This is a genomic window from Mariprofundus erugo (assembly GCF_005818865.1).
GTDB classification, from domain to species: Bacteria; Pseudomonadota; Zetaproteobacteria; order Mariprofundales; family Mariprofundaceae; genus Mariprofundus; species Mariprofundus erugo.
On the sequence record NZ_VBRY01000007.1, the window covers coordinates 57,446 to 113,895 of the forward strand.

The window sequence follows — 56,450 nt, forward strand, 5'->3', positions numbered from 1 at the left end:
ATCCTGTATGGCCGGGCCTGTGCGGGCATCATCAAAATCGACGATAAACAGGCTGCCCTGATGGCAGAGAATATTACCCGGATGGCCATCGCCATGCAGTCGTATCAGTTTTGCCGCGGTTGTTTCAAACCGGGCCTCGATTTCATCCAGTAGTATCTCTGCAATATCCATGTAGGCCGATTCAAGCTCAAGCGGGATCACCTCTTCGCTCAGCAGCAGGGTACAGGCATCGTCGCCGAATGTGGTCGGATTGAGGGCCGGGCGGTGTTTGAACTTCTGCGTTGAGCCGAGGGCGTGGATGCGGGCGATATAGCGGCCCAGCTGTTGCAGCTGTTGCCTGTTTTCCAGATCGGGGGCCCGCCCCGGACGACATGGATAGAGAGCAAAGCGGAACGGGCCATCATGATGAAGGGTTTCGCCCGCAATGCGCAGCGGCGCGATGACCGGAATATCGATGGCCTGCAGCTCAAGGGTGAATGCATGTTCCTCAAGGATGGCTGCATCGGTCCAGCGTTCGGGACGGTAAAACTTGGCCACCACGGCAGGCCCGTTATCCAGTCCGATCTGATAGACGCGGTTTTCATACGAATTAAGTGCCAGCTGAAAGCCATTGCAGTGCAGGCCGGTGCGTTCAATGCATCGTATCACCTGCTCCGGCCCGAGTTTGAAGAATGAATCTGTTCCTGTGCCCATCGCGCCAGACTAACATAATTCAGGTTGTCGTCGCTGGTTTGCCTCTGTGCTGCCGGTCACATACGCGATTTCAACACAGCGTTACGATTGCATCATGAAAACATTCAATCTTACTTCGATTTTTTTACTGGCCTCCCTGCTCCTTTCGGGTTGTTCGGTTGACCACTTCAGTCTGTTTCAGAGCGATGCACCTGCCCCGGTACAGGTCGACCATCAAAAGCCGGCATCAACGCATGGTGATGTCAGTGCCCGCAAGGCGGCATTTTTTGCCAGCATGAAGCCGGTGGTGATGCGGGAAAACAATCGTATCAGGGAGCTCAGAGAGGAGCTCTATGCCATTCGGGCCCTGCGCCACCCGGGCAAGGCAAAATTGAAACTGGTTGCCCGGGTTGCCCGCGATTATCAGCTGGAGCTCAACGGAGAGCCGGATGCTGCATTCTGGCAGGAGTTGCTGGTTCGGGTGGACGAGGTGCCACTCGAGATGGCGCTGGTACAGGCTGCCAATGAATCGGCCTGGGGGAGCTCCCGTTTTGCCCGCGAAGGTAATAATTACTTCGGCCAGTGGTGCTTCAAAAAAGGGTGCGGGCTGGTGCCGAATCAGCGGGCTGCAGATGCAACCCACGAGGTGCGTCGTTTCGCCGGCGTCGATGAGTCTGTCCGTGCCTATATGTACAATATCAATACATCCGGGGCCTATGCAGAATTTCGCAGTATCAGGCACAGCCTGCGGGTGCAAAGCCGGCCGCTTGATGCCGAAAGCCTTGTTTACGGGCTGCGTTCCTATTCGGAGCTGGGTATGACCTATGTGGAGATGATTCGCTCAATGATCCGCAGTAACCGTGAGTTGATTGCCAACAGCTGAAGCACTTTTTTTGGGGGCGCCCCCATGGGGGTGAAAGCTGCTGTGACCTCAGATCTGAATCTGCATACCCTGTTCATCTTCGATATAGAGCGTGTGGCCCAGATGGCGCAGCCAGCAGGCGACCCTGGCCAGCTTTTCATGGTTGCCACGAACGTGGCGGACAATGCCTGCGTCGATGAAGAGTCTGTATCTGTAGCTTACGTTGACCATGGCTTTAACCTCCTCGTTCCATTCTATCTATCGGTTGCAGCGGGGACAAAATAAGGTCGGGCTTGGGTGGTTACGATCTTTTTGTGTCCATTTGCGGTTCGATTTCCATGGGCTCTGTTTTAGTCGTGAGCATAAAAAGTGCCAGTGCATGGGCGGAGTTTCTGGCTGATGACGGGCAACTCAGAGGGGCTGACGTCGCTCAAGCACAGTGAATGTATACGGGTAGATATTGCTGGCATCCGCCGGGTGTGACTCATGATGAACCACTTGCCATGCGGTGCGATCAAATTCGGGAAACCAGGCATCGCCTTCGCAGGCTGCATCGACCTCGGTGATATAAAGGCGGTCGGCATGTGGCAGCAGCAAGCTGTAAATTTCAGCGCCGCCCATCACCATCAACTCCTCTGAACCGGCAACACTTGCCAGTGCTGCGGCAAGATTGTCTGCTACGCTGCACCCTGCAATATGAAGTCCCTGCTGGCGGCTGAGAATCAGGTTGGTTCGTCCTGGCAGCGCTCTGCCGATCGACTCATAGGTTTTTCGTCCCATCAGTACGGGTTTGCCCATGGTCTGCCGTCTGAACCAGGCCATATCAGCCGGGAGGTGCCATGGCAGGCTGTTTTGCCTGCCGATCAGACGGTTGCGATCCATGGCCCATATCAGGGAGATGAGAGGAGGAGTTGCCATCGGCAGAGCCTCTCTGAAGCAGACGACAGAGGCAAGTCACCCCTCTTCTATGTCGTCGATCTTGAGCCGGGTCTGCTGCCCGGTCATGATCTGCCCATGAAAATTGTTAGCTGGAATGTGAATTCACTGAGTGTACGCCTGCCTCATGTGCTCGATTACCTGGCAGATACAGCACCGGATGTGCTGGCCCTGCAGGAGACAAAGGTGCCCGATGACAAATTTCCTGCCGCTGAGATTGAGGCGGCCGGATATCAGGTGATCTATGCCGGTCAGAAGAGTTATAACGGTGTGGCACTGCTGGCACGCCAGCCGTTTGCACATGTGGTATCAGATCTGCCCGGACTGGATGATCCGCAGCGCAGGCTTATCGCGGCTACAGTTGATGGTGTGCGTATCGTAAATGTTTATATCCCCAACGGCCAGGAGGTCGGCTCGGACAAGTACATCTACAAATTACGCTGGCTGCAGTCGCTTTACGATTTTCTGCAGGGGGAGATGGCAATATATCCCCGGCTCGTATTGCTGGGGGACTTTAATATTGCTCCGACGGACCTGGATGTGCATGACCCGGTGCGCTGGCGTGACAAAATTACCTGTTCTGCCGGAGAGCGGGCGTGGTTTGATGTGCTGCTTGGCCTGGGGTTGATCGACAGTGTCAGATGTTTGTACCCGGATCAGCCCATATACAGCTGGTGGGACTATCGTATGAGCGCGTTTCGACGCGGCTGGGGGATCCGGATTGATCACATACTGGTGAGCCGGGAGGTGCGTTCTGTATCCGCAGGGGTTTCGCTACAGCCACGTATGCTGGAAAGGCCCAGTGATCATGCGCCTGTCTGGTTGCAGTTCGAGTGAAGGCAGAGTTGCTGGTTGATGGTTGAAAAATAACATCTTTTCCGGTGCGACTTTACCTGTCCTGATTGTGCAACTAGTGTTACCCGTTAGCTCTTCAGAGGCAGGTAATGCATGCTGCAACGTTTGTTCGGGTTCTTTTCCCGTGATATTTCGATCGATCTTGGTACGGCCAACACACTGATTTATGTGCGCGGGCAAGGTATCGTGCTCAATGAGCCATCGGTGGTGGCTGTGCACGTAGGGGGCGGGCGGCAACACCGCCGGGTGCTCGCTGTGGGTACCGATGCCAAGCGTATGCTCGGGCGAACCCCTGATTCGATCCAGGCCATTCGACCGCTCAAGGACGGCGTGATTGCCGACTTTGTGGTGACTGAAGAGATGCTGAAACAGTTTATTCGCAAGGTGCATGAGCGTACCTGGGGCATTCATCCCCGTATTGTCATCTGTGTGCCTTATGGCTCGACCCCTGTCGAGCGCCGTGCCATTCGTGAATCGGCCCTGTCGGCCGGTGCCCGCGAAGTTTACCTGATCGAAGAGCCGATGGCGGCGGCGATCGGTGCCAATCTTCCCGTGACTGAAGCATCCGGTTCGATGGTGGTGGATATCGGTGGCGGAACCAGTGAAATTGCCGTGATATCCTATGGTGGTATTGTCTATTCCCGCTCGGTGCGAGTCGGTGGAGACAAGATGGATGAGTCCATCATCAACCATCTGCGTCGCAAATACAGCCTGCTGGTCGGAGCGCCGACCGCAGAAAAGATCAAGATTCAGCTGGGCAGTGCCTTCCCGCAGGAGACCCGGCGTCAGATGGAGGTCAAGGGCCGCGATCTGATTAATGGTGTGCCGAAAAATCTGCTTCTCGATGACTCTGAAATTCTTGAGGCATTGACCGAGTCGGTGAACGCCATTATCGAAGGGGTGAAGGTTTGTCTTGAGCGTACCCCGCCCGAGCTGGCTGCCGATATTGTCGATAAAGGGATTATGTTGACAGGTGGCGGAGCTATGCTGGTCGGGCTTGACCAGTTGCTGCGTGAGGAAACCGGTTTGCCGGTGACTGTGGCTGAAAACCCGCTGGACTGCGTGGTGCTGGGCAGTGGTCGTGTACTGGAAGAGCTGGATCGCATGCGGGGCGTTCTTTTCGAGGAGTAAGCCATGCCTTTGGTCAGACCCCGGGCCCATTTGTGGCTGGTTGGGGTGGCTCTTCTGACAGGCCTCTACATATTTTCACAGTTGGCCACGGGCTCCACGCCCATGCTGTTGATGTCACCGCTTCTCGAGGCGTTGCATGCGCCTGCCCGCTGGTGGCAGGGGGCAACCTTATGGTTTGCCGATCGCGATCGATTGCAGTCGGACTACTCCGATTTCCGCCGAAAGGTTGAGCAGCAGGCCGCCCTGATTCAGGAGGCGAACAGTCTGCGTGAAGAAAACAGGCAGTTGCGCTCTATCCTTGATATCGCCGGTATGCCGGGGTATCGCTGGCATGCCGCCAAGGTGCGGGGGCGCAGCCCTGAAAGTATGAGCCAGCGGCTGGTGCTTGAGGTGGATAGCGTCTCCAGGGATGATGTGATTGTTTCCAGCGAGGGGTTGGTCGGGGTCATTGACAGCACCTCGGAAGATCATGCAACGGTACGTACGATTTTTGATGCCTCGCTGGCGGTGCCGGTCACGCTGCCCGATACGCCGCTGGCTGCTCTGGCCCGGGGGCAGGGCAGCAGCATTGCCATTGATTTTATTCCTTTGCAGCTGGCACCACATCCCGGTCAGGTGCTTTACACCAGCGGAGCGGGCGGTCTGTTTCCGCCCGGCATTGCTGTTGCGCGGATTACCGAGGTCAAGCCGATAGAGGGAAGGCTTTTTGTTGAGGCCTCGGCAGAGCCTGTGGCTCACTGGCAGCGAGATAACTGGCTGGCTGTCGCATCCCAGCTGCATGCAACACCATGATCGCTGCGCCTGTGATGTTGTTTGCCCTGCTGGGGCTGAACATGAACATGGCTTTTTCCAGCTCTCTGATGCAGCCGGACTGGGCTCTTGCCCTGTTGCTGGCAAGCCTGGTGGCACAGCGTCATAACTGGCTTTGGGTATTGCCGCTGGTTATGTTGCATGATGCGGTGCTCTACTGGTCGCTGGAGACGAGTTTTGTTGTCTTTGCCATCATTCCATTTGCCATGATCTATTTCGACCAGCATTTGGGGCCGGGGCTGCCTCAGCGGTTGCTGCTGGTCTTGCTGGTGCTGCTGGCCATGTTTTATGATGGCTGGTCGGCGGATTCCTGTCTGCTGACTCTCTGCCTGTGTGTACCTGTGTGGCATCTTCTGGCGAGGCGTTATGCGCAATACGCTGCTTGAGATTCGCGGCCGTTTCGATGTGCGCATGCTGGTGCTGTATGCTGCAGTGCCGGTTTTTCTTGGAGCACTGGCCATGCAGATGCTCAAGTTGCAGTGGTATGAACATGCTCACTATGCCTTACAGGCGGAGCAGAACCGGCTGAATATTGTGCCGGTGCTGCCGGTGCGCGGCGAAATTATGGATGTGGAAGGGCGCGGGCTGGCGATCAACCGCATTGCCTACTATGTGCAGCTGATACCGGAGCGTGTCGCCAACCTTGAAGAGACACTGGCAGCATTGGCGGAAATGCTGCACTGGAGTGACAGCAAGCTGGAGCAGTTGCGCAAGCGCATTCAGGTGACCCGGCCCGATCGCCCGGTATTGCTGGATGACAAGCTGCAGTGGGAGCAGGTATCGCCGCTGGCAGCCCGTTTGCATCATCTGCCCGGGGTGGATGTTGAGTCAGGCAGTTATCGGGAATACCCCTATGCCGGATTGACCTCCCATCTGATTGGCTATCTGTCGCTGGTGGACAAGGAGGATCTGGACGGTCGTTATTTTCCCAGTGAATTTATCGGCCGTGCCGGGGTGGAGCGCTCGTTCGAGCAGGAGCTTCATGGTTCTCCGGGCTCACAGCAGGAGGAGGTGGATGCGCTCGGGCGCAGGGTGGCCGTATTGAAGCGTTCGCCCTCTGTCATGGGGCACAAAATCAGGCTGGCGCTGGATATTGATGTGCAGAAGGCTGCAGCCGATGCCCTTGGTGACAGTACAGGCGCAGTGGTGGTCATGGATGTCCATACCGGTGCCGTGATAGCCCTGCTTAGTCAGCCGGGCTATGACACCAATCGCTTTATTACCGGGCTTGAATCCGAGCAGTGGAAGACGTGGCTGAATGATCCTGAAAAGCCGCTGTTGAATCGTGCCAGCCAGGCTGCCTACCCGCCTGCATCCACGTTTAAGCTGGTGACGGGGCTGACCGGTCTTCAGCATGGTTCACGTCTTGCCAATGGATCGACCAATTGCCCGGGCTATGTTGAGTTTGCCGATCGCAAGCTGCGCTGCTGGAAACGGAGTGGGCATGGGATGGTGTCGATGCATACCGCGATTGTTCAGTCATGCGACGTCTACTTTTATCAGCTGGGTGATCAACTTGGTATGGGGGCAATCAGCGATGCGGCGATGGAGTGGGGGCTCGGTGTGAAGACCGAAATTCAGCTCAGTCCGGAATCGCGTGGCTCTGTTCCGACCCAGAGTCCCTATATGATGTCAGCGATCAAAAACAGTGCCAGCAAACGGATGAAGTGGTTCAGAGGTGAGACCATGATCACCGCCATCGGCCAGGGGGCGCTGACGGCAACGCCTTTGCAGATTGCCAGGCTGGCTGCTGCCATCGCCAATGGTGGCAAGGTGCTCAAGCCACAGCTGCTGGCGGATGTGCCGCCTGAGGTGTTGAATCAGGTTGATGTCTCGGAGGAACACCTGAATATCATTCGCAAGGCCATGCGCAGTGTGGTTGAAGATCCATCCGGTACCGCCTATCGGGTACTGGGAGATGCGCCATGGGATGTGGCCGGCAAGACAGGCACCGCCCAGGTGATCAAAATGGCCCAGGATAAAAAGAAGGCACTCAGTCAGGATCTGCTGCAGCGTCAGTTTCGCGATCATGCATGGTTTATGGGGTATGCCCCCTATAAAAATCCCAAGGTTGCCATTGCGGTGTTTATAGAACACGGAGGCCATGGCGGAGCTGCTGCGGGTCCCGTTGCGGCTGAAATCATTCGTGTCCTTGCGGCCAAGGAGCAGCGGGCCGGGGCGGATGGAGTGCAGCCATGATGCGGATGCTAAAGTCGATTGACTGGATCTTGCTGGCGACGCTTTTTTGTCTGGCCATGCTTGGTATGGTCACGCTGTATGCTGCGGTGCATCAGGGGGCACCGGGGCTGTGGCAGAAGCAGGGCATGTACTGGGGAGCGGGTATGGCCATCTTTACCATGCTCTGTTTTATGCCGCTGCGCTTGCTGGGGCTGGCTTGCTGGCCGATGTACGGCGTGGCGCTGTTTCTGCTGTTGCTGGTGCCGATCATCGGTGACATTCACATGGGGGCGCGGCGCTGGCTGAACCTCGGGGTGATGAATCTGCAGCCTTCGGAAATTATGAAGTGGGCGCTGATGTTTATGCTGGCCAGCTGGTTCGCCTCTCGTGAAGCTCGCGGATGGGTTGAAATTGTTGTGCCGCTGTTGTTGACGGTGATGCCTGCTGCACTGATTGTGATGCAGCCCGATCTGGGCACGACGCTGGTGTTGTTGTTTGCCGCCACGGCCCTGATTATTGCTGCGGGGTTGCCCTGGCGGCTATTTGGCCTTGCCGTGGTAGCCGGAATTGCATCGCTGCCGGTGCTGTGGCATTTCATGCATGATTATCAGAAGCAGCGGGTACTGACCCTGCTTGATCCTCAGTCGGATCCGCTGGGAGCGGGATACCATGTGATTCAGTCAACGATCGCCATTGGTTCAGGTGGTCTGTTTGGCAAGGGGTTTATGCACGGGACACAGGCCCGGCTCCATTTTTTGCCTGAGCAGCATACCGACTTCATCTTTTCGGTGCTGGCCGAGGAGGGGGGCTTTATTGCGGTGGCACTGCTGCTGTTTCTCTATGGGCTGTTGATTATCCGCATTCTGTGGATCGGACATCGTGCCCATAGTCGTTTCGGATCACTGCTGTGTGTGGGGATCGCATCGATTTTTGTGCTCTATATTACGGTTAATATCGGCATGGTTTCCGGTCTGTTTCCGGTTGTGGGGTTGCCGTTGCCCTTTATCAGCTATGGTGGATCAGCGCTGGTGAGTATGTTGGCTGCCACCGGTCTGGTGATGCGGGTGGCGATTGAGTCGAAAGGACAGATTCCGTGGCAGCGGCCGGGTAGTCCGCTGGCGTAAAGGTTGTCGCCATGATCCGCCCGGGGAGTTATCTTTTTTAATATGGCTGTGTATGAATAAAAAAATCCCCCGCCTTTTGAGCGGGGGATCCGGTTAAATTGTGTTGATGTGTTGAAGCTTACTGCGGGATAACGTTGCGAGCCTGAGGACCCTTCTGGCCGTCTTCGATTTCAAATTCAACCTTCTGGCCTTCCTGCAGAGACTTGAAGCCGTCTACGTGGATTGCTGAGAAGTGTACGAATACGTCGTCTCCGCCGTTGTCCTGAGCGATGAAGCCGAAGCCCTTAGTATCGTTGAACCACTTTACTGTACCTGTTGCCATTTTGAACTATACCTCAATCTTTATTCGATAAATTAAAGCATGCATGTTTATCAAACAGACTGTTCGTTGGGAAAATCGAGAAGAAACTTCCGAGCCGGCCAAACAACATCTTCAACAACCATGTTCTGCGCCGCACACTATAAAGCTGGGATTCTGAGAAGACCAGCACTATTCACGGAGTGTGGCAACCGGGCTCACTGCCGGTTGCCACGCACGTGTGATCACTGAATATTCTGATCCGGCACAATCATCATTTCTACACGGCGGTTGAGCTGCCGGCCGGCCTCGGTGTCATTGCTGTCGCGTGGCTGAGTTTCTCCGCGCCCTTCTGTGCTGATGCGGTTCGGGTCAACGCCATGATCGGCAAGTGCCCACTTGACCGACTGGGCCCGCTGCTCTGACAGGCTCTGGTTATAGGCGGCCGAGCCTCTGCTGTCGGTATGGCCGATGATGTGAATGGTCGAACGCGGGTAGCGATTAAGAATATCGGCAACCTTGCTGAGGGTGTTGCTGAATGCAGGCTTCAGTTGCGACGAATTATTGTCAAATGAGACCTCGGAGTTCATGGTGATCTTCAGGTTTTCATTCTGCAGGCGCTCAACCTCGATCTGATGGGCCCGCTGTTCTGCGGCCAGCTGACGGTTGAACTCGGCTTGCTGCTTGTCCATATATACGCCAACGCCGGCACCAAGGGCGCCACCGGCTGCCGCACCGATCAGGCCGCCGCGAAGCGCACCTCCGGAGTGATCCTGCTGATAGCCGATGACAGCACCGGCAATGGCACCGACAGCGGCACCGACAGCAGCATTTTGCTTGGTGTTTTTGTTGGGATCATTCGGGTCGCTGACACAGGCGGCCAGTGCCAGGCCGGCTGTCAGACTTACAATAACGATTTTCTTCATGATAGTTCCTCCGAGAATGAGGTGTAGGTCGCCCGTTTCGGCGTCCGACGATGCTGCGCGAATTCAATGTGCAGTCAACCGGCCGGCAGTGATCTGTGTCACAGAATACAAAATCAGCAGGGCTGATGGGTTCATTTTTACGTTTCGTGCCCGGGTTGACTCCTGAGCTCTTCCCCGTAACGCACTCTTGCGGCATGATCCATGTATGGATGAGCAATCAATACGACTGTCAGCATTTCTGGCTGTTTTGATAGTGATGGCTGTGGCTGAGGGGAAATACCCGTGCCGACCTCTTCGCTTTGGTCGCCGGCGGTGGCCTGCCAACCTTGCGATGGTGGTCCTTAACTCCATGATGATGCGGATACTTCCCGTCAGCAGTGCATCGGCAGTGGCGATATGGGCAAATGCCCACAGTGTGGGGCTTCTCAATCAATTCTCCCTGCCTGAGGGGCTGGAGGTTGCGCTTGCGATTGTGTTGCTGGATTTGGCAATCTACGGACAGCATGTGTTATTTCACGCGGTGCCGCTTCTTTGGCGGTTGCACCTTGTACATCACGCCGATCGCGACATTGATGTCACAACCGCACTGCGCTTTCATCCGCTGGAAATGATTCTGTCGCTGTTGATCAAGGCCGTCGTGGTGATTCTTCTGGGGGCACCGGTCCTGGCCGTGCTGTTGTTCGAGGTGATACTCAATGCAATGGCGATGTTCAATCATGCCAACCTGAGGCTTCCCCGCCGGTTGGACGGTTTGCTGCGATGGCTGTTGGTGACGCCCGATATGCACCGTGTCCATCATTCGATACTCAGGCATGAGACCAACAGTAACTATGGTTTTAACCTGAGTGTGTGGGACCGATGGTTCGGAACCTGGCGAGCGCAGCCTGAAGGTGGCCATCAGGCGATGGTGATCGGGCTGGCGCATCTGCAGCAGGCACCGACGCATACGTTGCTCTATATGTTGCGCTTGCCGTTTTCCGGAGAGATCGGTCAGTATCCGATGCTGCATCGCAAGAGTGAACAACAGGAGGGTGACGGTGGATGAAGAGCTGGTGAATCGTTGTGAGTGTGTGAACAAAACATTCGAGCAGCTTAAGGTTTACGGCACGCTTGATGAGGCACAGGAAGCAACAGGGTGCGGCAGGGAGTGTGAAGGATGTATGCCTTATTTGCGGTTGATGTTTGCTTCAGGTGAAACCGCGTTTGATCTGGATGATCCGCGGCTGTCGTCCTATCAGTAACTGATGCAGCACGGTAGCTCGACGATGATGACGGCAGCGGCTTTTGTCGTAGTCGTTGCCGGTATGCAGGCGGCGGTCTCGCTGCTGGTTCCCTTTCTGCTTGCCGCGTTTATTGCCATTATCTGCCTGCCGCCTCTCTACTGGTTGCATGCACGTGGCATGTCATCGGCAATGGCCGTGTTGCTGATTGCCCTGACGCTGGTGCTTGTCGGTGCCCTGATCGGTATTTTTGTTGGCGCTTCGGTAGCCGACTTTTCCCATAATCTGCCGACCTATCAGGCTCGTTTGCAGTTGCAAACCGATGCGTTGCTGAACTGGCTGGCCGGTATGGGGCTGCATCTTGATTCGCAATTATTGCGGGATAACTTCAGTCCGGCTCAGGCGATGGGGATGGCAGGCAAACTGCTTGCCGGTCTTGGTAACATGCTGGCCAATACATTTCTCATTATTCTGACGGTAATTTTTTTGTTGCTGGAGGCTTCAGCAATGCCGCATAAGTGGCGGGTGATGGGGGAGCACGCCCCGTCCGGTGAGCATTTCCGCCGTTTTGTTGCCAGCGTGAACTCCTATCTGGCCATCAAGGGCTGGGTCAGCCTTGCCACCGGTGTCATGGTTGCGATCTGGCTGTCCGTGCTGGGCGTGGATTACCCGTTGTTGTGGGGGTTGATTGCCTTTTTGTTCAACTTTGTTCCCAATATCGGTTCGATTATTGCCGCTGTTCCGGCCGTGCTACTGGCCCTGATTCAGGTGGGGCCGGGCACGGCGCTGTTTGCCGGTGCCGGTTATCTGGTGGTCAATATTGTGATGGGAAATGTGATCGAGCCCCGCTATATGGGAAGAGGTGTGGGCCTTTCGACGCTGGTTGTATTCCTGTCACTGGTGTTCTGGGGCTGGATACTGGGGCCCATCGGTATGCTGCTTTCCGTGCCGTTGACGATGATTGTCAAGCTGGCGCTGGAAACCGGTGAGGAGACCCGCTGGATCGCCGTTCTGCTTGGGCCGGATGTGGTTGCGGATGAGAAACGGGAGGGGACGACCTGATCGCTCCGATGGTGTAGACTGAGCTCTGGCGGGTTAGATATTCAGGGGGCTGTCAGAATATGCTTCGGTTGATTTTTACCCTTGTCGTTTTTCTGCTGCTGTCGGCAGCTCAGCTTTTACCTGCATGTGCGGATGACGGTGTGTGGATCCGTGATATCCATATCACCGGTTTGCAACGGACCAGTCCGCGCACCATCTTGCGCGAGCTTCCCTTCAGCGTTGGCGGTTTGTGGCATGCTGACAGTCAGGCTGCCGGTGAGCGTCGTCTGCGTAATCTGGGCTTATTCAGTACGGTTGTGATTTTGCCGCCGGGAGAGGATGGCTCGGTGCATGTGGTTTTGAAAGAGCGCTGGTCGCTTTTCATTTTGCCGGAGGCCTCCCGTTCGGATATTGGTAAATCGACAGCCGGTGTCACCCTGACGGAGCATAATCTTTGGGGGCTGCACCATCAGTTGCGGGTGGCTGTTCGGGAGGATACAGGTAAAAATTTTTCCGGATTGAAGGGGACGCGTGCCGATGGCAGTTATCAGTGGCGGCGGGTGGCTGATGGTCCGGTTAGTCTGGCTTTTGGCATGGGTGCCGGGCGCAGCGTTTTCGATGCATTTGATCAGGGCGTGCTGACCGGACAGTACCAGCAACAGAACAGTAGCTGGTATACCAGTGCAAGCTGGGCACTGGGAGCAGTGCCGGGGGATGGCTGGGATCTGGGGCTGGGTTTTTACAGCAGTCGCTCGACCTTCAGGCTGGTGACGGGGGCTCCGGCCACGCTTGTGCAGGACAGCCGGCGCAACAGTGTGTTGAGTACGGTGACCTATACAAATCTCGATGATCACACCACCTGGATCACCGGCACGGGCTTTCAGTATGCACTCGATGTGGCTCACCAGGGATTCGGCTCAACCGTCAATGTGTATCGGCAAACCTCATATCTCACGCATCATACCCGGCTCTATTCATCGACAGCCACGCTTGACTGGCGCATCAGCGGCGGTGCGGCATCCGGTCAGGTGCTCAAGGACGGTTTGTTCGATATTGGCTCAAACAGCGGGCTGCGCGGTTATCTGCCGGGTGAGCTGCAGGGGCAGTACTATCTGTTCGGCAATATTGAGGGCCGGTTTCCGCTGCCGGCGGCGAGCAATGTTCAGCTGGTTGCCTTTTCGGATGTCGGTCAGATCTGGAGTAGTCATCGGCCGGCCTTTCGCCGGCCCGTGGTGGCCGGTTTCGGCGGCGGGGCCCGGCTGACCTTGCGCTGGCTGGTCAAGGGAACCTTCCGGGTGGATGCTGCCTATGGTACGGCGACCCGGCGCTGGCGCTTCTATTTCGGTACCGGTCAGGCGTTCTGATGCTGTTCCTGCTGACTCGCTCCGCCGGTCATGCGGATGGCTGCGGATGTTGCGGTTATGATTTCTGCGTCGCCCTTAATGATGCGAATGCTTCGCGCAGCTCGGGTTTGCGCCCGAGCCACAGACGGGCCATGAAAAAGGAGACCTGTTTGAGGTAGATCAGCGTAAGCAGCATCAGAAGGCTTGAGATGCCCATCAGCCATAGCCCGACGCTATTGCCTTTGTCGACCAGCATGGCGTAGGTGAAAAAGTAGATACAGAGTGTCAGTGTAAAGGCAACGCCAATGACGACAGCGATATTTTCCTGCTTTTTCCTGATGGTTGTTATCGCATCTGTAGTATCGTGGCTGCTCATTCCAGGGGCTCCCGCAAGTGGTTTATGGATTCAGGGCCGGTGCGTGGTGCACTTATCCGGCCGGATTCTGATCCGCGCGTTGAAATGTATGCACCCAGACCAGATCATCCGGATTCCACTCCATGCCTTTGTGCATGCGCAGGATGAGGTCTTTATAGGCGGCCAGATTCGGATACCCTTCAGCCATAGCGTCCGCATCGGTCATGTCGCCCAGGCGCTCACGGGTCAGTGAGGTGACGGTAAAGGTAATGCCATCAAGCTCGAATGTTTCGCCCGGCCAGCCATAGACGCCATTGCGGCCCTGGCGGGTTTTTCTGCCGCTGATGGCGGCTTCCACCAGTTTCGGGTGGCGTACAAGGTTGGTGATGTCACATGTCTTTTCAGGATACTGATTCATAGCCGAACTATCGTTGATAGAACGGGTAGAAGTCCATTGCTTTTATGGGCAGTGACGGGTTATGGCTGCGGCGGAGGGAAAAGGTCCGGGAATGATCGTTTCAGTCGCTCGATTGCATCATCCAGCTGCTGGAAAAATACCGGGCTGTTGACCGGGATTTGCAGGGTGTCGGCCAGATAACGCGTGTTTTCCGGCAGCCACTGTCGTTGATGGGGTTGCCAGATACCATCACCGGACAGGCCTGAGCGCTGTTGCAGAACCAGGTGGGCAAGATGGTTGATCATGTTGGCCTGAGGGTCGGGAGTATCGGCGACAGGAAGCTGATCCGGATGGTGATGGTGAGTGATCAGCTCCCGTACCTGTCTTGGCAGGTGCCAGTGCAGGGCGAGCATGACACCGGCATCAAGGTGGGTATAGCCCAGTGCGGCATGCTCTGCGGCAAGGCTGTCGTGGCCGGCTTTGATCAGGGTTGAAAGCTGTTGCAGCCGTTCGTCCGGTTCAGTATGCAGAATGACCAGCTTGCCGATGTCGTGCAACATGCCGTTCAGGGAGGCGGTCGAACGATCCACCGAGCGGGCCGGCTCGGCCAGCAGGCGGGCCAGGGCTGCGATCGCCTGGGAGTGGAACCAGATATAACGAATCTGGTGGCGATTTGTGTTGTTGCTCAGGTCCGGCGCCAGTGACTGAAAAATGACACTGCTGGTTTCATGCAGGCCAAGGCGGGCAATGGCCAGGGGAATGTTGGTAATTTCAGACTGGCCCGGAGAGGCATAGGCAGCTGAATTGCAGACGGTGAGGATGTGCGCGGTGAGGACCGGGTCGCGTACGATGCATTGCCCCAGATCGCTGGCGGAGGCGCCGGGTTGTTGCAGAATGGCCTGTATTTCGTGCCATATCTCCGGCATGGGGGGGATTGAGTTGATGTGGGCGGCAAGACGCTCAATGGCCTCTTTTTGCATCGGCAGTGGCTGTTTGATGCTGTATGCCGGCGTTGAAACGGGTCCTTTCGGGCACATGTCGAGCAGGTTTTGCAGGCTCTGTTGTGGTTGTGTTTCACTGTTTGATGAGCGGGGCGCATATCCTTTCGAAGGCCCGGCTTTTTTGCCTGCCGCAGCAGGGCTGCTCCGTTCAGGTTGACGGCTCCGGTTGGCGCCGGATAACCACGCCATTAATTGCGAAAACCATGACATGCATGCCTCCGGTATTCTGTGAACAGGCGCGAATCACAGGGATTCGCAGGTGAAATCGAGCAAGAATGCTGCCACAGGATACGACGGATGTTTGCCTGCGCCATACGCCCGCTTTAGCCTGCGCCATTCCATGAAATCAAAAACAGATCCCATACGCTCTCTTGATACGCTGTTTATCCGCACTTACGGCTGTCAAATGAATGAATATGACTCCGGGCGGATGGCCGACATCATGAAGCAGGCATACGGTCTGCGTCTGGTCGACCGGCCGGAAGATGCCGATGTGATTCTGATGAATACCTGCTCGGTACGTGAAAAGGCGGAGGAGAAGGTCTATTCAGAGCTGGGGCGCTATCGCAAGCTTAAAGATAAACGACCGGATATGATCATTGGCGTGGGCGGGTGCGTCGGCCAGCAGGAAGGTGAACGCATCCAGAAACGGGCCCCCTATGTGGACCTCGTGTTCGGGCCCCAGACCTATCACCGTCTTCCCGAAATGGTGAAGAAGATTCGCCGTGATCGTGTGCAGCTGACTGAAGTCGATATGCCTGAGATCGAGAAGTTTGACAGCCTGCCGCGCCATCAGGGGCAGGGGGTAAGTGGTTGTGTGACCATTATGGAGGGGTGTGACAAATTCTGCACCTTCTGTGTGGTGCCCTATACCCGCGGACCTGAGATCTCCCGCCCGGTTGAGGATATTCTGACCGAGTGCAGACAGCTGCTGGCGGACGGCGTGGTGGAGATCAGCCTGCTGGGACAGAACGTGAATGGTTACCGTGGTCTGGGTGAGGATGGTGGAGAATGGGATTTTACCATGCTTCTCTATGCGGTTGCCGCACTCGACGGGCTTAAACGTTTGCGTTTTACCACCAGTCACCCGATGGAGATGACCAGCGAGCTCTGTCGTGCTTTCAGCGAGATTCCGCAGCTGATGCCTTATCTGCATCTGCCGGTGCAGTCCGGTTCCAATCATATGCTTAAAATGATGCACCGGGGCCATGATCGTGAAACCTATTTGCGCCTGATTGACGAGCTGCGCGGATATTGCCCTGATATCGCCCTCTCCTCCGATTTTATTGTCGGCTATCCCGGTGAATCGGATGAAGATTTTGAGGATACACTCGATCTTGCCCGTCAGGTTGGCTACGACACGGCCTACTGCTTCAAGTATTCGCCGCGTCCTGGAACGCCGGCCTCGCATGCTGAGGACAGTGTTCCCGAGGCGGTCAAGGATGAGCGCCTGCAGCGTCTGCTGACCCTGATGCGTGAGCAGAGCCGCCTTGGCATGGAGCGTCAGCTTGGTCGTACGGTCGAGGTTCTGGTTGAAAAGCCGGGACGCAATGAAGGCGATATGGAAGGGCGCACGGCCGATTACAGAATCGTGCACTTCCGTGGCAGCCCCCGCCAGATTGGCCAGATATTGCCGGTTCGGATCATGGAGGCGTACGGGCAGTCGCTTCGGGGTGAGTTGATTCTTGTCGGTGAGTGAGTCGGCGAGCAGACGTATTCCGTTGCAGTTATCGCTTGGCGGGACGGAGTTACAGGCACTGTGTGGTCCCGGCAATCGCGTCCTCCTGCGCATTGAGCGCTATTATCAGGTGAGTTTTCTCGGGCAACCGGGAGACTGGATGGTGGAAGGGGATCAGGCTGCCGAAGCGGTGCAGGCAATCAGGCGATTACAGACACATCTTGAGCGCTACGGGGAGTTAAGCGAGGTGGATATAGAAGGCGCAATGAAAGATGAGGGCGGGACTCAGGCGGCGGCCGATGTGCTGATCGCAGGGCGACGCCATATCTGTGGTAAAACGCCGAATCAGCGCAGCTACCTGAAGGCGATTCGCAGCAAGACGCTGACGCTGGCGGTTGGTCCGGCCGGTTCCGGTAAAACCTATCTGGCTGTCGCAGCAGCGGTATCGGCCATGAACAGCAATCGGGTGGAGCGCATTATTCTGACCCGGCCGGCTGTTGAAGCGGGTGAGCGGCTGGGATTTTTGCCAGGGGATATGCAGCAGAAGGTAGACCCTTACCTGCGACCGTTGTTTGATGCTCTGGCGGATATGCTCGGTGTCGAACGTATGAATGCGCTGCTGGAGCAGAACCGCATCGAGATTGCACCTCTGGCCTATATGCGTGGCCGAACGCTTAATGATGCGTTTGTGATTCTCGATGAAGCGCAGAATACGACGCGCGAGCAGATGAAAATGTTTCTCACCCGTCTGGGTTTTGGTGCCTGCATGGTTGTGACCGGCGATGTGACGCAGGTGGACCTTCCCCGTCATCAGCAAAGTGGCCTGCTGCATGCTTTAAAGGTGCTGGAGAGGGTTCCGGATATTGCCATCTGCCGCCTGGATGCGCGTGACGTGGTTCGCCATCAGCTGGTTGAGCAGATTGTAAATGCCTATGAGGATGATGATCGTGATTGATGTGATGGTTGATGAGGAGATCGAGGGCGAATTTACCCCGCCGGAGACCATTGCTGCGGCAGTGATGGCCGCGTGCACTGTGACGGATCCTGACACAGCGGAACCGGAAGTGTGTGTGCGCTTTGCCCCGGATATGGAGATCAGGGAGCTGAACAGCCAGTGGCGGGGCAAGGATGCGGTCACTGATGTGCTCTCGTTTCCGATGCAGGAGCCGGATGCCATCGATTTTGATGAGTCCCTTGGGGATATTGCGCTGGCCATTCCGTTTGTGTTGCAGGAGGCGGAGCGCCTGGCGCTGACGCCGGAGGCCCATATCCAGCACCTGGTGGTGCATGCAACCCTTCATCTGCTTGGATATGATCATATTGATGACGATGAGGCGGTTATCATGCAGCAGCTTGAGCGGCAGGCGATGCAACAGCTCGGCCTGCATGATCCCTATCCGGAGTTGCAGGCATGAGTGATGTATTGCGTCGCTGGGGCGGCCGATTGCGAACGTTACTGATTGAGCAGCTGCGTCCGGGTCGTGATGAGGAGGAGTTGCTGGCCGTGCTCGGTCGCGCGGTTGCCGTGCAGTCGGAAGAACAGCGCAGCATGCTTGAGGCGATTGTGCACTTTCATGACACGCGCGTGCGCGAGGTGATGATTCCGCGCTCCGAGATTCTGTCGGTGCCTGCCGATGCATCACTGGCCGATGTTGAACGGGCGATGGTGGAAAACGATGTTGCCCGTATGCCGGTGATTGATGGTGATATCGACCATGTGCTGGGTATGGTGCATGTCCAGGATGTGATTGATGCAAGGCTGAAGGGGGAGTCACCGTCGCTTGCCTCCCTGTTGACGCCATGCCTGAAGGTGCTGGAGCTTGAGCAGGTATCCGGCCTGCTCTCCGAGATGCGCGAGCATGCGTGCAGCTTTGCGATTGTACTCGATGAGTTCGGTAGTACGGCTGGACTCGTCACGCTATCCGACCTGGTGCGCGAGATTTTCGGCGAGATCGGCGAAGATGGCGAAGATGAAGAGCAGGAGTGCAAGCCATTGCCGGATGGCAGTTATATGGTGATGGCACGCATGCACATTGAAGAGCTCAGCGAAGCGCTGGATGCGGTGTTGCCAGAGGGTGATTATGACACCGTCGCCGGCTGGCTGACCTCACGCCTTGGCCGTATTCCACAGGCCGGAGAGGTTGTACAGCTTGATGGTTTCCGCATTCATATTATCGAGGCAGATCCCCGCAAGGTCAGCAAGGTACGCATTCAGCGTCCGTCACACGCACTGAAAACATAAACGGGTTTAATCATGCCCGCCATAGAAACCATCGCCCATTATCGCAGTCATATCATAGCCTTCGGTCTTGGCGCGATGATGCCGTTTGCATTCAGCCCCTATGACCAGCCATGGCTGGCTCCTTTGCTGCTGGCCGGTCTTCTCGGCCTGTTGATGCGAGGGCATGCTGCCGGGTATGCATTCGGACTGGGCTGGTTCGGCCTTGGCGCATGGTGGCTGGCTCCGACACTGCACACATTTGGCCATTTGCCATGGCTGGTTGCGGCATTGTGCGTGACCCTTGTCGGCTGTGTCATGGCGGCACTGCCTGCATTGCTGGGCTGGTTGTGCTGGCGAACGGCAGGGCGTAGCAGCCGGGTATTGCTGGCGTTCCCTGCGGCAACGGTTTGTGAGGAGTGGTTGCGCGGACATCTGTTTACCGGTCTGCCGTGGACCGCGCTGGGCAATGTGTTGCTGGATACTCCGGCCATTGGCTGGGCCTCCTGGTTTGGTGTGTATGGTGCGGCGGCGTTGCCGGCACTGGCTGCGGCAGCACTGACACTGCTTTCCATGCGCCGGTGGCGTCCGGCGATTGCGGGCGGTGCTCTGGCCTTGCTGTTATTCTGGCTGGCTCCACCGACAGCGGCGATTCCGGATGGCCCGCTGTATCGGGCTGCGCTTGTACAGGGCAATATTCCTCAGGATCAGAAGTGGGATGCGGCTTTTGTCGACGAGACGATGCAGCGTTATGCCGACCTCTCCGCTACGGCGGCGCGTGGCAATGTGGATCTGATTATCTGGCCGGAGGCGGCCGTTCCTTTTTTCCTCGAACGGGCTCCCGGCTGGAATGGCTGGTTGAATACGCAGGTCGACAGCTGGCACACACCGCTGTTGTTCGGGGGCTTGAAGCTGACCGGCAAGCGAACGGCGCAGAATGGCCTGCTGGCTGATGACCCGCTTGACGTTTCCGGCGCAGAGCGCCCCTTTGCCGGTAAACATCATCTGGTGCCATTCGGGGAATATGTGCCGTCATGGATTCCGTTTTTGCATGCGCTGGTGCCCGAAATTGCCGACTTTAAAGCGGCAGAGGACAGCGGTGTGCTGCTACTGCGCGGCCATCGATATGGTGCGCTGATCTGTTATGAATCACTCTTTCCCGAGGAGGCCAGAGCACGGGTGTTACATGGTGCGGATGTGCTGGTGAATGTCACCAATGATGCCTGGTATGGCACAACACCGGCTGCCTGGCAGCATTTTCAGGCAGCTCGTATGCGGGCCGTTGAGACAGGCCGCTATGTATTGCGTGCTGCCAATACAGGTGTGACAGCCGTTATCGCGCCGGACGGGAGTGTTCAGGCAAGCCTGCCATGGTGGCAGCAGGGGAGCCTGATTGCCTCCTATCAGCTGTCGAACCTGCAAACGCCATACATGCGCTGGGGCGACTGGCCTTTGCCGGGGGCACTGCTCATGCTAGCAATTGCCCTGCAGGCAGGGAGGCGGCGGCATGGGTGAACAGCAGGTGGTAACTGTATGGGGGGCCGGTTCATGGGGAACGGCTCTGGCACTGGTATTGGCACGAAGCGGTCGTCAGGTCCGGCTGGTGGCCAGAAACGATGTGCAGGCGGAGTTGCTGAACAGCAGCCGTGAAAATGCCCGCTACCTGCCCGGCATTCCGTTGCCTGCCAATCTTCATGTGATGGCTGATCCTGTCGTTGCCATGCAGGGGGCTGCAGCTTGCGTTTATGCCTTGCCATGTGCGACGGTTGACAGCTGTTTGCCATTGCTTGCCGATGGTGATTACCCGGTGATTGCGGCCTGCAAGGGGCTGCATCCGCAGACGCTTGAGCGCACCGACCAGATGTTTGCGCGCCATATTGCTGCGCAGCGTATTGCATTGCTATCCGGACCATCCTTTGCCGCTGAGGTGGCCAGAGGACAGCCGACGGCCATTACGATGGCTGCCTCTGATCTGGCCAAAGCAGAAGCTGCAGCTGCGTTTTTTGATGACACCTCATTCCGTATCTATAGCAGTGATGATCTGATCGGTGTTGCGATGGGCGGGGCACTGAAAAATGTTATCGCCATTGCCGCCGGTATGGCTGATGGGCTGGGGTTTGGCCACAACTCGGTGGCTGCAGCTGTGACCCGTGGATTGTCCGAGATGGCGCGCCTGACGGTCGCCTGTGGCGGGCGTTATGAGACCCTGATGGGGCTCTCAGGGCTCGGTGATCTGGTGCTGACCTGTACCGGCACGCTGTCCCGTAATCGCCGCTTTGGAGCAGAGGTGGCCAGAGGCGCTGCGGCAGCTGCGGCTGTTGCGAGTATTGGCCAGGTGGTTGAAGGTGTGCGTACTGCCGAGGCTGCTGACCGGCTGGCTGGGCATCTGGGTATTGAGTTGCCACTGATACAGACCGTGCACCGGGTTTTAAGCGGAAGCGTACGCTTGCCGGATGCCGTGCATGTACTGATGAGCCGTCCGGAGCGAGCAGAATAAAGATGCCGCCGGAGACAGATGAAGATCTGTTTGCCGAAGCGATGGGCAGGGTGCAGCCATTGCCGGAAATTGACAAAATCACACCTGACAGGCGATTGCCGCGCGGCCATCAGGTCGCCGTCCGGCATCGTCATCGGCAGCCTTCCGGGTTAATGGCAGATGGACCAGCCGCTCGCCGGGTTGAGCCATGGTCTCTTGTGGCCGATGGTATTTCAAGAGAGCGCCTGAAGCGCCTTGCCGCAGGTGATCCGTCCGTTGCCTGTACATTTGATTTGCATGGTATGACCTGTGATATGGCGCTGTCAGCGTTGGCCGATGGCTTTGCCCGGGCTGTTGCGGATGATGATGTGCGTGTCATCTGTATTATTCACGGTCGTGGTCTGCACTCATCCGATGGTAAACCGGTATTGAAAAAGGCGGTCTATCACTGGTTGACTGATGGTCCCTTTGCCGGACAGGTGCTGGCTGCGATTCCCCGTCCGGGTAGCGGCGGCGGGGCGTGCCTGGTGCTGTTGCGCCGCACGATGGCATAAGGGATTTCTCACGATTTTTTCCAGACAAACAGATTCGGGAGTGACGGGATGAATAACGCATGGGATGTCGCTGAAGCCACAGCGCTGGAAAATGATCCGCTGGCGCTTCGGGTTTACAGCTCGCGACTGCTTGGCCGTGAGCCATCACTGGTGCTTCATGGTGGTGGTAACACTTCGGTCAAGGCGATGGTGCGCAATGTGTTCGGCGAGCAGGAGCAGGTGCTGTATGTGAAGGGCAGTGGCTGGGATCTGGCGACGATTGAGAAGCAGGGCTTTGCACCGGTCAGGCTGGATGTGTTGCAAAAGATGGCTGAGCTCGAGCAGCTGGGTGATACGGAGATGGTGGATGCCCAGCGGGCAGCCATGACGAATGCCAATGCTCCGAATCCTTCGGTTGAGGCGATACTGCATGCGATCATTCCGTTTACCTATGTCGATCATACCCATGCCGATGCCATCGTCACCATCAGTAACAGTGCAGGTGGAGAGGCCATCTTAAGGTCATTGTATGGCGATGAGGTGTTGATATTGCCCTATATCATGCCGGGCTTTGTACTCGCCCGGCAGGTTGCTCAGCTGACTGCCGGCATCGACTGGTCAAGCGTGAAGGGCATCGTGCTGTTGCATCACGGGGTGTTTACCTTTGCCGATGCGGCAGCTGAAAGTTACGGCAATATGATTGAGCTGGTCAGCCGGGCAGAAGATTATTTATCCGCGCATGCACGGCAGCGTTCGACCGGCGAAGTGGCGCAGGTTCCTGATCTGAAGGCTCTGGCCATGGTGCGCAAGGCGGTATCCGAAGCGCGCGGAGCTCCTGTGCTGGCCATGTTGAATCATGGCAGCGATGCGGTTCAGTTCTCATTGCGCGGCGATGTGGCTGATATTGCCACGCGTGGTCCGTTGACACCCGATCATGTCATCCGCACCAAGCGCACCGCCATGATGATCGGTGAGGATGCGGAGGCTTCGGTTAACGCCTTTGTCGGCGATTATTTTGATTATTTCAGCCGTCATCATACAGAGGGACTGACCTGTCTTGATCCGGCACCGCGCTGGGCGGTGTGGCCGGGAGGGGGAGCGCTGGCATTCGGTGTGAGTCCGGCTGAGTGCGGTATCATTGCCGATATCTGCAGCCATACGATGCATGCCATTCATCAGGCGGAGCTGCTGGGTGGTTGGCAGGCATTGCCGGAAAAAGATATTTTTGAGCTTGAATATTGGGAGCTTGAGCAGGCCAAGCTGAAAAAAGGTGCTGCCACGATGGAGATGCGCGGTCGTATCGCCCTGGTGACAGGCGCTGCCAGCGGTATTGGTGCAGCCTGTGTCAGGGCGTTGCTGCAGAAGGGGGCGGTTGTGGCGGCGCTGGATATCAATCCCGCTGTGACCACCATGTTCTCATCATCATCCGTATTGGGCGTGGTCTGTGATATGACCGACGCGGTGGCGATCAGGGATGCAGTCGAAGCGACAGTGCGTCATTTTGGCGGACTGGATATTGTCATCAGTAATGCAGGTTGTTTTCCTGCCAGTCATCCTATTGAAGGGATGCCGTTCGACACCTGGCAGCAGAGCCTGGCCCTGAATCTGAGCAGCCATCAGTTATTGCTCAGCGAGTCTGTGCCGTATCTCAGATATGGTATCGATGCTGCGGTTGTGCTGATGGCGTCAAAAAATGTTCCTGCACCGGGCCCGGGTGCTGCGGCCTATTCGGTGGCGAAGGCCGGATTGACCCAGCTGGCCAGGGTGGCAGCACTGGAGTTGGGCGGTGATGGTATCAGGGTCAATGTGCTGCATCCGAACGCGGTGTTTGATACAGCGATCTGGACGGATGAGGTGCTGGCGAAGCGGGCTGCCAGCTACGGGCTCAGTGTTGAGGCCTATAAAACCAATAATATCCTTGGATGTGAAGTGACGTCACGGCATGTGGCCGAGATGGCCTGTGCGATGGCTGGCCCGCTATTTGCGTGTACTACCGGAGCGCAACTGCCGCTGGATGGAGGAAATGAACGTGTCATATGAAATGGTGAAAAAAACAGCTGTAGATCGCGCTTGCGACTGCTATCATGCATGCATGAATCGCTTGCGAATGATGATCCTCTCCCCGTTGCTGCTCCTGCCGCTGTTGGCCCTCTCCTCACCGGTCCGTGCCGCCGAGGATGTGGCACCGCCGCCGGTCGTTGATACATCTGCGCCGGCTGCCATCACCGATCAGGCGGTTGCCGCTGAAAAGCCGGCCAGCCTCAAGGATGAGCTCAAGGCCCCGGATGATACGACTGCCGTCGATATTCGCTCCTATCAGGGGAAGGATGGGGTTACCGTGACCGAATATGCTTCGCATGGCCAGGTGTTTAAGGTCAAGGTGCAGCCTGCCGGTGGTATGCCTGCCTACTATCTCTATCGTGAACCCAATGGCCAGTTTGTCCGTCGCCTGCCCGGTGGTGGTACCGCCATTGTGCCTCCCAGCTGGATTCTGAAAGAGTTTTGAGCGTATAGCACTCACTGTTTGTGGATGTCGCGTGCCTGTCATACCGCCTGTACTGACACAAATTACCGATAGCAGCCGTTATCACGGCGAACCGTTTTTTGAGGCGCTTGAGCAAGTGCTGGCCGCCGGTGTTGATGCGGTACTGTTGCGGGAGAAGGCGCTTGATTCGGCAAGGTTGCTGGCTTTGGCCGCGCGTTTGCGGGTGATGACCCGAGCCTGTGGCGCCCGCCTGATTATCCATACACAGGCCGATATTGCCGAGGCTGTCGATGCGGATGGGGTGCACCTGGCTGGCACGGCGATCGGCAGTGTCCCTGTGGTTCGCGGTTGGCTCGCTGATCGGAGCAAAACAGTTTCTGTCTCATGTCACCACGAAGAGGATTTGCGTCTGGCTGAAGATGCCGGTGCGGATTACGCGCTGCTTTCCCCTGTTTTTCCGACAGCCAGCCATCCCGGGGCTCCTTGTCTCGGGGTGACTGAATTTCACCGCATGGCGATGCAGGCTCCACTGCCTGTGGTCGCACTCGGCGGGATGACTCCCGAGCATGCGAGTGAACTGAACTGGCCGCATGTCGCTGTGATCAGCGGCCTGCTTTCGGCCGATGATCCCGCCATGGCTACCCGGCGCATGCGCCGTTGCATGCCGGAGTACTCGGCCGTATCTGTCTGATCGGATCAGGAGTGGCTGACCTTTCCTGTATCTGCAAAGCTGTTCTCAAAACAGGCGGTTCAGTGTTCACCATGCATGATGATGTTACTGTTGATGCTCTGCCCGTACATGACGAACCACCAGCAACGCTTCTACCAGTACCCAGAAGGCGAGCAGGAAGATTGCTGCCCCGACAGATGCCACGGCCCACTGTGCTTTCTCAACCGCTTCGATGATGCCCATCACCATGCCGGCAACGGTGGCACCGAGCACCAGCAGCATAGGCAGCAGTGTGTAAAGAATCGGTTTTTTCTTGCGGTAGAGATAGATGGTGACCGTCAGCAGGGTCAGACCGGCCAGAATCTGGTTGGTGGTGCCGAACAGGGTCCAGAGAAACAGGCCGGCCGGTTTTCCGTCGACCTTGAAGAAGGCAAAGAAGCCGATGGCTGCCACGGCCAGAAAGGTGGCCACATAACGGTTACCAAGGGCTTTCACACCGATGGTGTGACCGATCTCTTCCAGATTAAAGCGCAGCAGGCGGGCGCCGGTATCGACCGATGTCATGGCAAAACCAACGACCACGACGCTGATAAAGGCTGCGGCATAATCAAGCGGTACTCCGAGCTGATGAATGAAGTTTGCATTACCCTGAATAAAGACGCCCAGCTTCTGGTGTAAACCGACGGCTTTGTCCCAGGAGCCGTAAAACGATTCCCAATCGGCCCGGGATGAGAATGCACCGGCAGTTGTGGCCAGTACTGCCAAAAGAGCCAGCAGTGATTCACCAATCATGCCGACATAACCGACGAAGGGTGCATCGGTCTCTTTATCCAGCTGTTTGGAGGTGGTACCGGATGCGACCAGGCCGTGAAAGCCGGACACGGCTCCGCAGGCGATGACGATAAACAGAAACGGTAGCATGGGCGGTGCGCCGACCGGATGCGGGTTGATGGCCGGTGCAGCCCAGTCGGGAGAGAGAATAAAAAAGCCGGCAAGCATCGAGAAGAGTGCCAGGTAGAGCAGCAGCGAGTTGAGAAAATCACGCGGCTGCAGCAACAGCCATACAGGCAGAACGCTGGCAATAAAGGCATAGATGAGCAGCGACCATGTCCAGAATCCGGCGGAGAGGCCGGTGACCGGCATATCAAGGCCGATGGCTGTGGTCACCATCATCAGCACGAAGCCGAGGGCGATCATGGGCCATAGTGGCATATTCTTTTTATAAACAAAAAAGCCGATGACCATCGCGATCAGCATCAGGGAGTAGGTCGGGAATACGGCCTCAGGGTGTGCGGTTGCCGGGATATGGGCTGCATCAGGTGCGGCGAAGAGCCCTGAAATGACCAGTACAAACACACCCATAGCCAGTGCGACGAGGAAGAAAATAACCAGCAGAAATAACAGGCGGGTACGCGGGCTGATGACATCGCGGGCAATGGTACCCATGCTGTGTCCCTTGTGCCGGATCGAGAGGACGAGGGCTGAGAAGTCATGCACGGCGCCGACCAGCAGCGTACCGAAAACCACCCAGCACAGGGCGGGTACCCAGCCCCAGATCACGGCAATGGCAGGTCCAAGCATCGGAGCCAGCCCGGCGATGGAGGCAAAATGGTGACCGAACAGGATGTATTTGTTGGTTGGTACATAGTCGACCTCATCACGCTGTGAGTGAGCCGGTGTGATGGCAGCACCATTGAGGTCGAAAATTTTTCTGGCAAGAAAGCCATTGGCGTAAAAACGGAAAAAAAGCAGGTACAGGCACAGTACCACAATGGTCATGACAACGGGAGACATCAGCTACCCTCCTTGCAGGGTTCACCGCCATGAGGCGGATGCATGGCGGCATGGCACGCTACTCATGCGTTACATGTGGACAAGGTTTCGACGCTTAACGTCCGTTGATGGCGGTGATGAGCAGACGGGCAAGGGCCTCGATGTGCGCATCGCTGTCATTCAATGCCGGTATATAACGGAATTGATGACCACCTGCCTCGAGGAAGTAATCACGGTTTTCAACCGCGATCTCCTCCAGTGTTTCGAGACAGTCGGCAGCAAAGCCGGGGCAAATGACGTCGACAGAGTTAACACCCTCCTTGCCCCACTGCTTCAGGGTCTCATCTGTATAGGGTTGCATCCACGGTTCACGACCGAAGCGGGATTGAAAGCTCAGCTGTACCTGCTCCTCGTTCAGCCCGAGTTTTTCACGCAGGAGCCTGACGGTTTTGCGGCAGTGGCATGGATAAGGGTCTCCGGCCCTGAAGTAGCGCTCGGGAATGCCATGAAAGCTGACCAGCAAGCGTTCGGGTTGACCATGCTGTTGCCAGTAGGTTTGTACGCTTGCGGCCAGCGCATCGATATAGGCGGGGTGATCATGGTAGGAGTCGATAAAGTGCAGCGCCGGAATCCGGCGCCAGCTGTTCATGACATCGCTGATGGCATCAAAGGTGGATGCTGTTGTTGTGGCTGAATATTGTGGATATAGCGGCAGTACAAACAGCTTCCGGCAGCCTTTCTCCCGCAGTGATTCAAGCCCTGACCTGATCGATGGGTTGCCATAGCGCATGGCAAGCTCGACATGAATATCGTCGCCCAGTCGTTGTTGCAGAAGAACAGCTATCTTGTCTCTCTGACGCCGGCTGATAGCCATCAGCGGTGAGCCATCTTCGCTCCAGACGCTGCGATAGGCGGCAGCAGATTTCGCCGGCCTCACATTCAGAATAATGCCGTTGAGGATCAGCCACCAGAGCCAGCGAGGCTGCTCAACCACCCGTGGGTCGGAAAGAAACTCCTTCAGGTAGGTCCGCAATGCTTTGGTGGTCGGGGCATCCGGTGTTCCCAGATTGGTCAACAGGATGCCGGTTTTCGGCCTGCTGTTGTGGTCAAAATTGCTTTGTGCACTGTAGGGCATGCATCCTCCACTCTAGATGTGCAATCACACACGCTTGGATTGCAGCGGTCAATATGTCGTGATTTATGGGGTTTTATGCATGTCATATGCGTGTTGCCAGAGGATGGCAGGCTTCCATCATGGTGATGAAACTGCCAAAGTAGGCCACGAATATTCATCCGGAGAAGGAGATGCATCGCTGTGAAAGAGAGTAAATGGTCCATTAAGGATGCTTCCCGCCTCTATCAGGTTGAGGGCTGGGGGAACGGTTTTTTTGGCATCAACAGCAAGGGAAACCTTGATGCGCGACCGGATGGCAAGCAGTCGATCGATATGATGGAGCTGCTTGAGGATCTTAAATCCCGTCAGATAGAAGCACCGTTGCTGCTCAGGTTTTCCGATATTCTCAGGGCTCGTATGTCACAGATCCATCTGCGTTTCAGCAATGCGCGCAAGGAAGCCGGCTATCAGGGCCAGTATTTCGGCGTCTATCCGATCAAGGTGAATCAGCAGCGTCAGGTGGTTGAGGAGATTGTTGAGTACGGAGCTGAATTCAACTGGGGCCTTGAAGCAGGTTCCAAGCCTGAACTGCACGCTACGCTGGCGATGATGGAAGATGTGGAAGGGCTGATTGTCTGTAACGGTTACAAGGATCGCGAATTTGTCGAGCTGGCAATGATTGGCCGCAAGATGGGCAAGCGAATCTATATTGTGGTTGAAAAGGCGAATGAGCTGGATCTGATTCTCGATGCATCACGGCGTCTGGATGTGCAGCCGCTGATCGGCTTGCGCTGCCGCCTTGCCGCCACAAGCAAGGGGCTGTGGGAGGATTCAGGCGGAGATAGTTCGAAGTTCGGCCTGGCAGCCTCCGAGCTGGTTGCAGCGGTTGATAAGCTCAAGCAGTTCGGTCAGCTGGATTGCCTGAAGCTGCTCCATTTTCATATCGGTTCGCAGGTGCCTCACATTCGCCGTATCAAGGAAGCGATGCAGGAGGCAGCCCGTTTTTACATTGAAATGCGGCGTCTCGGAGCACCGATCGAGTTGATGGACGTGGGCGGTGGCCTGGGGATCAATTATGACGGCTCTATTTCAGGCAGCGTATCATCGGTGGATTATTCGTTGCAGGAGTATGCCAATGATATTGTCTGGACGCTGAAAAGTGTGTGCGATGATGAGGGGTTGCCACATCCGGATATTATCTCCGAATCCGGCCGGGCATTGGTGGCACATCATGCCGTACTGATTCTGGATGTGCTTGCTGCAACACGGCGTTTGTCCGGCCGGGAGATTGTTGAGCCACCGGCCGATGCACCGATGCAGCTGCGCCATCTGTGGCAGACATGGCATGAGCTGGATGAAATCAGTCCGCGTGAAGCACTGCATGATGCCATTTCGCTGCGTGAGGATATTCACAAGCTGTTTACGCTCGGCTATTCGACCCTTGAGCAAAGGGCACAGGCAGATGACCTGCACTGGTGCCTGTTATCGATGTTGCAGGATCGTTTTGATCAGGAAGAGATCAACGAGCTGTTGCCGGATTTACGCAAGCAGCTGGCTGACCGCTACTTTCTCAACTTTTCGCTGTTTCAGTCGCTACCCGATGCCTGGGCTATCCGGCAGGTGTTCCCGGTCATGCCTATCCACAGGTTGAATGAGCGCCCTGATCGGGAGGCGGTGCTGGTGGATATTACCTGTGACTCGGATGGCAAGATCGAGCAGTTTCCGTTAGCCGGTGGTGTGTCGCCAACCCTGCCGCTGCACTCGGTCAACAATGGCGATGACTATTACATCGGCATTTTTCTGACCGGTGCCTACCAGGAAATCCTTGGCGACCTGCACAATCTGTTTGGTGATACACATGCGGTTCATGTGCGCCTGGATGGTGATGGTTATGAGCTTGAGCAGCTGGTTGAAGGTGAGTCGGTGGCGGATGTGCTTGAGTATGTTCAGTTTCATGAGACGGTGCTTGCTGATCGTATGCGTCGTCAGGTGAATACGGCGCGTAGCGAAGGGCGTATCACCGCTCGCGAGGCGATGGCATTTCTGAACTACTATCGTGAAGGGCTGAAAGGCTATACCTATCTTGAAGAGCACTCGCCTCTCGGTATGGATTGAGCTGGTCGAGAGGCCTTACGCGGCAATAAAAAAGCCAGCTCCCTCGAGCTGGCTTTTTTGAAAGAGGTAATTGCACTGGCGTTATGACCTATAAATGAACTGAACCCTTTACGAAAAGGTGGGCGCAGTGCCCTGACTTCAGGTGCCCCAATACAGGGGCGCACACCATCAGGATAGAGAGGCTCCCGTTCAGCGTATATCGGCCCGCAATTTATAGGCCATAACGCCAGTGCAACTGCAGTCACTCTATCCCTGTCGCGATTTATTTGCAAATATTTTTCACCGGTCGTGAGTGTGATGCAGGACCTTGCCGGCGAAGCTGAAGTGATTCAGAAAAGCTTCAGGTAGGCGTGGTCGCACTGTCTGCAACGATAGTATTTGCAGAACGGTATCAGTCGCATCCACCAGGTTCTGTGCAACCGCTCTTTATCGGTGCAACCACAGACAGGGCAAGAAATAGCCATTTGAGTCCCCCCTCATGGCAGTGTGACCTTCGCACCATGATCAGGTCGCTATAGACGGTGCTGCCGTCTGGCCTTTAGCCCCATTATAGCGGATAACCGCTAAGGAATCGCTGATTAATCCAGCGATTCCGTGCGGGCCATGGACGGCTCGCCAAACCAGACACATAAGTGTTTGATTTGTCCGTAAAGGCAAAACCACGCTTTTGCCTTTACGGACTGATTTTTGCCAGGAGGGCAATAAATCAGCATCTCCCTAAATAAGTATGCCTATGATGGCCGTGATGCTTTTACAGAGCCAAATGATCGCTCTCTTCTGACGTCTGGCTTATTGTGCGGTGTGCCTGATCTGACGTTTGTTGTGGCTGTTTGCCGTGACCTGTTTGGCAGCTGTCTTGTGGTGGGCAAATGGCTTCAGGAAGGGGGGCATTTTTCTTCCCTCCAGCGTCATGATGTCTGCGATCAGCGTTCCGGCAGCGGTGGCCGGGGGGATGGCCATATGTTCGGTCAGATAGGTGAACAACAGTTCTGCCAGTCGTTCCAGAGAGATTTTCCATGTGCTGCGCGTCTGTTCATAGATCCATACTGAATAGGTATGAAACTGCTCAAATACATCGCCATCGGGCCAAAGCAGGCGTATGCCCTGTTTGAAGTTGCCGCTGTTGTAATAAAGGTCCCAAAAGCGGGCGAAGCGTTTCATTTGCTGAATGTCTTCGAAACTGAGCAGATTGTTACGCAGAATGTCGTAGGGGGGCATATCGGCATAGACCATGTCGAACTCACTGTCGTGTCGATGCAGGCTGGTACCGGAGAGTTTTTTAAGAATACCAATCTGGATTTCCGCTCCGGTGATAGCGGCAAGGCGGTTCAGGTTGTGGCCAAAGCTGGCAAGTGTCTCTCCCGGCAGGCCGACAATCAGATCCAGATGCATGTGGGCTGACGTCTCGTTTTCCAGAAAGCGGATGTTTTGCTCGATCTTGTCGAGCTTGAGATTTCTGTGGATGCGACTGGCCACCCCGGGGTTCAGTGTCTGGATGCCGATTTCAAGTTGCAGGGCCGCGGCAGGAAAGCGGGCGATTCGCTCTTTCAGCGCATCGGGAAAGTGGTCGGGAATGACCTCAAAGTGAACAAAGCAGGGTTGATGGGCCAGGAAAAAGTCGAGCAGGCGGGCGGCGATTCCGATGTTCAGGTTGAAGGTACGATCGATGAATTTGAAGCTGCGAACGCCGCGCTGATAAAGTGTTTCCAGTGCCCCAAGAAGGGTGTCGATATCAATATTCCTGACCTTTTTGTCGATGGATGAGAGGCAGAATTCACATAAAAACGGACAGCCTCGCGAAGCCTCGACATAGATATAACGGTTGGCCACATCCTCATCACTGTAGCAGTCATAGGGGAGCTCAATACGGGCAAGATCAGCCATGGGGGCCTGAATGATTCGCTGTTGTGGCGGAGAACCGGACAGCACCGCCCGGCACAGTTCGTAAAAAGCGGTATCGCCCTCGCCTCTGATGATGAAGTCGGCTGCATCGAAGTTGACCCGTAATGGCTGGTAGCTGACTTCAGGGCCGCCGATAATGATCGTGGTCTGCGGTGATACGGCCTTGATTGTACGTATCAGGCGGGCACAGGCTTCGGCGTTCCAGATGTAGATGCCGATAGCAATAATGGCCGCGCGCTCATGCAGCAGCTGTTCGGCGATATCCTGGATATTGTCATTGATGGTGAACTCGCGAATGGCACTGTCAGCCTGCAGTTCGCGCATATTGGCAAAAAGGTAGCGCAGCCCTATGGATGAGTGGGTGTAGCGGGCATTCAGGGTGGTTAGCAGAATCGATTTCTGTCGCGTGATCATGGCGGCAGCATAGTGGTGGCATCCTCGCTTGTCGTCCCGTGGTGGGGAGGGCTGTTGAACACGATGCTGCCCGCAAAAATAAAAAGGCCTGCCACAAGGGGGGATAGGCAGGCCTTTTATTCAGGGGATGTTGAAAGCAGGCAGTCGCTACACTGGCGCTGTGATCTTATTCACCGAACCCTTCAGGCGAAGGCGGAGATCTCATTCCCGTATCAGGTATCCCTGCAGGGAGGGACGCACACAACCGGAATAGGCAAGCTCCTGTTCAGTACGCATCGGCTCAGATAATAAAATCACAGCGCCAGTGCAACGATCTGCCTGATAAACTTACAGCAAGTAATATGCCATAATGGCCTTCTGCGCGAGTCGACGGCAGGGCGCATGCGGTGATATCGGTTTCGTTTGCGTTTATGCTACGATGCCGCATTTCGATGGGCAGGAGAAAACTGTGGCAATACTTATCCTCGCAAAAGATAAAGAGCGCTCGTTATTGCGGCGTCACCCGTGGGTATTTTCCGGTGCAGTGAGCCGTATCGTGGGCAAGGCTCCGCAACCGGGGGAAACGGTTGAAGTGCATGCTCAAAACGGGCGTTTTCTCGCTCGGGCGGCATATTCACCGCAGTCACAGATTCGCGCGCGCGTCTGGAGTTTTGATGAAGCGGAAGAGATTAACGCTGATTTTTTTCGTGACCGGCTGAAGCGGGCTCTGCGCCTGCGTGATGTACTCGACAATAGCGAGGCTGCGGCTCTCCGTCTGGTCAATGCAGAGTCCGACGGCTTGCCGGGTGTCATTGTCGATCGTTACGCCCATGTGCTGGTTTGTCAGTTTCTCAGTCAGGGGGCTGAGTTCTGGCGCGAAACCATTGTGCGGGAGTTGCAGCAGATCTTTCCGGACCATGTGATTTATGAACGCTCCGACAGTGAGGTGCGCAGCAAGGAGGGGCTGGAGTTGCGTACCGGGCTTCTGGTCGGGAAAGCATTGCCGGATCACGTAGAAATTGTCGAGAATGGTCTGCGTCTGCTGGTGGATGTGCGACAGGGACACAAGACAGGCTTTTATCTCGATCAGCGTGATAGCCGCTTCGCACTGCGGCAGTACGCTGCCGGCAGGGAAGTGCTGAACTGTTTCTCATTCAGTGGCGGCTTTTCACTGTCCGCCCTCAAGGCTGGAGCCAGCCGGGTTACCAATGTGGATATGTCGCAGCCCGCGCTTGATCTGGCCGCGCGCAATATTGCCCTGAACGGCTTTGATGCCGGGCGCAGCGAGCATATTTGCGCCGATGTATTCAAGCTGTTGCGGCAGTTTCGTGATGAAGAGCGCAGGTTTGATCTGATTGTGCTTGATCCGCCCAAGTTTGCCGATTCCCGCGGGCAGGTGGATCGCGCCTGCCGTGGCTACAAGGATATAAATCTGCTTGCTTTTACCCTGCTCAAGCCCGGTGGAATTCTGTTTACCTTTTCGTGCTCGGGACTTATGGAGACAGGCCTGTTTCAGAAGGTGGTCGCTGATGCTGCTCTGGATGCCGGTCGGGATGCGCGCATGCTGACCCGATTGGGGCAGGCACCGGACCACCCGACAGGTATGGCCTTTCCGGAAGGCTATTACCTGAAGGGGCTGGTCTGTATGGCCATGTAACGCGATTTTCCCTGACGCCGTGTGTGGTGCGGCGTTCAGGGTGCCTTGCGTAGCAGATCAACGCGGATCGGCATGGTAAACCTTGCCCCGTCAGGGCTCATGTGCTCGCTGAACTTCTGCTTCACCTGCGCATACAGGGCATCGGATAACCGGTGCTCGGTGTGGGTCACCTTGAGGATTTTTTGCTCAAAGTCGGCAAAGTTTTCAAACTGCATGGGCGTGTTGAAGAAGGTTTGACGCTCCAGCGTCAGGGTACCTGCATCCACGGCGCCGCGAACCGCCTCAAAGGCTGCAAGTCTTACCTGCTCTTCATTGTGAAAGAGTTTCAGCAGATCATTGAAATCACCTGCAAATATCGGTTCGGAGATATAGGCCATGCCACCGGGTTTCAGCACCCGCCGTATCTCCAGCAGTGCCTGTGACATCTGATTCAGCGGTACATGGTGCAGGGATTTGAACATGAAGACGACATCAAAATGGTTGTCCGGGGCAGGAATGGCCTCGGCTCCGGCCATGATAAAGTCGACATTCGGGAGGTCATCAATGGCCTGATGCCGGCTGTGCTGTATGGCATCGACCTCCAGCGCGGTAAGGCGGCGTCCATATCCGTCGGTGGCGATCGCGCGGGTGATCTCTGCCCGCCCACAGCCCAGTTCGAGTATATTTTTTTCATCCAGTGCCAGCAGGCTGTTATAGATGTCACGCTCCGGACAGGTGTGGGTGATAAGCGGAGGGGTCAGTATCATGCTGTTGTGCAGGCTTTGAGCTGTTGATGTGTCAGGGTATTCGGGATGAAAGAATGCGTAGTTGGATTTGCCTGCTTGCTTGACCCGATACATGGCCTGATCGGCCTGATTCAGAATCAGGTGAGCCTTCATATCGCCGGATGAGAAGAAATCGATGCCGATACTGGCGGACACCGTCGCCTGATGTTCCCCGATGGAAACCGGTTCTTCGACGACCTTGAGTACGCGCTCGATCAGCGGGCGGCACTCGTCCGGGTGGGCAAGTCCCTCAATCAGCAGGACGAATTCGTCACCACCAAGGCGGGCCAGTGTATCCTGGGCCCGGAGCACATTCTTGACTCTGGCCGAGACCTCCTGAAGCAGCGTGTCACCAGCAGCATGACCATAGGTATCATTGACTCTCTTGAAGTTATCCAGATCCAGATAGCATACAGCACAGTGCCCGCCGTCGCGTCTGACCTTGGCGATAGCCTGATCCAGACGGTCGGTCAAAAGTAGCCGGTTTGGCAGCCCGGTCAGGATATCAAAGTGAGCAAAGTGCTCGAGTTTATGCTGGCGCTGTACCAGTTGTGTAATGTTACTGAAGAGTCCAACGTAGTGCGTCACCATGCCCTGATCATCGGTGATGGCTGAAAGGGTCAGCCATTCAGGGGTGAGCTCACCATCCTTGTTGCGGTTATGGACCTCGCCACTCCAGTGGCCGGTGGTGGCAACACTGTGCCAGATTTTGGCGGCACTGCTTCCTTCGAGGCCGGCGTGAAGACTCCTCAGGCTTTTGCCGATGACCTCTTCGTGGCCATAACCGGTGTACTGACAGAATGCGGGGTTAACCTGAATAATCACGGCTTTGCTATCGGCGATGAACATCGCCTCCAGTGTGTTCTCGTAAACACTTGCGGCCAGCCGCAGCTTTTCCTCCGCTTTTTTGCGCTGATTGATCTCGCGCATCAGTTGTAATGAGCGGGAGGCGAGTGCGTCATACATGGCGAGAATGGTATCGACCAGTACGGTCATCCAGGTTTCCATCTCGTCGCGGGCCACTATTTTGGCCTCTTCAAGCGAGGCGCCGTCCTGCATGGCCAGAGCCACTTTTGCGATGTGTTTGTCCGACTCGAGAATGTGAACCGCCAGCCAGTGGCTCAGAAATGAGAGGATCTCGGAAAATACCTCTTCGGATGGCTGATTTGTTGTTTTGTTTTTCAGGCGTATCAGCTTCTCTTCGAACGAGCGGTGGCTTGAGCTGTGATCAAGCAGCATGGGGTCATCGCTCATGTATTGCCGGATCAGTGCCTCTTCGGAACTGAAATGATAGCGGGCATAGTCGGTCAGCTCTGTGAACACCTTTTCCAGTGTCAGGGTGTTGGCCTGGAAGGCCAGGTGCATGGCCAGCTCATTAATCAGGTCGACCAGCTTTTTGTGCTGTTCATCGATTGCCGGAATGCCCGTTTCAAAGTTGTCATTCCACAGAAAAATTTCGTGCCTGTCTGTCATTGTCTAATACTGCCTTTAAGCGGTTATATCAGGCAAGTGGCGGGGCTGGGATTAGTGACCAAAATTTTGTAAGATGCGAAGAATTCTGGGCAGTGCGGCAACATCGGAGCGGGAAATGGATGATTTTTTACGTGCGGCGATCGAAGAGGCGAGGCAGGGGCTGGCTGAAGGCGGCATTCCGATCGGTTCGGTACTGGTGATTGACGGAAAAATTGTCGGGCGGGGTCATAATCGTCGTGTTCAGCAGGGGAGCGCTATCCTGCATGCCGAAATGGACTGTCTCGAGCAGGCGGGGCGTCTGCTCGCCGCTGATTATGGCAGGGCAACCCTTTATTCCACGCTATCACCGTGTGATATGTGCAGTGGTGCCGTTCTGCTTTACGGTATTACCAGGGTTGTCGTGGGTGAAAACCGCACCTTTTGCGGCCCTGAGGCGTATCTTCGCAGCCGGGGGGTGGCGGTGGAGGTGGTTGATGATGCGGAATGCCGGCGATTGATGGAGACGTTTATCCGAAACTCACCCGCCTTATGGCATGAGGATATCGGTCAGCCATAAGCGGTTGTGGCGCTGACTACCTGCGCAGCGTAAACGTTTTTCCGGCGCTTACTGCACGGAATACTAGCCCAGCAGGTGCTGTCTCCACATTTCATAAACGGTGAGAAGAATTTCTATCACGATCAGAATCACGATGTACCACTCCACCCGGTGCGAGCGCCGGTTTTGCAGCAGGTCGAGCAGTGTTTCTGCCGTTTTGGAGACCAGGTCCAGCTTGCGTTCGAGCGCGCGGTGACGTTCAATCAGCTCGTACTCTTCAGCCATGCGCAGATAGAGGCGTTCATATTGCGGCTCATCCCACAGCAGCTCGGGTTTTTCGCTGATTTCGACACGGCCGACCATGCGCCCCTGAATCATCAGCACATCGCCGATATGGGCGAGCAGCTCACGTCCCTTGTGCATATATTTGCCACCATGTTGCAGGTTGTGGGCCAGTGGCTCGATGCGTTCGAATGTTTCGGCGACCGCTGTTTCATAGTAAGAGAGAATCACGCTTTTAGCCAGTACGCTTGCAACCACCTGCAGCCGGGCCAGGTTGAATTCATCAATGGCAATGCAATCACCGGGCATGCGCTCTGAAAGGGCTGAACTCAGGCACAGGTTGACCTCTTCTGCTTCATAGTGCTCGAACGGCTCGATGGCAAAGTCGGTCAGTCCCTTGATGAAGCTGACCTCTTCAACCGGGGTAAGGTTGAAAAGTACGATGACCCCGTAACGGAACATGACCGCGGCTCCCTGATGGCCTGCGCTCACGATGAGCGGACTGCTTGCCAGCTGGCGTGTTTTCTCAAAGGCCTTCAGGTCGAGTCGCTGGCTGATATACATGGCTCGACCGGTCAGTTTTTGCAGTTCGCCGAAAGGCATGGTGGTGTCCTTGTGTGAAAGTGTTGCCGAAGCCCTGTGACCTGGCCGTAAGTGGTTGCCCGGTTTAACAGGCGAATTGTATTGTAAGTGTTTTTTTGCCGTTTGCCAGAACGGCTGCCTGGCAGCGGGTGGGCCGGTATCTCTGCGGCAGCTGCTGGCTGAGATATAAACGAAGGCCTGCCGGGAGGGAGGGTTTCGGCAGGCCTTCGCTAACTCTTTGTCGTTGCACTGGCGTTATGACCTGTGAACTGAACCCTTTACGTTAAGGTGGGCGCCCCATCCGGATATCAGGCTTCCCCGTTAGCAGGGACTCACACCATCCGTATAGACCGGCTCCCGTTCAGTGCGCATCGGCTCAGTTTTTAATAAGCCATAACGCCAGTGCAACGAGCTGTTGTAAATATCCCAGCATTTATGGTGCCAATATGGACGTGCTTTTCATTTTGCGCGTCTTCCGGCGCTTTTTTTAGTTGCGTGGTGTGAGCGCCGGCGGGAATCAGCGGTGATTTTTTACCGTTGAAGGAATCGTGTTCCCCGAGGCCTGCATGTGAATCGCTTCCGGGTAGTTTTGATAGTGCTTGCGGACTGCAGCAGCAAGGCGTTTTTTTACGGCTTCATCCACGGGGGCCGGGGAGGTGTCTGCAAGCGCTGCAATCAGTGCCTGCAACAGCTCATCCTGCGGGGCAGGCATGCGCTCAACCCAGGAGGTCAGCAGTTCCCGATCTACATATGCAGGCAGGGAGCCCATGATGCCGATGTCATTCTGATCATGAACCAGAAGACCGGTTGTTGTTCCCCGATCGAGTGTCAAAACCTGGAAGAAATAGAGCGTGTGGTAAGCCAGCTGTGCCGATTTTTGTTGCTCTGCAGCGACTTTCTCGTTTGCAAGTGTGGTCGTCACAATATTGACATAGGTGTCAATTGCGGCCTCACCGACGGTTTTTGCCAGCGCGAAATCAGCTTCGCTGTCATGTGTGCAGTAGTTTTCAAGATAGAAGTGAGCTACGCCGCGATGACGATCAAGCACGGGAATGAAAAAATAACGATCGCCCTGGGCAATGGCCTCATCATATTGGGTGGGCGCCGCCTTTTGCATGGCAGCAAGGAACTGTTCCGTGTGTGCCGTATTTTCATTGGATGGATTGAGATCGGCCATCATGCGCCAGTAGCCGCTGCCATCCTTCATTTCTGTCCAGCTGATATGGATATGAACAGAAGGAGCAAGCGGATTAACCGGGTGAATAATGGTTGAGATGGCCGAGGCGGAACCTAGTTTTTTCTCTGCATCATCATCGTAGTGGACCTGTGACACATTGACGGAACCCCGTCCGAACAGCTCACCTGCAGCCGTTTCGTAGCGCACGCCACCACCGTGCCGTCCCTCATCACGAAACCACTCGACCGGAGAGAAGTGTTGTGTGCTGTTCAGGCTGTGTGCCAGCTGCTCAAGGCCCGAGACAAAACGGCTTTGCAGATGGGTGACCAGTTCATGGGCCCGGGTGGCGGTGGGGGATGCAGCAGGAATGCGTTTCATGTCAGAACCTCGAAGTTGAATAGACTGCAACTATGGTTGTCCTGCTCATGCGGTTCAAGCAGAGCTGCGGCAAGAGGCGTATATGCACTGCAACAGGCGCAATCTGCCGCAGAAAAATGGGCTCAGGATGACTTCGTCTGTTTCTGCTTTATAGTTGGATGCATGTGTGAGTGCTGTGTTATGCCGATGCTTGCTGCCTCCGCCTGCTGTGATGCGGGCCGTTGCTCCGGGTAGGTCTGTGCACCTGTTTTCCTCCCCTCGCAGGCTTGCCGCGCATTATGCGCGGGAGGGAGAGTATTACCTTGTTGAGGTGAAACTAAGCGAGGCACGACGTCTGTTTAACTCGCTGGATCCTGCCCCCTTTATCGAGAAAGATCTTGATAGCGATGCCGAAAGTTACATTGTTGATATGGTACAGGATTTCCCCCTGTCGACGCCGCTGAAACTGCTGATTCACCTGCCTGAGTCCGAGTGCGGCAGCGAGCTTGCAGCCTCAATGCCGGAGGCGGTGCGCAACTATTTTGCCTATCTGGCTCACCATGCGGATATGAAGCTGCGATTTATGCTGCTGCAGGGGCGCACATCGCTGCTGATAGGTCTGCTTTTTCTCTTTGCCTGCATCGCCGCCCGGGAGGTGGTGCTGACGCTGGGGGAGGGGCTGTTGCATGATATGATCGGTGAAGGGTTGCTGATTTGTGGCTGGGTGGCGATGTGGCGGCCTATTCAGATCTATCTGTATGACTGGTGGCCGATTCGGCGTATGAACCTCATCTATCAAAAGATCAGGCTGATGCCGATCGAGGTGAGCCCGATCCAGGTGCCGGGAAGCTCTGTGCGCTGATTTCTCCTCTGATGTGTTGCGCTCACCGGGCATGTATGATGGCGCTGTGTGACGCTTGCGATATTCGGAGGCTTCTGTGCAGGAAAACGCCAAATTCAACACCATTCTGGGTTATGCCCCCGGTCACGTGCCGGTCTATTCATCGCATTATCCATCTGCCGATGAGGCGGAGTTTGCCAGCCGTCGTGATTTTCGCAGCTATATCGACGGTGTTTTTATGGGCTATAAGTGGCAGTGCGTCGAGTTTGCCCGTCGCTGGCTTTACCTCAATCATGGCTGCACCTTTGATAATATCCCGATGGCGTATGATATTTTTCACCTGCGCTCGTTGCGCTCGCTTAAGGATCACATGCTTTTACCGTTGCGCTCTTTCCGCAATGGCGCCAGGCGTCCGCCTGAACCCGGGTGTATGCTGATCTGGGAGGAGGGGGGCGAGTTTGAGGAGACCGGTCATGTGGCCATTGTCACCGAGGTGTTCGCTGATCGGGTCCGTATTGTCGAGCAGAATGTGTCGCATCAGGTGTGGGCTGAGGGGCAGCAATACTCACGTGAGCTGAGAGCCCGTACGGAAGCCGACGGCAGCTACCATATTGAATGCACCTATCCGGATGCTGCCGTGCTTGGCTGGGTGATCCAGACGGATGACGATACGTATGCCGAAATTTTTTATGATATACCTGCCGGATTGTTGAATCTGCAGGGGGGATGCGCGGATGCAGCACCGTTGGTGCCTGCCAAACCGTCCGCTGAACTGAAGCCGGAAGAGAGGGCTTATATTGCCTGTATGGGCGACTACACCCTGACGCACCATGCGGCGGATAAAGAGCGTTATATCCGTATGTCGGAGGCGGCGATGAAGGAGCTCCGCCACGCCAGCAATGAGATGCATGCGATGTTTATGCAGGCGACCGATCATGTGCTCGAAAATGATGCACTGCTTGAGCGGTTCGGATTTCCACGCGTACTCTGGCCGCGGCTGCGCAGCTCCTGGGATAACCGGCGCAATCACATGATTACCGGCCGGCTTGATTTCGCCCTCTGCGGGCGGGGGATCAAAATCTACGAATATAATGCCGATTCTGCCTCCTGCTATATGGAGTGCGGTCAGGTGCAGGGGCAGTGGTCTGCCATGCACGGGGTTGAGGAGGGCTGGGATCCCGGTTCACATCTGCATGAGGCGCTGGTTCATGCCTGGAAGAAGAGCGGCATGGGCGGGGTGCTGCATATTATGCAGGACAATGACCTGGAGGAGACCTATCACGCTCTTTACATGAAGTCGGCGATGGAGGAGGCCGGTATCGCCTGCAAGGTGATCAGGGGGCTGGCTGATCTGGCCTGGAATGATGCCGGTGAGGTCGTTGATCGCGACGGCATGCGCATACGCCATGTCTGGAAAACATGGGCCTGGGAGACAGCGCTGGATCAGCTGCGTGCTGAATGCGATGAGGAGCAGCAGCAACCGCAGCTGCCCGGCGTATCAGCCCGGCTGAAGTATGCCAGGCCGCGCCTTGTGGATGTGCTGCTGCGCAGGGAGGTGCAGGTATTTGAGCCGCTGTGGACGCTGGTGCCGAGCAACAAGGCGATTCTGCCGGTATTGTGGGAGTTGTTCACCGATCACCCCCGTTTGCTCGATGCCCAGTTCAGTCTGACCGGAGATTTACGCCGGAAAGGTTATGTTGCCAAGCCTGTAGTCGGCCGCTGTGGTGCCAATATCAGCATGGTCGCCAGGGGCGATCAGCTGATCGGGGAGACATCCGGGCAGTTCGATGACCGGGAGCAGATCTATCAGGAGTTTTTCGAGCTGCCGCAGGTGAATGACCACTATGTGCAGGTGAGCGGTTTTATTGTCGACGGACGCTTTGCCGGTGCCTGTATCCGTGCCGATCGCTCTCCGATTATTACCGGTGGCAGTGATCTGTTTGCATTGCGCATTGTACCCGATGCCGATCTGCAGGCAGGGCAGGCCATGAGCGGAAGCCTCAATCGGGCAGGATAGCGGGACCGGCCTGCTTTGCCGCCGCCAGGTGAGCTGCAGGATGCAGCGAATCAAATAAGATGCGTAAGTGCCTGATTTGTAAGAAAAGACAAAATGACTCGGGCATCATGCCCTCGCCCTGCGGGCGGCCGTTGGCCGTCCAATCGTCTTCCTGCCTCTTTGTCACGCTTTTGTCTTTGCGAACTGATTTTTGCCAGGATGGCAATAAATCAGCATCTCCTTAATCAGCATGCTCCAGGGTTCAGTCGGGGCGGGGTGGCTGTTCAATCAGGCGAATCCCCTCATCACCAAGCTCGATGATTCTGCGCTTGTAAAGCATGCCGACGGCTTTTTTGTACATCGCCTTGCTGAGTCCGAACTGCGCTGTAATGACATCCGGCGGGCTTTTATCGGAGACAGGAATAAAGCCCCCCTGACGGCGTAACACCTTCATGACCAGCTCGGCGGCATCGTCGGTTTTGTCGCGCCCTCTTTTGTGCAGGGTCAGGTCGATTTTGCCATCCTCACGAATTTGTTTGATAAAGCCCTTCAGACGTTCTCCCCGTTTGAGAGGACGTACCACTTCATGGTAATGCAGGAGGCCCCAGTGGGAGTTGTTGATGATGATCTTGTAGCCCAGATCGGATTTGTTGGCGACAAACAGATCCACCTCCTCGCCTGCATCGAAATCCCCCTCTGAGTTATCGTAGAGGAAATCGTCGAGGCGTGCCGAGGCGACAATACGGTCGCTGTTTTCATCGATATAGGCACGGACAACATAGCGCTTGTCCGGTTCCATACGCGGTTTCTGCTCGGGAAATGGAACCAGCAGGTCCTTGGGCAGGCCCCAGTCCAGGAATGCACCGATGGGGGTGACCGATACTACTTTCAGTGCGGCAAATTCACCGACCATGACATAGGGCGTTTCTGTGGTGGCGATGATACGATCTTCCGAGTCGCGATAGATAAAGACTTCAATTTCATCGCCCGGCACACACCCTTTCGGGACATAGCGGATGGGCAGCAGGATTTCACCCAGCCGGCCACCATCAAGATACAGGCCGAAATCGACCTCCTTGACCACCTTGAGCTTGTTCAGCTTGCCTATTTCAACCATCGGAAGACCTCGCAAATGCTGAATACTGCCCTGTTCACGCGGCGCTTTATATAGCCGAAGCAGGCGTGATCAATCGCGATCCTCAGCAGCTGGCTGATCCGTAATTGCGGCAACCTCGGTCAGGTGAGAGGGCAGCTCTTTTTTTGTTTTTCCGGCGAGCCGCCCGAGGGTGGCAACCTGGTTAATCACGTTGCCGGGTCCCGTTTTGATGCGGTTCATCGAGGTATCATAGGCTTTTTGGGCCTGCCCCAGCCGGCTGCCGATCTCCTCAAAGGAGCTGACAAAATCAACCACCTTGTCGTGCAGTTTGCCGGCACGGTCGATCAGTTTGGCTACGTTCTCGCTTTGCCGCTCATAGCGCCATAGCTGTTCGATCAGTTTCAGGGTGGCATACAGGGTTGATGGCGTCACAACCGCAACCCGCAGCTCGAAAGCCGACTCAAAGATGCCGGCATCCTCCTCGATGGCCATCAGGTAGGCTCCCTCAATGGGCACAAACATCAGCACATAGTCGGGTGAATGAACATGCGGCAGGTGATCGTAGCGTTTGGCGGAGAGCCCCTGAATATGTTGTTTGATACTTCTGGCATGAGCGCTCATGGCGAGTTTGCGACTCTGCTCATCGCTTGCCGAGACGGCGCGTTCATAATCGGTCAGTGATACCTTGGAATCGATAATCACCTGTTTGTCGCCCGGCATATAGACGACCACATCCGGACGGAGTCGTCTGCCATCTTCACCGGTGAAGGATTGCTCGCGGGCAAACTCCCTGCCTTCGCGCAGACCCGAGGTTTCGAGGATGCGCTCAAGGATCATCTCGCCCCAATTACCCTGTGCCTTGCTTTTACCTTTCAGAGCCTGGGTCAGGCCGACGGCATCTTCGGACATCTGACGGTTCAGCCGCTCCAGCTGTGCCAGATGTTCACGCAGCGAGGCTCTCTCCTGAGTGTCATGGTGGTGGACCTCATCCATCCGTTTGCGGAAGTCACCGAGCTGTTCGCGCATGGGCTTGAGCACCTCATCGAGGCTGTTGCGATTCTGTTCGGAGAAGACCTTGCCCCGCTCTTCGAAAATCCGGTCAGCCAGCAATCTGAATTCATTGCTCAGTTTATTCCTGGCCTCTTCAAGCAGCGCCAGCTTTTCAGCGGCTGCCTGGCGCTCTTTTGTCATGGCCGTGGTCAGTTCGGCAATGGTTGCCTCCTGTCGGGTATGGATGGCGATTTGTGCCTGCAGGGCGGCATCGCTGTCGCGCAGCCGGTTCTCCAGCTCTGCTTTCTGCAGCTCGCTGTTTTGCTGTCGTTCAGCCAGTGTCGCACGGGCAATCATCAGCTCCGACAACTGTTGCTGCAGCCTGATGGCAGACTCTTTTTGCTGCATCATCGCCTCTTCCATGGCGGCCTGATCCTGTTGCAGCATGCCGATAAGGTGTCGCTGCTGGCGGTGATTGAAGAACCATAGCAACAGGGTCAGCAGCAGCAGGGCGGCAGGGAGAAGGAGCACGATGTCATACATGGCTGCAAATTAGTCGCGTACGCAGCAAGAAACAACGAATCAGCGCCTTGTCAGGGACGGGGGTGCAAGCTTTGAGCGCAGGCGATAGGCTTAACTTCTGTCAAACATGAGAGGTGTCCGGGTGGATAGTCTGGTCGTGATAGCTGCTGTGACGGTCGTGGTGCTGGTGATATTTGATTACACCAATGGCTTTCATGATGCATCGAATGTGATTGCGACCGCGATTGCCTCGCGCGCGATGACGCCACTGCAGGCGGTTTGTGTGGTCGGTTTGTTTGAGTTTATGGGGCCACTGCTGGCAGGTACCGCGGTGGCGGATACGATCGGAGGCGTCGTCAATATCACGGAGCTGCAGTCACTTCCGTCCATGACTATTATTCTTTGTGGTGTGATCGCTGCCGTTGTCTGGAATTTACTGACCTGGTGGTTCGGTATTCCCTCATCCTCTTCACATGCGCTGGTCGGCGGGCTGGTCGGCGCGGTACTGGTTGCAGCCGGTGCCGATCATGTGGTCTGGGGCATGCATGAACTGGCGGATGGTCATCTGACCGGTGTGTTCAAGGTGTTGCTTGCCCTGTTTCTGAGCCCGATCCTGGGTTTCTGGGTGGGGTTTCTGATGCATCGCTGGATGGGTTTTCTGTTGCGTGCCGCGCCGGCCTCTGTGAACCATCGTCTGAAACGAACCCAGTTTGTGACGACGGCCATGCTGGCCTTTGCTCACGGTGCCAATGATGCGCAGAAAAGCATGGGCGTGATCACGCTGGTGCTGTTGCTGGGCGGCTTTATTCCTGCATTTGAAGTGCCCTTCTGGGTGGTACTGCTGTGTGCGACCGCGATTGCTCTGGGCATTATGTCCGGTGGCTGGCGCATTGTGCGAACGGTTGGCTTCGGCATTTATAAAATTCGCCCGCTGCATGCTGTCGATGCCCAGCTGACAGCCGGTGCGGTCATCTTTTCTGCGGCCATGCTGGGAGGACCTGCCTCCACGACGCATGTGGTCAGCTCGTCGATTATGGGGATTGGTGCTTCCGAGCGGCCCAGAGCGGTGCGCTGGAGCAAGGCGAAAGAGATTGTTACGACCTGGGTGATCACGATCCCGGGAGCAGCTCTGCTTGCGGCAATGATTTACTGGCTGCTTGGCAGTCTGCTGGCCCGCGGGTTGTAAGGTGCCATTCAGGAGGAGGTGATGGAGATGAAGTCCTGGTTGAAACGGTTGCTGGAGAAGGTGATTCCGCCGATGCCTGATTTTTATGCATTGATTAATGAGCAGTGTGATCTTTGCGTGCAGACGATGGTTGCCTTTGTGGCCTATATGGAGGAGAGCACGGTTGAGAATGCTGCACTGGTGCGTGAGCTGGAAAAGCGCGGTGACGAACTCAAAATGCGTAATAACCGGGTACTCGATAAAGCATTCACGACACCGATTGATCGCGAAGATATTTATGATGCGATCATCCGTATTGATGAGATCATGAATTACGCCAAGACGACGGTGCGCGAGCTGGAGGTGCTGGAGCTGAAGCCTGATCGCCATATGCACGAGATGGCGGTTGAGCTGCGGGATGGGGCAAGGGCATTGCAGCGCGGCTTTGCTCTGCTATCCGGCAATTCGGCCGAAGCAGAAGCTGAGGCGCTGATTGCGCGCAAGGCCGAGCGGCGGGTGGAGCGTGTGTACCGGCGTGCGATTGCCGAACTGTTTCACCCGGATGCATTGCTGCAGAAGGTGCCTGCCGGCAACAGTGAGGGGGCACGGCACCGGCTGGTTGTGGGAGTGATCGATATTCTCAAACACCGGGAAATTTATCGCCATATGTCGAATGGTGCCGACCGTCTGGCGAGCGCCAGCGACAAGCTTAACGATATTATTGTCAAAATTTCCTGATTCTAGTCAGCGGGTCGGAGTGTTGTTCACCCCTGTTTCCGTCTCAATCACGGGTACAGCACTTGGTGGTTGCGGAGCGGGTGTGTCCCGTTCACGGGCGACGGTAATACCGGCAATGGTGATCAGCAGCATGCCGGCGATGCCGGTCAGGTCCGGTTGCTCACCCCAGGCAAAAAAACCGATCAGACCGGCAAAGAGCAGGCCGGTGTAGCCGAAAGGGGATACCTGGGTGACCGGTGCCCGTTGATAGGCGGCCGTTAGCGCCAGTTGTCCCAGGCTGCCGAAAAGGCCGACCGCGACCAGCCATCCCCAGGCGGTACCCTGTGGCCACTGAAAACTCCATAGCATCGGTAGTGCTGAAGCCACGGATGAGATGATGCCAAACCATACGACAATACTGACCGGGTGTTCGCTGGCGGAGAGGCGTTTGACGGTGGTGAGCGCCAGTCCGGCCAGTGCCCCGGATGCAAGGCCGAGTATGCCTGCGGTCGAGAGCAGGCCTGCCGATGGATGAAAGAGCAAAGCAAGCCCGATCACGCTCAGTAGCAGGGCCAGTCTGCGGTGGCCGGTCCAGGACTCCTTCAGCCAGAGCACGGCAAACAGGGCGATAAAGATCGGCGAGGTATAGTTCAATAGCAGGGCGTCGGCCAGATGCAGGTGTCTGAGGCCATAAAAGTAGAGGTACATGGCGGCAAGGCCCGACAGGGCTCTGAGCAGATGCAGGGAGAAGCATGATGTTTTCAGTGATACCCGCTGGCGGCGTAACAGGGGCAGCAGCAACAGCAGGCCGATAAAGTTGCGGAAAAAGACAACTTCGCTCTGGGGTAGTTCGCTGCATGCGATGCGCACGCAGGCTGCCATCAGGGCAAAGCATGCTGCCGAGAACAGGGCCAGTCCTATCCATGATGCATTCTCCGGCAGTATGCCGGAAGCAGGGCGGGAGTGTGTCATCGCCGCCCGTTCAAACCGAATTGTACGTTCATCAGGATAGTCTGTTACGGAAGTCCTCGTAGGTGAAGCGGCGGATGAGCTCAAAGTGGTCATCGCTGTGCCAGATGCCGATGTCCGGATGATGGACGCCATTGAACATGGTGGTTTTGACCATGGTATAGTGCATCATATCCTCAAACTGCAGGCGGGAGCCGATCTGCAGCGGTTGTTCAAAGGAGTAGTCCCCGATGACATCTCCGGCCAGACATGAGCCGCCACCAAAGCGATAGGTGAAGGCTTTCTCACCGGCTGAGCCGGCACCGGTCACGGTCGGGCGGTAGGGCATCTCCAGTACATCCGGCATATGAGCCGTGGCCGAGATATCGAGAATGGCAACAGGCAATGAATCGGTTGGTACAATATCCAGCACGCTTGCCACCAGCGGGCCGGTACGCCAGCCAATGGCTCCGCCCGGTTCAAGATAAACCTCCACCCCCCAGTGCTCCCGGAACCGGCGTATGCGTTCGATCAGTTTGTCTGCATCATAATCCTTATGGGTGATCAGGTGGCCGCCACCGAAATTCACCCACTTGAGCGAGGGGATCAGATGCGCAAAGCGCGCCTCGAATGCATCGATCAGTGTGACGGATGATGCCGCCATATTCTCGCACAGTGCATGGGCATGCAGCCCTTCGAGACCGGTGAGATCAGCCTCTTGTATATGCTCCGGCCTTACGCCCAGACGGGAGCCGCTAAAGCAGGGGTTGTAGAGATCTGTCTCGACTTCGGCGATACCCGGATTGACGCGCAGGCCGCAGGAGATGCCTGCTGCCAGTGCTTTTGGTCCGAAGCGTTGCCATTGAGCAACGGAGTTGAACACGATATGGCCGGCCATGGTGCAGATCTCATCAAACTCCTCGTCACGGAACGCCGCCGAGTAGATATGGTTTTCACCCGCGAATTTCTCGGCGGAAAGCTTCAGCTCATAGAGTGAGCTGGCCGTGCAGCCGGGCAGATATTGGCGGACCAGAGGAAAGGTCGCCCACATGGCAAAGCCCTTGAGGGCCAGAATGATTTTACATCCTGACTCATGCTGTACGCGCCTTAGCAGCTCCAGATTGGCGATCAGTTTGCTCTCTTCCAGCACATAGCAGGGAGAGGGGACTTGTGATATATCAAAGCTCATACGAAAAAACCTTTTTAAACGCTAAGGGTGCAAAGGAGCGCAACGGTGTGATCGGGATGATGACCGAGGTGGGGTGATGCTCTTTTTCCCCGGCGCACCTTCGCGTCCTTTGCGGTAAAAGAAATCATTCCGGCAGCGCATCCACGTCGATATCGGTTTCGATGTCATTCCACGGCAGTCCCTGCACATTCAGGGCCGCCATGAACGGATCAGGATCGAACTCTTCCATGTTGTATACGCCGGGTTTCATCCAGTGGCCCTGAATCATCATCATGGCACCAATCATGGCCGGTACGCCCGTGGTGTAGGAGACGGCCTGTGCATTGGTTTCGCGGTAGCACTCCTGATGATCGCAGATGTTGTAGACATAGCGCGAGAGCGGCTTGCCGTCTTTGGTACCTTTGACGATGACGCCGATATTGGTTTTGCCGACGGTGCGCGGGCCCAGTGAGGCCGGATCCGGCAGCAGTGCCTTCAGGAACTGGATCGGTACAATTTCACGGCCTTCGAACATGATCGGCTCGATGGAGTCCAGTCCGATATTGCGGAATACCTCGAGGTGCTTCAGGTAGGCATCGCCGAAGGTCATCCAGAAGCGCATCCGTTTGACACTGTTGAGATTCCTCGCCAGTGACTCCATCTCCTCATGATAGAGGAGATACATGTTTTTCGGGCCGACCTGTTCGAAATCAAACTGTTTCTTGATCTCCATCGGTTTGGTTTCAATCCACTCACCATCCTCATAGTAGCGACCGTTGCTGGTGACTTCGCGGATATTGATCTCAGGATTGAAGTTGGTGGCAAAGGCGTAGCCGTGGTCGCCGCCGTTGCAGTCGAGAATGTCGACGTAATCCATGGTGTCGAAGTGATGCTTTTGCATATAGGCACAGAACACATTGGTGACACCGGGATCAAAGCCCGAGCCGAGCAGTGCCATCAGGCCCGCTTTCTCGAAGCGCTCGCGATAGGCCCACTGCCAGCTGTACTCAAACTTCGCTTCATCCAGTGGCTCATAGTTGGCGGTATCAAGGTAGTGTACGCCGGTTTCAAGACAGGCATCCATAATGGTCAGATCCTGGTAGGGAAGGGCCACATTGATGATCATGAATGGTTTGACCTGTTTGATCAGGGTGACCAGCTCGGCCACGTTATCGGCATCGACGGCAGCGGTCTGGATCACGCGACCGGTCTTTTCACGTATTTCCAGGGCAATCTGGTCGCATTTACTCTGGGTGCGGCTGGCCAGCCAAATGTCGGAAAATACATCTTCATTCTGTGCACATTTGTGCGCCACTACACGTCCGACGCCACCTGCGCCGATAATCAGAACTCTTTTCATTACAAGACACCTTATCCGGAATAGTCGCCATTCAGGCCTGCAGAGGAAGCTACTGTCGGAAGCGCGTTGCGGCCAGTCCGAACTCGCCATCTATGCGGCAGCGGAGGATCCGATTATGCTGCCGCGATGTTCGATTTTACCGACAGAGAGCTCAAAACAGCGCATGATATTCGTATCATCGGTGCGCCGTTTGATGGCACGGTGTCGTTTCGTCCGGGGGCCCGTTTCGGCCCTGCTGCTATTCGCCATGCCTCGGATGGCCTGGAAACATGGTCGCCGGCCCTGAATGCGGATCTTGAGTCCATTCACTATGCCGATGGCGGTGATCTGGAGCTGCCGATGGGGGATGTGGCACTGGTGTTGGCTATTATTCGCGAGGCGGTGGATGAGTGTCTCAATGATGGCGCTACCCCATTCCTGCTGGGCGGCGAGCATCTGGTCAGTCTGCCGGCCATTGAGGCGGTCTTTGATCGCTACCCCGATCTTGTTGTGATTCAGCTGGATGCCCATGCCGATCAGCGAGAGGATTATCTGGGCGTGAAGCTGTCACATGCCTGTGTCATGCGGCGTGTGTGCGAGCTCATTGGCTACGATAATGTACGCCAGCTCGGTGTGCGTTCAGGTACCCGTGACGAATATACGCTGATGCAGCGTTTTCAGACCCAGGCCTGTCTTCGTGAAGAGTCACTGGCTGAGCTGGTCGACTGGATCGGTGGGCGACCGGTCTATCTGACGGTGGATCTTGATGTGTTTGACCCCTCATGTATGTCCGGCACAGGTACGCCCGAGCCGGGCGGTATCGACTGGTGGGTGTTCCAGCGCTTTATCACGGCACTGCAGGGGTGTGACATGGTCGGCCTTGATGTGGTTGAGTTGGCCCCGCAACTGGATCCCTCCGGCTGTTCATCGGTGCTGGCAGCCAAGGCAGTGCGCGAGATGCTGCTGATGGCCGGCAGCTGACAGCTCCAAATATGATGACGTCGTAATAAGTCATCATCGCGCCCATGAAAGGGGGTTCAAATCAGGCGATTGCCTTGCAAGCGTTTGATTTGTAACGGAAAGTGAAAATCACACGTTTCGCTTTCCGTGGCGTAAAAAGGCCAGGACGGGCTTTTTACGAGATCATCAAGTGTTGCTTATAAATACAATAAAAGGATATCCCATGTTCAAGACCAATGAGTACTTTGACGGCAAGGTCAAATCAATTGCATTCGAAACAGCTGATGGCCCGGCAACCGTCGGTGTCATGGCCGAGGGCGAATATGAATTCGGCACCTCTACCAAAGAGATCATGTCAGTGACCTCCGGCACCCTTGAGGTGAAGCTGCCGGGTTCCGACAGCTGGGTGGTTTATGCTGCCGGCAGTGAGTTCGTGGTCGAAAAGGATCAGCGTTTCGGTGTGCGCTCGATCGGTCAGAGCGCTTACCTCTGTCTCTATAAGTAAGTGAGCAGCCGACCGCGGGCGACAGGCTCGCGGTCGGTCCCGCTTTACGGGCGGATACGAAACCAGCCGGTGAGACTCAGGCGATCACGCCCGGCCGGCAATACAGCATGTGGAAATTGTTCACTGATAAAGGTAACCAGCCGGCCACCCTTAGGTAGTATCTGCATCGGCAGTGGCAGCTCGGAAGGTTCATGACCCGGGTAGATCTCGAGTGCGCCGCCATCCTCAGCTTGCCAGTCATGGTTGAGATAAAGAATGCAGGTGACGACGCGTTCCATAGCGCCGATAAAACGGTCGTAATGGGTGTCATAGGAGGCCCCGGGCGGATAGAGGGCAAAATGCCCCTCATACTCGAACAGGCCCAGATAAAAATGGCGATTGATATATTGCCGTAATGTTTCCAGATCAAGAAAATAGGGTAGTTCGACGGCGGTCGGGTTCTCCGGGTCCAGCCAGTGGATGCGGTCGTTGCGCACGTCCGGTCGCAGTTGCAGGGATGCGCCTCGCCCCACGCGGGCGTGCCTGAACTCGCCGGCCTCCCATAGCTCGCGGGCCTCCTGTGCAATGCTGCTGACCAGCAGCGGCGATACAAAATCATCACAGATGGATAGCCCTGATTCGGCAAGATCTGCCACAATACGGTCAAATTTGTTTGATGATCCGTCATCGGTGTAAAGGGTCTGGGCCATGGCACTCCTGGTGTCGGTGGAACGGTGATCGTTGCCTGTTTGCAAAAGGCTGTGGATTATCGTTTTTCAAGCCGGGCTGGCAACAGGGACAGAGGTGTCCTGAGGGCGTTGCCGGTTGAGCCGTTCCGCAGCAGAGGCGGGGCACTGAATCCGACAGGCCGGTGGCTGGTGAGGCGATGATATGCGGATGGAATAGCATCCGGACAAATGGTTGTCCGCAAAGGCAAAATCGTGGTTTGCCTTTACTTACCAATCAAACACTTACGTGTCTGATTTGACTTGCTGCATCCTGCCGCTCACCGGGCGGCGGCAAGGCCGTCCATGGCCCGCCCGGAATCGCTGGATTAATCAGCGATTCCCTGATCAGCATTGTGCTGGTAGCCGCCGATCCAGAGCGTCCTGTATTCTTTGTTGTCAATAAACTTCTTTCCCGCCTCTCTGGCTGCTCTGATGGTAGCGAAGCCCTTGATGCGGATGCGGAACCAGTGGCGGTCATCGATCAGTACTTCGGCAACCTCCGGGGTGAAGCCCATGGCGGTTACCTCTTTGATGGTATCTGCCATATTGTTTGTGCTGGATAGCGACATCAGATTCAGTGCCCACGGTGGTCCTGAGTGATCAGCCGGGATGATGGCATGGTCTGTGGAGGATTGTTCCGCCGCTGTCTCGACCGGCTCTGAAGCGGGAGGAGATGGCTCAGTGATGGTTTCATGTGCCGGCCGGATTGAATCTGCGGGCTCAGGTGCTGCGATTGCCGCAGCCTCCGGTTCTCTGGCCGTGACCGGTGGCAACTGGCTGACCGCTTTTTTTGTGGCTGGTGCTTTTTCACTGTGATGCTGGCCACCCAGGCTGGCAAACAGGATGATGAAGGCAGCCAGGGCAATAGCCGAAGCAAGCAGGTAGGTTTTGTTTTCGGTCAACGTTGTCATGGTCTCTCCTGTTTTTCGCCGGACAGGGGGCGCAGGCTGGCAAGCCACCCGCGCTTTGGTGAAGATGGTTTTACATCTTTCCATACCTCCACCTTCAGCAGCCATAGCACAAAGGTGAGTATGAGCAGGAACGATACGACCCAAACACCGATATGTCGCCGTGTGTTCTGATGTGGATCGGCAATAAATGTCAGAAATGCAGCAACATCTTCAGCTTGCCGCCGTAAGGAGGCCTCTTCATCCATGCTGTGATCCAGCCATGATAGCGGATCCGGCATGGCAATGCGATGGCCCGGATAAACGGGGTTGTAGGCCGGGTCGGCGATTCTTTTGGCCGGATCGTGAGCGTATCCGGTCAGCAGTGAATAGACATAGTCTGCTCCGCCGCGCCTGCCGGCGACAATCAGCGAAAGGTCCGGCGGTGCCTTGCCATATGCAGCAATGGCGTCTTCCGGAGGCAGGTCGGAGATCATCCCTCGCATGACAGGGTTGTTGCCACGCAGCTCCGCCACCTCCTCGCTGCTCAAGCCTATTTCCGGGTACTCGATCAGACCGCGCCAGGTCAGGTATTTTGCCGAGTGGCAGCCCATGCATATATCGGTAAAGACCGTGAGGCCACGGCGTATCTGGGCTCTGTCGGTGACATCGATGTTGGCATGCGAAAGTGCTTGCTCATGCGCATCGCCATGACTGCCGCCTGCAGGCGATGGTGCGGCCTTAGGCTTTACCTCGGCCGGTTGCGCAGGCTTCTGCGTGACAGCGCTTTTTTCGCTGGCAGCAGGTTGATTCAAAGTATGATCTGTTATCGCGTCAGGTGACGCGGGTTTGCCCGTATCTGGCGTGTTTTGACCTGCCGGTGCCGGGGAGGTCGGTGCCGGAGGGGGCAGCGTTGCCGGTGGCTGAGAGGTCTCGTTTTCGATCGGTTTGGCATCTGTTGCAGAGGTGGTGGAAGCCGCATCGGTGGCGGATGCTGTCTGTTCTGCTGACGATGATCTGTTTTCAGTCGCCGGAGCTGTAGTGGCCGGTGGCGGTGAAGGCGTGTTTGCGGCCGGCTGGGGGGCGGTTGCGGAGGTGGTGGATGCATCTGCTACAGTCAGCGGGGTATTTTCAGTGGCTGGCGTGGCAGGCCTCAGGTAAAGCTGGTGAATCCAGCCGCGCTGGCCGCTGCTGTTGATCCAGACGTGGACCCAGACGTCAGTTTGTCCCAGTCGGGTGCATACCTGATCCTTTTCGAGGATCTCAAGAACCGGGGAGGAACCTGCGGCCGACTCATGCAGTTTGGCCGCTTTGCTCAGCTGTAGTTGTGGTCCATCGGGCGTCGTCATGGACGTGATTTCGGCAGGCGCAGGGGGGCTGTCGGCTTGTGTGGAAGCAGGCAGGGCTGTTTCCGGTGTTGCTGCAATCAGGTATTTTTGATGAATCCAGCCGATATGTCCGTCGAGCGCCATGCGTACCTGAACCCATGGGGGCTGTTGATCCAGTTGCTGGCACACGGCATCTTTCCAGACGATCTCCGTGACCGGTGAGGAGATGGCTGCTTCACTGTGCAGCTTGGCAGGCTTGAGCAATTTCATCGTCTCCCCGGCCTGTTGGGCGGCGCTGGCGATTGTGATGGCTGTGTTTTGTTGTAAGGCGACACATGCAAACGCTGTGAGCAAAGCAGCCGTGACCATGAGCACTCTTGTTGATCTCATACAAACCCCTCCCGTTTTTGATCGTCACCCGCTTCAGTGGCTCTTTCTTTATATCCGTGGATCGCCAGCGCGCACCTGTTGTTTGATGCGGGCGACTGTGATGCGATTGATGTTGATGTGTGTGTCTATATTTCCATGCAAAATATGTGACTATTGGACGGTGAATCAATAGCAGCATAGGTGCGCGCGGTCAATTGTTGCTCCCGGCAGCCTTTGCTGTGATGGATGCAGTCATTCAAAAATGTGTCGTTTGTGTATATGATGTCCGGTTGCGGGAAAAAGGCAGAACTCACATTGCACTGGCATATTTTGTGATTTCTATAGCAGATCAAGGAGGTGAATGATGGAGCAGGCAGCTGCGGGTATCCTTTCCGGCCCTGAATCAGGGCGAGTGTTTGAGCCGTTGCTCAAGGCGAATGGCCTGAGCGATAAAAAGGTCGAAAAAATTATCACCCGATATTTGCAGGAGGAGGAGCTTAAGCCCTATCAGGCAGATCTGATCCGGTTGCAGCAGCACCTGGAAAAGAGTGGTCAGCGTATGATTATTCTTTTTGAGGGAAGGGATGCGGCAGCCAAAGGCGGTACGATTCGTCGTGTGACCCGCTATATGAATGAAAAGCACTACCGGGTGATTGCGCTGGGCAAGCCGACAGAAGAGCAGCGCAGTCAGTGGTTTTTTCAGCGCTATGTCTCCCAGTTTCCGAGGGGGGGAGAGGTCGTACTGTTTGATCGCAGCTGGTACAACCGGGCGATGGTTGAGCCTGTCTTCGGCTTTTGTAGCGAGCAGGAATACAAAGACTTCATGAAAGGGGTTGTTGGGTTTGAAAAAGATCTTGTCCGGCAGGGAACCATTCTGGTCAAACTCTACTTCAGTGTAAGCAAGGAGGCGCAAAACAGTCGCTTTGAACGGCGCAAAACAGATCCTCTGCGCCAGTGGAAGCTTTCCGAAGTGGATCTGCAGGCGCAGGGACGCTGGGATGACTTTACCATGATGAAGTATGAGATGCTGCGCTGCACCCATACAGCCGCAGCTCCGTGGACGGTGATTCGCTCAACCGACAAGCATCTGGCTCGTCTGAATGCGATCAAGGTGATTCTTAATAGTGTGGATTATGAAGGGTATAACCCGGATCTCGATTTCATTGCCGATGACAGGGTCGTGATTTCAGGTGCACGCGAGATTGAATTAATGGATCGTCAGCGCTTGAAGAGAGGGAAGTTTATCAGTTGAGCGATATCGAAACGATGGTGCACCCTAGTGGATTCGAACCACTGGCCTTCGGCTTCGGAGGCCGACGCTCTATCCAGCTGAGCTAAGGGTGCAGTGCATAGAATGGCGGCAGACTACTGAGTCCGCATGGGAAATGAAACAGGTACTTTTTTCTGTGCTGCGGAGTGATGGCGCCGAAAAAGGGTTGGGTGTCCGTTTTCTCTTGCGTGCGGATTCGCTAGGATCAGGCGATGAGCTTTTCCGACTCCCCCTATGATTCTCCTCAGGCCTGGTATGCTGCGGCTATAGCGCGCGAGACGATGCTTGCAGTGGAAGAAATCCGTCGCC

At 56.0% G+C, this 56,450-nt stretch carries 54 protein-coding genes, 1 tRNA gene and 1 other RNA gene (2 of these 56 running past the window's edge); 32 read left to right on the plus strand and 24 right to left on the minus strand.

The window, feature by feature from the left end; translation table 11 throughout:
• Positions 1–693, minus strand: the 5' portion of a protein-coding gene (locus FEF65_RS08350) for a serine/threonine protein kinase (RefSeq protein WP_138239352.1). Its footprint begins 294 nt before the window's first position; only the first 693 of its 987 coding nucleotides appear in the window; its start codon is at positions 691–693; its stop codon lies beyond the left edge, outside the window.
• A 94-nt stretch (positions 694–787) separates the two neighbouring features.
• Between FEF65_RS08350 and FEF65_RS08355 the strand changes: the two genes are divergently transcribed.
• Entirely contained in the window at positions 788–1,555 is a 768-nt protein-coding gene (locus FEF65_RS08355; RefSeq protein WP_138239353.1) for a glucosaminidase domain-containing protein, read from the plus strand.
• Between the two features lie 48 nt (positions 1,556–1,603).
• Here the strand turns inward: FEF65_RS08355 and FEF65_RS08360 are convergent, their stop codons facing one another.
• Both FEF65_RS08360 and folA read right to left on the minus strand, forming a co-directional pair.
• A complete protein-coding gene (locus tag FEF65_RS08360) occupies positions 1,604–1,765 on the minus strand; it encodes a queuine tRNA-ribosyltransferase (protein ID WP_138239354.1) in 162 nt (53 codons plus the stop codon).
• Positions 1,766–1,945: 180 nt separating this feature from the next.
• Positions 1,946–2,452 carry a type 3 dihydrofolate reductase gene (folA, locus tag FEF65_RS08365; protein WP_138239355.1) on the minus strand — a complete coding sequence of 169 codons (507 nt, stop codon included), beginning with the start codon at positions 2,450–2,452 and terminating at the stop codon, positions 1,946–1,948.
• 96 nt (positions 2,453–2,548) lie between these two features.
• Here folA and xth point away from each other — a divergent pair, with 96 nt between their 5' ends.
• From xth to rodA, 6 genes are all read left to right on the plus strand, one after another.
• Positions 2,549–3,307, plus strand: coding sequence for an exodeoxyribonuclease III (xth, locus tag FEF65_RS08370; RefSeq protein WP_138239356.1), 759 nt, complete (start codon positions 2,549–2,551; stop codon positions 3,305–3,307).
• A 111-nt stretch (positions 3,308–3,418) separates the two neighbouring features.
• Positions 3,419–4,456: a rod shape-determining protein gene (locus tag FEF65_RS08375; protein ID WP_138239357.1), complete on the plus strand. Its 1,038-nt coding sequence runs from the start codon at positions 3,419–3,421 to the stop codon at positions 4,454–4,456.
• Between the two features lie 3 nt (positions 4,457–4,459).
• On the plus strand, positions 4,460–5,248 hold the full coding sequence (gene mreC, locus FEF65_RS08380; protein WP_138239358.1) for a rod shape-determining protein MreC: 789 nt from the start codon (positions 4,460–4,462) through the stop codon (positions 5,246–5,248).
• A 14-nt stretch (positions 5,249–5,262) separates the two neighbouring features.
• Positions 5,263–5,652: a hypothetical protein gene (locus FEF65_RS08385; protein ID WP_238701273.1), complete on the plus strand. Its 390-nt coding sequence runs from the start codon at positions 5,263–5,265 to the stop codon at positions 5,650–5,652.
• Positions 5,633–7,465 (plus strand): penicillin-binding protein 2, encoded by a 1,833-nt coding sequence (gene mrdA / locus FEF65_RS08390; RefSeq protein ID WP_138239360.1) that lies wholly within the window; start codon positions 5,633–5,635, stop codon positions 7,463–7,465. Before FEF65_RS08385 ends, mrdA begins: the two co-directional genes overlap by 20 nt.
• Positions 7,462–8,568 carry a rod shape-determining protein RodA gene (rodA, locus tag FEF65_RS08395; protein ID WP_238701275.1) on the plus strand — a complete coding sequence of 369 codons (1,107 nt, stop codon included), beginning with the start codon at positions 7,462–7,464 and terminating at the stop codon, positions 8,566–8,568. The genes mrdA and rodA overlap by 4 nt, the downstream gene beginning before the upstream one ends.
• Before the next feature lie 118 nt (positions 8,569–8,686).
• On the opposite strand, the gene cspE is transcribed toward rodA, so the two are convergent.
• The gene (gene cspE / locus FEF65_RS08400; RefSeq protein WP_138239361.1) at positions 8,687–8,890 is read right to left on the minus strand and encodes a transcription antiterminator/RNA stability regulator CspE; all 204 of its coding nucleotides are present in this window, start codon (positions 8,888–8,890) and stop codon (positions 8,687–8,689) included.
• Between the two features lie 221 nt (positions 8,891–9,111).
• A complete protein-coding gene (locus FEF65_RS08405) occupies positions 9,112–9,792 on the minus strand; it encodes a YiaD family glycine zipper/OmpA-like lipoprotein (protein WP_138239362.1) in 681 nt (226 codons plus the stop codon).
• 205 nt (positions 9,793–9,997) lie between these two features.
• Between FEF65_RS08405 and FEF65_RS08410 the strand changes: the two genes are divergently transcribed.
• From FEF65_RS08410 to FEF65_RS08425, 4 genes are read left to right on the plus strand one after another with little or no spacing between them, the layout of a single operon-like run.
• Positions 9,998–10,837 (plus strand): sterol desaturase family protein, encoded by an 840-nt coding sequence (locus tag FEF65_RS08410; RefSeq protein ID WP_238701276.1) that lies wholly within the window; start codon positions 9,998–10,000, stop codon positions 10,835–10,837.
• On the plus strand, positions 10,830–11,033 hold the full coding sequence (locus FEF65_RS08415; protein ID WP_138239363.1) for a hypothetical protein: 204 nt from the start codon (positions 10,830–10,832) through the stop codon (positions 11,031–11,033). Before FEF65_RS08410 ends, FEF65_RS08415 begins: the two co-directional genes overlap by 8 nt.
• Before the next feature lie 3 nt (positions 11,034–11,036).
• Positions 11,037–12,074 (plus strand): AI-2E family transporter, encoded by a 1,038-nt coding sequence (locus tag FEF65_RS08420; RefSeq protein WP_138239364.1) that lies wholly within the window; start codon positions 11,037–11,039, stop codon positions 12,072–12,074.
• A gap of 59 nt (positions 12,075–12,133) precedes the next feature.
• Entirely contained in the window at positions 12,134–13,417 is a 1,284-nt protein-coding gene (locus FEF65_RS08425; protein WP_138239365.1) for a POTRA domain-containing protein, read from the plus strand.
• A 55-nt stretch (positions 13,418–13,472) separates the two neighbouring features.
• On the opposite strand, the gene FEF65_RS08430 is transcribed toward FEF65_RS08425, so the two are convergent.
• Genes FEF65_RS08430 through FEF65_RS08440 form a run of 3 tightly spaced genes read right to left on the minus strand, consistent with a single transcriptional unit; the run spans position 13,473 to position 15,359 of the window.
• Positions 13,473–13,772 carry a hypothetical protein gene (locus tag FEF65_RS08430; protein WP_138239366.1) on the minus strand — a complete coding sequence of 100 codons (300 nt, stop codon included), beginning with the start codon at positions 13,770–13,772 and terminating at the stop codon, positions 13,473–13,475.
• Between the two features lie 52 nt (positions 13,773–13,824).
• On the minus strand, positions 13,825–14,169 hold the full coding sequence (locus FEF65_RS08435) for an ASCH domain-containing protein (protein ID WP_138239367.1): 345 nt from the start codon (positions 14,167–14,169) through the stop codon (positions 13,825–13,827).
• Between the two features lie 59 nt (positions 14,170–14,228).
• Positions 14,229–15,359, minus strand: a complete 1,131-nt coding sequence (locus FEF65_RS08440; protein ID WP_138239368.1) for an HDOD domain-containing protein — start codon at positions 15,357–15,359, stop codon at positions 14,229–14,231.
• Positions 15,360–15,489: 130 nt separating this feature from the next.
• Here FEF65_RS08440 and miaB point away from each other — a divergent pair, with 130 nt between their 5' ends.
• The 10 genes from miaB to FEF65_RS08490 are packed head-to-tail and all read left to right on the plus strand — an operon-like array spanning position 15,490 to position 25,230.
• On the plus strand, positions 15,490–16,848 hold the full coding sequence (gene miaB / locus FEF65_RS08445) for a tRNA (N6-isopentenyl adenosine(37)-C2)-methylthiotransferase MiaB (RefSeq protein ID WP_138239369.1): 1,359 nt from the start codon (positions 15,490–15,492) through the stop codon (positions 16,846–16,848).
• Positions 16,835–17,782 (plus strand): PhoH family protein, encoded by a 948-nt coding sequence (locus tag FEF65_RS08450; RefSeq protein ID WP_138239370.1) that lies wholly within the window; start codon positions 16,835–16,837, stop codon positions 17,780–17,782. Before miaB ends, FEF65_RS08450 begins: the two co-directional genes overlap by 14 nt.
• Positions 17,754–18,242 (plus strand): rRNA maturation RNase YbeY, encoded by a 489-nt coding sequence (gene ybeY, locus FEF65_RS08455; RefSeq protein ID WP_238701279.1) that lies wholly within the window; start codon positions 17,754–17,756, stop codon positions 18,240–18,242. The genes FEF65_RS08450 and ybeY overlap by 29 nt, the downstream gene beginning before the upstream one ends.
• Positions 18,239–19,069, plus strand: a complete 831-nt coding sequence (locus FEF65_RS08460) for a hemolysin family protein (protein ID WP_138239371.1) — start codon at positions 18,239–18,241, stop codon at positions 19,067–19,069. The genes ybeY and FEF65_RS08460 overlap by 4 nt, the downstream gene beginning before the upstream one ends.
• 12 nt (positions 19,070–19,081) lie before the next feature.
• Complete coding sequence (lnt, locus tag FEF65_RS08465; RefSeq protein WP_238701280.1) at positions 19,082–20,560, plus strand: apolipoprotein N-acyltransferase; 1,479 nt, start codon at positions 19,082–19,084, stop codon at positions 20,558–20,560.
• Positions 20,553–21,542, plus strand: coding sequence for an NAD(P)H-dependent glycerol-3-phosphate dehydrogenase (locus tag FEF65_RS08470; protein WP_138239372.1), 990 nt, complete (start codon positions 20,553–20,555; stop codon positions 21,540–21,542). The genes lnt and FEF65_RS08470 overlap by 8 nt, the downstream gene beginning before the upstream one ends.
• Before the next feature lie 2 nt (positions 21,543–21,544).
• On the plus strand, positions 21,545–22,075 hold the full coding sequence (locus FEF65_RS08475; RefSeq protein WP_138239373.1) for a Smr/MutS family protein: 531 nt from the start codon (positions 21,545–21,547) through the stop codon (positions 22,073–22,075).
• Between the two features lie 48 nt (positions 22,076–22,123).
• On the plus strand, positions 22,124–24,094 hold the full coding sequence (locus FEF65_RS08480) for a bifunctional aldolase/short-chain dehydrogenase (RefSeq protein WP_138239374.1): 1,971 nt from the start codon (positions 22,124–22,126) through the stop codon (positions 24,092–24,094).
• A 52-nt stretch (positions 24,095–24,146) separates the two neighbouring features.
• Positions 24,147–24,560 carry a DUF2782 domain-containing protein gene (locus FEF65_RS08485; protein WP_238701281.1) on the plus strand — a complete coding sequence of 138 codons (414 nt, stop codon included), beginning with the start codon at positions 24,147–24,149 and terminating at the stop codon, positions 24,558–24,560.
• A 31-nt stretch (positions 24,561–24,591) separates the two neighbouring features.
• A complete protein-coding gene (locus FEF65_RS08490) occupies positions 24,592–25,230 on the plus strand; it encodes a thiamine phosphate synthase (RefSeq protein WP_138239376.1) in 639 nt (212 codons plus the stop codon).
• A gap of 84 nt (positions 25,231–25,314) precedes the next feature.
• Here the strand turns inward: FEF65_RS08490 and FEF65_RS08495 are convergent, their stop codons facing one another.
• Both FEF65_RS08495 and hemH read right to left on the minus strand, forming a co-directional pair.
• Positions 25,315–27,003: a carbon starvation CstA family protein gene (locus FEF65_RS08495; RefSeq protein WP_138239377.1), complete on the minus strand. Its 1,689-nt coding sequence runs from the start codon at positions 27,001–27,003 to the stop codon at positions 25,315–25,317.
• A gap of 94 nt (positions 27,004–27,097) precedes the next feature.
• Positions 27,098–28,117, minus strand: coding sequence for a ferrochelatase (gene hemH, locus FEF65_RS08500; RefSeq protein WP_138239378.1), 1,020 nt, complete (start codon positions 28,115–28,117; stop codon positions 27,098–27,100).
• Between the two features lie 180 nt (positions 28,118–28,297).
• On the opposite strand from hemH, the gene speA reads away from it, so the two are divergent.
• A complete protein-coding gene (gene speA, locus FEF65_RS08505; RefSeq protein ID WP_138239379.1) occupies positions 28,298–30,211 on the plus strand; it encodes a biosynthetic arginine decarboxylase in 1,914 nt (637 codons plus the stop codon).
• 789 nt (positions 30,212–31,000) lie between these two features.
• Here speA and FEF65_RS08510 read toward each other — a convergent pair.
• On the minus strand, positions 31,001–32,527 hold the full coding sequence (locus FEF65_RS08510) for a B12-binding domain-containing radical SAM protein (RefSeq protein WP_138239380.1): 1,527 nt from the start codon (positions 32,525–32,527) through the stop codon (positions 31,001–31,003).
• A 448-nt stretch (positions 32,528–32,975) separates the two neighbouring features.
• Here FEF65_RS08510 and FEF65_RS08515 point away from each other — a divergent pair, with 448 nt between their 5' ends.
• Positions 32,976–34,163 carry a class I SAM-dependent rRNA methyltransferase gene (locus FEF65_RS08515; protein ID WP_202978102.1) on the plus strand — a complete coding sequence of 396 codons (1,188 nt, stop codon included), beginning with the start codon at positions 32,976–32,978 and terminating at the stop codon, positions 34,161–34,163.
• 35 nt (positions 34,164–34,198) lie between these two features.
• Here the strand turns inward: FEF65_RS08515 and FEF65_RS08525 are convergent, their stop codons facing one another.
• The gene (locus tag FEF65_RS08525) at positions 34,199–36,400 is read right to left on the minus strand and encodes a bacteriohemerythrin (protein WP_202978255.1); all 2,202 of its coding nucleotides are present in this window, start codon (positions 36,398–36,400) and stop codon (positions 34,199–34,201) included.
• A gap of 115 nt (positions 36,401–36,515) precedes the next feature.
• On the opposite strand from FEF65_RS08525, the gene FEF65_RS08530 reads away from it, so the two are divergent.
• Positions 36,516–36,956 (plus strand): nucleoside deaminase, encoded by a 441-nt coding sequence (locus tag FEF65_RS08530; RefSeq protein WP_138239382.1) that lies wholly within the window; start codon positions 36,516–36,518, stop codon positions 36,954–36,956.
• Between the two features lie 63 nt (positions 36,957–37,019).
• Here the strand turns inward: FEF65_RS08530 and FEF65_RS08535 are convergent, their stop codons facing one another.
• From FEF65_RS08535 to FEF65_RS08545, 3 genes are all read right to left on the minus strand, one after another.
• On the minus strand, positions 37,020–37,820 hold the full coding sequence (locus tag FEF65_RS08535) for an RMD1 family protein (protein ID WP_138239383.1): 801 nt from the start codon (positions 37,818–37,820) through the stop codon (positions 37,020–37,022).
• Between the two features lie 221 nt (positions 37,821–38,041).
• Positions 38,042–38,208, minus strand: a non-coding RNA gene (gene ssrS, locus FEF65_RS08540) — 6S RNA.
• Between the two features lie 108 nt (positions 38,209–38,316).
• Positions 38,317–39,354 carry a coproporphyrinogen III oxidase gene (locus FEF65_RS08545; protein ID WP_138239384.1) on the minus strand — a complete coding sequence of 346 codons (1,038 nt, stop codon included), beginning with the start codon at positions 39,352–39,354 and terminating at the stop codon, positions 38,317–38,319.
• A gap of 310 nt (positions 39,355–39,664) precedes the next feature.
• On the opposite strand from FEF65_RS08545, the gene FEF65_RS08550 reads away from it, so the two are divergent.
• Together FEF65_RS08550 and FEF65_RS08555 are read left to right on the plus strand one after the other, a co-directional pair.
• Positions 39,665–40,195, plus strand: a complete 531-nt coding sequence (locus FEF65_RS08550; RefSeq protein WP_238701284.1) for a hypothetical protein — start codon at positions 39,665–39,667, stop codon at positions 40,193–40,195.
• 76 nt (positions 40,196–40,271) lie between these two features.
• Positions 40,272–42,191: a glutathionylspermidine synthase family protein gene (locus FEF65_RS08555; RefSeq protein WP_138239385.1), complete on the plus strand. Its 1,920-nt coding sequence runs from the start codon at positions 40,272–40,274 to the stop codon at positions 42,189–42,191.
• Positions 42,192–42,432: 241 nt separating this feature from the next.
• Here the strand turns inward: FEF65_RS08555 and FEF65_RS08560 are convergent, their stop codons facing one another.
• Positions 42,433–43,287, minus strand: a complete 855-nt coding sequence (locus tag FEF65_RS08560; protein WP_138239471.1) for a CvfB family protein — start codon at positions 43,285–43,287, stop codon at positions 42,433–42,435.
• A 69-nt stretch (positions 43,288–43,356) separates the two neighbouring features.
• Complete coding sequence (locus FEF65_RS08565) at positions 43,357–44,799, minus strand: DNA recombination protein RmuC (protein WP_138239386.1); 1,443 nt, start codon at positions 44,797–44,799, stop codon at positions 43,357–43,359.
• Between the two features lie 121 nt (positions 44,800–44,920).
• Here FEF65_RS08565 and FEF65_RS08570 point away from each other — a divergent pair, with 121 nt between their 5' ends.
• Complete coding sequence (locus tag FEF65_RS08570) at positions 44,921–45,964, plus strand: inorganic phosphate transporter (RefSeq protein WP_138239387.1); 1,044 nt, start codon at positions 44,921–44,923, stop codon at positions 45,962–45,964.
• A 21-nt stretch (positions 45,965–45,985) separates the two neighbouring features.
• Positions 45,986–46,681: a DUF47 domain-containing protein gene (locus FEF65_RS08575; protein WP_238701286.1), complete on the plus strand. Its 696-nt coding sequence runs from the start codon at positions 45,986–45,988 to the stop codon at positions 46,679–46,681.
• Between the two features lie 6 nt (positions 46,682–46,687).
• On the opposite strand, the gene FEF65_RS08580 is transcribed toward FEF65_RS08575, so the two are convergent.
• The 3 genes from FEF65_RS08580 to FEF65_RS08590 form a co-directional block, all read right to left on the minus strand.
• On the minus strand, positions 46,688–47,632 hold the full coding sequence (locus tag FEF65_RS08580; protein WP_138239388.1) for a DMT family transporter: 945 nt from the start codon (positions 47,630–47,632) through the stop codon (positions 46,688–46,690).
• A 31-nt stretch (positions 47,633–47,663) separates the two neighbouring features.
• The gene (nspC, locus tag FEF65_RS08585) at positions 47,664–48,797 is read right to left on the minus strand and encodes a carboxynorspermidine decarboxylase (RefSeq protein ID WP_138239389.1); all 1,134 of its coding nucleotides are present in this window, start codon (positions 48,795–48,797) and stop codon (positions 47,664–47,666) included.
• Between the two features lie 124 nt (positions 48,798–48,921).
• Positions 48,922–50,136 (minus strand): saccharopine dehydrogenase family protein, encoded by a 1,215-nt coding sequence (locus FEF65_RS08590; RefSeq protein WP_138239390.1) that lies wholly within the window; start codon positions 50,134–50,136, stop codon positions 48,922–48,924.
• Positions 50,137–50,262: 126 nt separating this feature from the next.
• Here FEF65_RS08590 and speB point away from each other — a divergent pair, with 126 nt between their 5' ends.
• Positions 50,263–51,096 (plus strand): agmatinase, encoded by an 834-nt coding sequence (gene speB / locus FEF65_RS08595; RefSeq protein ID WP_138239391.1) that lies wholly within the window; start codon positions 50,263–50,265, stop codon positions 51,094–51,096.
• Between the two features lie 202 nt (positions 51,097–51,298).
• Positions 51,299–51,580, plus strand: coding sequence for a pyrimidine/purine nucleoside phosphorylase (ppnP, locus tag FEF65_RS08600; protein ID WP_138239392.1), 282 nt, complete (start codon positions 51,299–51,301; stop codon positions 51,578–51,580).
• 44 nt (positions 51,581–51,624) lie between these two features.
• Here the strand turns inward: ppnP and FEF65_RS08605 are convergent, their stop codons facing one another.
• The 3 genes from FEF65_RS08605 to FEF65_RS08615 form a co-directional block, all read right to left on the minus strand.
• On the minus strand, positions 51,625–52,269 hold the full coding sequence (locus FEF65_RS08605; protein WP_138239393.1) for a 2OG-Fe(II) oxygenase: 645 nt from the start codon (positions 52,267–52,269) through the stop codon (positions 51,625–51,627).
• A gap of 344 nt (positions 52,270–52,613) precedes the next feature.
• On the minus strand, positions 52,614–53,198 hold the full coding sequence (locus FEF65_RS08610; protein WP_161595214.1) for an SPOR domain-containing protein: 585 nt from the start codon (positions 53,196–53,198) through the stop codon (positions 52,614–52,616).
• Positions 53,195–54,892 (minus strand): cytochrome c1, encoded by a 1,698-nt coding sequence (locus tag FEF65_RS08615; RefSeq protein WP_238701287.1) that lies wholly within the window; start codon positions 54,890–54,892, stop codon positions 53,195–53,197. Before FEF65_RS08615 ends, FEF65_RS08610 begins: the two co-directional genes overlap by 4 nt.
• Positions 54,893–55,235: 343 nt before the next feature.
• Between FEF65_RS08615 and ppk2 the strand changes: the two genes are divergently transcribed.
• The gene (gene ppk2, locus FEF65_RS08620) at positions 55,236–56,123 is read left to right on the plus strand and encodes a polyphosphate kinase 2 (protein ID WP_238701289.1); all 888 of its coding nucleotides are present in this window, start codon (positions 55,236–55,238) and stop codon (positions 56,121–56,123) included.
• Positions 56,124–56,138: 15 nt separating this feature from the next.
• Here the strand turns inward: ppk2 and FEF65_RS08625 are convergent.
• A tRNA-Arg gene (locus tag FEF65_RS08625) sits at positions 56,139–56,215 on the minus strand.
• Between the two features lie 138 nt (positions 56,216–56,353).
• On the opposite strand from FEF65_RS08625, the gene FEF65_RS08630 reads away from it, so the two are divergent.
• Positions 56,354–56,450, plus strand: the start of a protein-coding gene (locus tag FEF65_RS08630) for a hypothetical protein (RefSeq protein WP_138239396.1). The gene runs 143 nt beyond the window's last position; only the first 97 of its 240 coding nucleotides appear in the window; its start codon is at positions 56,354–56,356; its stop codon lies off the right edge, out of view.

Bases quoted from the DNA above. Each gene is read 5' to 3' on its own strand.
- FEF65_RS08355 (WP_138239353.1), top strand. From the start codon at position 788: ATGAAAACATTCAATCTTACTTCGATTTTTTTACTGGCCTCCCTGCTC.
- FEF65_RS08360 (WP_138239354.1), bottom strand. From the start codon at position 1,765: ATGGTCAACGTAAGCTACAGATACAGACTCTTCATCGACGCAGGCATT.
- folA (WP_138239355.1), bottom strand. From the start codon at position 2,452: ATGGCAACTCCTCCTCTCATCTCCCTGATATGGGCCATGGATCGCAAC.
- xth (WP_138239356.1), top strand. From the start codon at position 2,549: ATGAAAATTGTTAGCTGGAATGTGAATTCACTGAGTGTACGCCTGCCT.
- FEF65_RS08375 (WP_138239357.1), top strand. From the start codon at position 3,419: ATGCTGCAACGTTTGTTCGGGTTCTTTTCCCGTGATATTTCGATCGAT.
- mreC (WP_138239358.1), top strand. From the start codon at position 4,460: ATGCCTTTGGTCAGACCCCGGGCCCATTTGTGGCTGGTTGGGGTGGCT.
- FEF65_RS08385 (WP_238701273.1), top strand. From the start codon at position 5,263: ATGTTGTTTGCCCTGCTGGGGCTGAACATGAACATGGCTTTTTCCAGC.
- mrdA (WP_138239360.1), top strand. From the start codon at position 5,633: ATGCGCAATACGCTGCTTGAGATTCGCGGCCGTTTCGATGTGCGCATG.
- rodA (WP_238701275.1), top strand. From the start codon at position 7,462: ATGATGCGGATGCTAAAGTCGATTGACTGGATCTTGCTGGCGACGCTT.
- cspE (WP_138239361.1), bottom strand. From the start codon at position 8,890: ATGGCAACAGGTACAGTAAAGTGGTTCAACGATACTAAGGGCTTCGGC.
- FEF65_RS08405 (WP_138239362.1), bottom strand. From the start codon at position 9,792: ATGAAGAAAATCGTTATTGTAAGTCTGACAGCCGGCCTGGCACTGGCC.
- FEF65_RS08410 (WP_238701276.1), top strand. From the start codon at position 9,998: ATGGATGAGCAATCAATACGACTGTCAGCATTTCTGGCTGTTTTGATA.
- FEF65_RS08420 (WP_138239364.1), top strand. From the start codon at position 11,037: ATGCAGCACGGTAGCTCGACGATGATGACGGCAGCGGCTTTTGTCGTA.
- FEF65_RS08425 (WP_138239365.1), top strand. From the start codon at position 12,134: ATGCTTCGGTTGATTTTTACCCTTGTCGTTTTTCTGCTGCTGTCGGCA.
- FEF65_RS08430 (WP_138239366.1), bottom strand. From the start codon at position 13,772: ATGAGCAGCCACGATACTACAGATGCGATAACAACCATCAGGAAAAAG.
- FEF65_RS08435 (WP_138239367.1), bottom strand. From the start codon at position 14,169: ATGAATCAGTATCCTGAAAAGACATGTGACATCACCAACCTTGTACGC.
- FEF65_RS08440 (WP_138239368.1), bottom strand. From the start codon at position 15,359: ATGTCATGGTTTTCGCAATTAATGGCGTGGTTATCCGGCGCCAACCGG.
- miaB (WP_138239369.1), top strand. From the start codon at position 15,490: ATGAAATCAAAAACAGATCCCATACGCTCTCTTGATACGCTGTTTATC.
- ybeY (WP_238701279.1), top strand. From the start codon at position 17,754: ATGCCTATGAGGATGATGATCGTGATTGATGTGATGGTTGATGAGGAG.
- FEF65_RS08460 (WP_138239371.1), top strand. From the start codon at position 18,239: ATGAGTGATGTATTGCGTCGCTGGGGCGGCCGATTGCGAACGTTACTG.
- lnt (WP_238701280.1), top strand. From the start codon at position 19,082: ATGCCCGCCATAGAAACCATCGCCCATTATCGCAGTCATATCATAGCC.
- FEF65_RS08470 (WP_138239372.1), top strand. From the start codon at position 20,553: ATGGGTGAACAGCAGGTGGTAACTGTATGGGGGGCCGGTTCATGGGGA.
- FEF65_RS08475 (WP_138239373.1), top strand. From the start codon at position 21,545: ATGCCGCCGGAGACAGATGAAGATCTGTTTGCCGAAGCGATGGGCAGG.
- FEF65_RS08480 (WP_138239374.1), top strand. From the start codon at position 22,124: ATGAATAACGCATGGGATGTCGCTGAAGCCACAGCGCTGGAAAATGAT.
- FEF65_RS08485 (WP_238701281.1), top strand. From the start codon at position 24,147: ATGAATCGCTTGCGAATGATGATCCTCTCCCCGTTGCTGCTCCTGCCG.
- FEF65_RS08495 (WP_138239377.1), bottom strand. From the start codon at position 27,003: ATGTCTCCCGTTGTCATGACCATTGTGGTACTGTGCCTGTACCTGCTT.
- hemH (WP_138239378.1), bottom strand. From the start codon at position 28,117: ATGCCCTACAGTGCACAAAGCAATTTTGACCACAACAGCAGGCCGAAA.
- FEF65_RS08510 (WP_138239380.1), bottom strand. From the start codon at position 32,527: ATGATCACGCGACAGAAATCGATTCTGCTAACCACCCTGAATGCCCGC.
- FEF65_RS08525 (WP_202978255.1), bottom strand. From the start codon at position 36,400: ATGACAGACAGGCACGAAATTTTTCTGTGGAATGACAACTTTGAAACG.
- FEF65_RS08530 (WP_138239382.1), top strand. From the start codon at position 36,516: ATGGATGATTTTTTACGTGCGGCGATCGAAGAGGCGAGGCAGGGGCTG.
- FEF65_RS08535 (WP_138239383.1), bottom strand. From the start codon at position 37,820: ATGCCTTTCGGCGAACTGCAAAAACTGACCGGTCGAGCCATGTATATC.
- FEF65_RS08545 (WP_138239384.1), bottom strand. From the start codon at position 39,354: ATGAAACGCATTCCTGCTGCATCCCCCACCGCCACCCGGGCCCATGAA.
- FEF65_RS08560 (WP_138239471.1), bottom strand. From the start codon at position 43,287: ATGGTTGAAATAGGCAAGCTGAACAAGCTCAAGGTGGTCAAGGAGGTC.
- FEF65_RS08565 (WP_138239386.1), bottom strand. From the start codon at position 44,799: ATGTATGACATCGTGCTCCTTCTCCCTGCCGCCCTGCTGCTGCTGACC.
- FEF65_RS08575 (WP_238701286.1), top strand. From the start codon at position 45,986: ATGGAGATGAAGTCCTGGTTGAAACGGTTGCTGGAGAAGGTGATTCCG.
- FEF65_RS08580 (WP_138239388.1), bottom strand. From the start codon at position 47,632: ATGACACACTCCCGCCCTGCTTCCGGCATACTGCCGGAGAATGCATCA.
- nspC (WP_138239389.1), bottom strand. From the start codon at position 48,797: ATGAGCTTTGATATATCACAAGTCCCCTCTCCCTGCTATGTGCTGGAA.
- FEF65_RS08590 (WP_138239390.1), bottom strand. From the start codon at position 50,136: ATGAAAAGAGTTCTGATTATCGGCGCAGGTGGCGTCGGACGTGTAGTG.
- speB (WP_138239391.1), top strand. From the start codon at position 50,263: ATGTTCGATTTTACCGACAGAGAGCTCAAAACAGCGCATGATATTCGT.
- ppnP (WP_138239392.1), top strand. From the start codon at position 51,299: ATGTTCAAGACCAATGAGTACTTTGACGGCAAGGTCAAATCAATTGCA.
- FEF65_RS08605 (WP_138239393.1), bottom strand. From the start codon at position 52,269: ATGGCCCAGACCCTTTACACCGATGACGGATCATCAAACAAATTTGAC.
- FEF65_RS08610 (WP_161595214.1), bottom strand. From the start codon at position 53,198: ATGACAACGTTGACCGAAAACAAAACCTACCTGCTTGCTTCGGCTATT.
- FEF65_RS08615 (WP_238701287.1), bottom strand. From the start codon at position 54,892: ATGAGATCAACAAGAGTGCTCATGGTCACGGCTGCTTTGCTCACAGCG.
- ppk2 (WP_238701289.1), top strand. From the start codon at position 55,236: ATGGAGCAGGCAGCTGCGGGTATCCTTTCCGGCCCTGAATCAGGGCGA.